We start from the raw sequence: 57,671 nt of genomic DNA, 5'->3' as shown, positions 1-57,671 counted from the left end.
ATGCCCATCGAGCTGGCGGCCGGGTCGGGGTCCTGGAACGGGCCGAGGGCAACGAGGCCTCCGCCGTCTGCGTGGAAGGCCTGGTAATAGGCCTTGTGGCGCGGGTAGATCTCCATGATCCTGGAGCGATCCACGCCCTCACGCACGGTGTACAGCACAACGCATTCCATGCGCCCGAACTTACCACTTGAAGTGTGCGTGGGGGCCTGAACGCCGAGGGCGCCGACCTCGGTGATTAGGTCGCCTCCTACTCGAGCTGCGTGACCTGAAGGCTGCTGATCGTCGCTGTACCACCCACGGCGAAGACCGCGAGGTCGGTGCTGTCCTCGGCCGGGAAGATCAGTTCAGTCATGGTGACCTGGCCGCCCTGGGCGAACACTTCTATGGAGCAGCGGTCAACGAAGATGCTGAGGTCGTAGGAACCGGACGTTGACCGGACGGGCGCGGTGTCGACGGAGGGGAAGGATTCGTGGAAGTCAGTCTGCCCGGACTGCCGCCGATCGACGAACAGTCTGCCTTCGTCCGGCCGGATGCCCACATGGGTGCCCTTGGCGCCGTCCCCCCGCAGGACAAGTCCGAATTCCTTAGCACTTCCGGGAGCGAAGCTGACATCAATGCGCTGAACCGTGCCTGCCGCGCCCGGCAGCACCTGCTCGCCGTCGTCAATAGTGGTTTCAGCAAGGGAGAAAGGCTCCTGCGTCACCAATGCAGTCCAGTCGCCTGCGGGTCGCTGGACCAGGCACAGGTTTCCGTCGATGGTCTGAAGGGAGACTTCGCGGGCCAGGCTCATGGGGCTGCGCCAGGGTGTGGTCGGGATGTGGTTGGCGTACTCCCAGTTGTTCATCCACCCGATCATGAGGCGACGGTTGTCCGGGGCGTCGTTGAAGGAGACGGCTGCGTAGTAGTCCCGGCCCCAGTCCAGCCAGTGGTAGGCGCCGTGGTCGTCAGGGCTGTGGAGGCCCGCGGTCTCCGCACTGGTGGAGGTGAATGAAGTTCCGTCGAAGTCGCCAATGAAGTATTGGCCGGCCGACCCGCGGTTGGGGCCGCCAGGGTTGAGGTTCACGGTCAGCACCCACTTGACGTTTTCCGGGTCGCCGTCCAGAGGCAGCGGGAAAAGGTCGGGGCATTCCCAAATGCCGCCGGTGGCGTTCGCGGGGCCGAAGCTACTGAGGAATTCCCAATTCTTCAGGTCTTCGGACTTGTAGAACACCACCTTGAAGTCTTGCGCCTCAACGGCGACCATCACCCAGCAACTGCCCTCGCCGCCGTCGTACCGGATGACTTTAGGGTCGCGGAAGTTGGCTGACCGGCGGTCCAGTACGGGGTTGTTGGCGTGTTTTGTCCAGGTGTAGCCACCGTCCAGGCTGTACGCCAGGGACTGGGCCTGGATTCCCTCGTGCTCGGAGCCCGGCTTGTAGGCGCTGGTGTAGATGGCCACGAGCGGGGCAACGGAACCGGTGCCGAAGCCGCTGGTGTTGGTCCTGTCATAGACGATGCTGCCGGAAAAGATGTCTTCGTTGTCGTCGCAGGGGATGGCGACGGGGTGTTCGGTCCAGGCCAGCAGGTCCGTGGATGTCGCGTGTCCCCAGGACATGTTGCCCCAGACGTTGCCCAGCGGGTTGTTCTGGTAATAGAGGTGGTAGACGCCGTCATGGAAAATCAGGCCGTTGGGGTCGTTGAGCCAGGTGTCCCGGGCTGCGTAATGCAGGGCAGGCCTGTAAATGTCGGTGGCTGCGGCATTGTTCGTCGTGAGGGTTTCCATGGGTTCCTTTGGAAGTCTGGGCTATTTGCTGGCGCCGGCCGTGAGGCCTTCCCGCAGGGTTCGTTGACCGAAGATGAAGACGACCAGTGCCGGCAGCATGGACAGGATTACGCCGGCGAGGACCACGGAGATGCTGCCGGTGCCGAGGTTGCCTTGGAGCGTGACCAGGCCGAGGGGAAGGGTGAAGTTCTGTTCGCTGATCGTCAGGATCAGTGGCCGGAAGAACTCGTTCCAGTGGAAGTTGAAGGCAAGGATCCCGACGATGGCCATGCCGGGGACCGCCAGGGGGACGTAGACCGACTGGAAGATCCGCCATGGTCCGGCACCGTCCAGGGCGGCTGCTTCGGCGAAGTCGTTTGGCAGGCCCAGGAAGTACTGGCGCATCAGGAAGGTGCCGAATGCTGTCGGAATAGCCGGCAGGATCAGGGCCAGCAGGGTATCGGACAGGCCCATGCCCCGGATCAGCATGAACACCGGGACGATAGTGACCTGCACCGGGACCATCATGGTGGCCAGCACCAGCGAGAAGATGGCGTTCTTGCCGCGGAAGTCCAGGCGGGCGAAGGCGTAGCCGGCCAGGGTGGCCGACGCCATCTGGCCAAGTGCGATCAGCCCGGTCACCAGGGCGCTGTTCAGGACCAGGAGGCCGACGTTGATCTGCTTGAACACCTCCTGGTAGGCGGTGAAGTCAGGGTTGATGGGCAGAAACGACGGCGGCAGGTTGAACGATTCCGACGGCGTCCGCAGCGAGGTGGACAGGGTCCACAGGACAGGGCCGAGGGTCAGCGCCGCTGCCACGGCCAGGGCGGCGTACCTTCCGATGGTGCCGGCTGCGGGCAGGCGGCGGGTGCGGTACGGCTTGGGGGTGGCGGGCGGTTCGGCGGTGGAACCGGAATGCTTGCCGGTCCTGGTCTGCAAAGTCTGGCTGGACATGGGGGGCCTCACTGGTAGAAGACGAAGCGGCGGCTAAGGCGGAATTGGAGAGCGGTGACGGCAAGGATCAGCACGGTGAGCACCAGGCCGATTGCAGAGGCTTTGCCGAACTCCAGCTGCTGGAACGCGGATTCAAAGATCACCATGACGGCGGTCCTTGTGGAGTCGCCGGGACCGCCGTTGGTCAGGACGTACGGCTGGTCGAAGACCTGCAGGGCACTGATGATGGCCATGACAGAGGCCACGAGCACAGTGGGGCTGATCAATGGAAGAGTCACATTGCTGAACTGTTTCCAGCCCGTGGCGCCATCCAGGTTCGCTGCTTCGTGCAGTTCTTTCGGGATGTTGGTGAGGGCGCCGAGGAAGAGCAGGAAGGAGAACCCGAAGTTCTGCCAGACGTAGACCAGGACAACGACGGCGGCAGACGCCGTGGGACTTGTCAGCCACGGCACAGCGGGAATCCCGACGAGCGACAGGAGCCAGTTCACCACGCCGAACTGTTCGTTGAACATGTACCGCATGAAGATGGACACCGATGCGGCGGACAGGACCAGCGGGAAGAAGAAGGTGGAACGGAGGAACACCCTCAGCCAGGACGGCATCCTGGCCTGCAGCATGGAGGCCAGGCCAAGCGCGATGCCCAGTTGAAGGATTACTGCAACAACTACGAACCCGATGGTGTTCAGGAAGGACACCCGCACGGTGGGGTCCTGTGCCAGTGCTGCGAAGTTGGCGAAACCGACGAACTGCGGTGCGGAGATGATGTCCCAGCGGAAGAAGGCCAGGACCAGCGAAGCGATGATCGGCAGGAACGTGAACAGGGCCATCCCGAGCACTGTGGGAGCAAGGAAGATCCTGGCCAGCCATCGCTCGACAAAGGAGCGGCGCACGGCCGGTGGTTTCACGGTTTGCCGCGGGGCGGCGGAAGTGGTGGTCATGAGTTCCTCCTCAGAGCCAGTTCAAGGTCACGCTGCAGGTTGCCCATGGCTGCCCGCACATCGGCGGAGCTGCCGCTGACTGCGGTGGAGACGTTCTTCATCAGGGCAGTCTCGACGGCCGCCTGCTGCGGCGGCGCGGGGATCGGACCGGAGGTGGGGAACCTGTCCAGGGTGTCGTAGAAGACCTTCCAGTGCCGCGGCCCGGTGGCTGCGTAGAAGGATTCGTTGACCATCGAACGGCGGGTGGGCGTGGTGTTGGGCTTGGGAATGGCCAACTGCATCGCTTCGCGGCTGGAGCAGAACTTCACCCATTCCCACGCCGCGTCCTTGTCTTTGGCCGTGCGCATGATCGCGTAGCCGGCAGCGCCGAACTGATGGCGCTGGGTCCGCCAGCGGGGGAAGAACTGAACGTCGAATTGATCGGCGGTCATCCCGGCCTCGTGCAGGCCCTGCGCCCAATAGCCACCGGCCGGCGTGGTGCCGATGCGGTTGTTGCCGAACAGGCCCACCAGGGCGTTTCCGCCGCCGGATTCGGGACGGACGCCGAGTCCTTCGGCCACCAGTTCGCGCAGGTAGTCGAAGGTTTCGACAACCCGCCCGTCCTCGGCGTTGGGGGCCAGCCACTGATACCCGCCGCCGCGGGTGCTCCGGGCAGGATCGTTTGCGTAGAAGCGGTCCCAAAGCCAGTCCCCGCCGGGAGCCTTCGTTTCGGACAGGAAGCTGGTGTCATTGGCGTAAAGCCACGGCACGACGCCGCCGAAAAGCCGGTTGGTCCAGTAGTACGGGGTGAAGTCAGCCGGGCGGGCCTTGCGTAGGGCCCGCAGGGTGGCGGTGAAGTCGTCCTTCGTCCAGTCGTCTTTTGGCCGCTCAAGCCCGGCCTGGGCGAAGGTGGTGGTGTTCAAATACATGTTCGCCGCGTTCCAGTCCAGTGGAAGCTGGTAGAGGCTTCCCTGGTACATGAAGGCTTCCAGCAGGCTCGGGTGGACGTCGGCAAAGTAATCGCTCATGGCGGCGGCATCCCGGCGGACATAACTGTCTAGAGGCTCGGCGAGCTTGTCGGCAAAGAGCTGGGCGCCTTCGGTGGCTACATAGACGACATCCGGCGGCGTTCCCGCGGCCACCATGGTCAGGATCTTGGAAAAGAAGTCCTTCCAGTCCGCACCCTGAATGGCCTGCAGTTGCACCGGGATGTCGGGGTGCGCGGCGGTGAAGGCCTGGATGAGGCCCTGGCGTCCCGCGGCATCCGCTGCCGTCCCCAGGATGGCGATGTTCAGGGCCTTGCTGCCGCGGCCCGGGATATCGGCGCCAGTCAGTCGGGGCCACGCCCCCACGGTGGCTCCCGCCAGGGCGAGTCCGCTCAGGCCAAGCATGGACCGGCGGGTGAGTTGTGAGAGTTTGCTGCTGGACGGCAGCGGATGCGAAGGGGCTGGTTGCCCCGGTGTCTTTTCAGACGTCATTGTCGGCTCCTCCTAACACGTGTTAAGTAGATTAGAAGCGGCACCTAACACGTGTCAAGGGATTTTTTTACTCAGCTGACCCCGTTGGTGCGGGAGCCGCCGTCGTCCTAGGAAGAAGGGGGAGCGCCGGTGGATGCCCGGGTGATCACCCGGCAAGGCACCAGGAGGATTTCGCCCTCATCCTTTTCTGCTTCGGGCGCTTTCCCCTCAACCTCATCCAAGAGCATGGACATGGCCGTTTCTCCGATTTCGGCGTGCGGAAGTGCCACGGTAGTGAGGGCGGGAACAAGGTTGGCGGCCACGTGCTGCTGATCGTCGTATCCCACAACGGACAGGTCCTGCGGTACACGCAGTCCTGCGGATGCCGCAAACAGCAAAACGCCGGTGGCCACCCTGTCGTTGGAGCAGATGATCGCCGTCGGCCGGTCTTCGCCGCCCAGGACGGCAGACGCAGCCCGGTAGCCGTCGTCAATGTCCCAGCCGGTCGGGTGGACACGTTGTTGCTCGCGGCCCAGTCCCGCCGCTTCCATCGCCTCGCGGTACCCCTGTTCGCGCTGCGGGGCAGCAGGCGAGCTGAGGGTCCCGGTCAGCAGGGTGATGCGGCGGTGGCCCAGGTCGATCAACAGCTGTGCGGCGGCGCGCCCGCCGTCCACCTCTGCCGGGATGACCGAGCGGAACGGGGAGGCGGCGTCAGTGCAATTGGCAAGGATGGCCGGCAGAGTGCGCATCGTAGTAGGGGTAGTTACTTCGCGCAGGCTGCCGGTGGCATACATGATGCCGTCCACCTGCCGGTGTACCAGCTGCTGTGCTGCAGTGCTTTCACGGGACACGTCGTGCTCCGAGTCAATGACAAAGAGCATGTATCCACGGGTCAGGGCCGTGCGTGAGGCGCCACTGATCAGCCGGCCGGCGAACGGGCTGGTGACGATGTCGTCCGTGATGACGCCGATGGTTGACGTCTGCTGGTTGCGCAGGCTCAAGGCGACTGAATTGGGTGTGTAATCCAGCTCAGCGGCAGCGCGGAGGACGCGCTCTTGTCGTTCCGCCGTGACATTGCCCTGAGCCCTGCCATTAAGCACCAGCGATACAGCGCTGCGGGACACGCCCGCGCGCTTCGCCACGTCCAGTGCGGTCGCCTTACGTTTCGCCATGCTCATCCCCTTGCCTCTCGGACCAGCTTAGCTAACTCGTGTGAGGCACTTTTACCGAGGCCCGGCGCCTTCGCTCGTTTCGTGCTTGGCGACTCGATACTCATCGACCGACGAATTCTCCGCAGGGTCATGAGACCGCATGCAAGAATGACCGCATGACGCACCCCAATGAGCCGTCCGCCTCGGCAGGAGCCGCACCCTTCGACCCCGCTTTCGAGGCCGCTTACCAGGCTGCGCAAAAGAGCCTCGACGAGGGCGGCATTCCGATTGGGGCCGCGCTTGCCCGTGACGGTGTGGTCATCGCGAGCGGCCACAACGAACGGGTCCAGAGCGGCGACCCCATAGCGCACGGGGAAATGTCCGCTCTCCGCGCCGCAGGCCGGCAGAAGAGTTACCGGGACACCACGCTTTACACGACGCTGGCTCCCTGTGCCATGTGCACGGGAACCATCATTCAGTTCAAGATCCCGCGCGTGGTGGTGGGTGAGGCGCGAACGTTCGACGGCGAGTTCGACCTTTTGCGGTCACGTGGCGTTGAGGTGGTGGTCCTGGACGATCCGCGGTGCGTGGAGATGATGCGGACGTTCCAGGAGGACAACCCGGATCTGTGGGCAGAGGACATTGCGGAGGAACCCGCCGGGTAGGGGCCGGTGCTCGCCGGCACCGTCCAGCCGACTCACAGCCAGGGCACAGCAGCGAACGGTCCGGGCCATAGCCTCGTGCGGTTTTGTTGGAGCCATGACCACATCACGCACACACCGCCAGCCCGACGTCGACCAGCCGCATCCCGACCACGACCGGGGGCTGGAGTTTGACTTGAACACCTTGGTGAGCCGCCGCTCGCTGGGGTTGTTCCTCGGTCTAGGCGGGGCCGCCGCCGCGCTCGCCGCCTGTGCCCCGGCCGGAAACACCGGATCCACTTCTTCTGCGACCTCCACGGCTACCAGCGCAGCCTCGTCCGCAGCAGGCTCCTCCGCGGCTGCCTCTGCCACGGACGCCGCCACTGCCACCCCGACCCTCACGCGGGCCATCGCTGAGTGCGGCGTGGAAATCCCACAGGAAACCGCGGGCCCGTATCCCGGCGACGGCTCCAACGGACCGAACGTCCTGGAAGCGTCCGGAGTGGTGCGCCGGGACATCACCGCGAGCTTCGGAAGCGCGTCCGCCAAGGCGGAGGGCGTTCCGCTGACGTTCACGCTGACCCTCCTGGACAACGCCAACGGCTGCGCCCCGATGGCTGGTGCCGCCGTGTACGCGTGGCACTGCGACAGGGACGGGAAGTATTCGATGTACGACTCGAGCCTGAAAAACGAAAACTATCTCCGCGGCGTGCAGGAGGCGGATGCCAATGGACAGGTCACCTTTACGTCGATCTTCCCGGCGGCCTACTCCGGGCGCTGGCCGCACATCCACTTCGAGGTGTTCGAGTCGATGAACAACGCAACGGCGGCCGGGCAGGTCCTGGCTGTTTCCCAGATCGCGCTGCCGCAAGCCGCCTGCGACGACGTGTACGCCGCTCCGGGGTACGAGCGCAGCATCACGAACATGAGCCGTACTTCGCTGAAGTCGGACAACGTGTTCGGCGACGACGGCGGCATCTACCAGCTGGCAACGATGACGGGTTCAGCTGCCGCCGGCTACACGGCGGGGCTTAACGTGACCATCTAGGACGACACGGCCCACGCGGGCTACGACCGCGGCGGGGTGGGCCCGCCGTCGAACTCATCCACTTAACTGGGCGTTAGAGTGTGCAGCAGGCAACCCGTTCCAACCGCGTTGTGCTTGCAGTTCCCATCCCGATGTCAGGAAAGGTAATAAAGAGATGTCCCACGATCCGTATGCCGCACTTCCCCAGCTTCCTGAATTCTCCTTGTCCAGCACCGATATCCAGGACGGGCAGGCGCTCCCCGCGGCCCAAGCGAGCGGGAAAATGGGAGTCGAGCGTGGAGAAGACCGGTCGCCGGCACTTGCCTGGGAGGGGTTCCCGCCGGAGACCAAAAGCTTTGCCGTGACGGTCCTGGACCCGGACGCTCCCACCGGCAGCGGGTTCTGGCACTGGGCAGCCTTCAACCTGCCGGCGTCCACTACCTCCCTTCCGTCGGGTGCTGCCGAGGCCGGCCTGCCCGGGCCTGCGGTGCAACTGATGAACGACGCCGGCTTCAGGGGCTTCGTCGGCGCGGCTCCTCCCGAAGGACACGGTCCCCACCACTACCACTTCGTGGTGCACGCAGTGGATGTGGAACAACTCGACATCCCTGCCGATGCAAGCCCCGCCTACCTCGGCTTCCAGCTCTTCAGCCACGCCATTGGACGGGCCAGGCTCACCGCCACTTTTGAAATCCAGTAAGGGAAGATCCGGCCACATTCTCTGGCACAGTCGGAGAAGGTGTTGCCAGGAAGACCCTCCCGCTGGAAGGGCCGACGACGGCGGCAAGGTGAGTGCCGCCGTCGTACCTTCCGTGTGGGCCACGGCGTACCGGTCAGAATCCGACGCTGTCCCTGCCCTTGAGGCCCAGCATCTGGCGGGCTTCATCGGGTGTGGCAATCTCGAAGTTGAGTGCTTCGAGAATGGTGCGGATGCGGGTGACCTGTTCGGCGTTTGAGCGTGCCAGCTGGCCTGGCCCGATCCATAGGGAGTCCTCCAGCCCCACCCGGACGTGGGAGCCCATGGCTGCGCCGATGGTGGCAAGCGGCATCTGGTTCTTGCCGGCGCCAAGGATGGACCACTGATAGTCGTCGCCCAGGAGCCGGTCCGCGGTGCGCCGCATGTGCATCAGGTCCTCGGGGTGTGCGCCGATGCCGCCGAGCAGGCCGAAGACGGACTGGACGAACAGCGGTCCCTTGGCCAGGCCGCGGGCGTGGAAGTGGGCCAGGTTGTTCAAATGGGAGATGTCGTAGCACTCGAACTCGAAGCGTGTCCCGTTGGCATTGCCGATCTCCAGGATGGTCTCGATGTCCTGGAACGTGTTCTTGAAAACCAGGTCGCGGCTTTTGACCAGCCCTTCGCGTTCCCACTCGTGGGTGAAGTCCTTGAACCGGTCCAGCATCGGGTAGAGCCCGAAGTTCATGGACCCCATGTTCAGCGAGGCGAGCTCGGGCTTGAACAGGGCCGCCGGCTGCATGCGTTCTTCGACGGTCATGTGCGGTGACCCGCCGGTGGTGATATTGATGACCGCGTCGGTGTTCCGCTTGAGCTTGTCCAGGATGGGCTCGAAGTGCTCGGGATTCTGCGATGGGCGCCCGTCCCGTGGATCGCGGGCGTGCATGTGCACGATCGCGGCTCCTGCCTCAGCGGCGCCGATGGCCGCATCAGCGATTTCCTGGGGTGTGACGGGCAGGTGTTCGGACATGGAGGGGGTGTGGATGGCGCCGGTAACGGCGCTGGTGATGATGACCTTGCGTGTTGCTGCCATGGGACGTTTCCTTTCGGGGTCTTAGTAGAGTTTTTCGGTGTTTCCGTCGACGGCCAGGGCCTGGCCGTTGACGTTGCGCGCCATGTCGCTGGCGGCGAAGAGGGCCATGTTGGCGATGTCTTCGGCTTCGATCAGCCGGCCCAGCGACGACTGGTTGTGGTACAGGGCGGAGACGGTCTCCACGGGCTCGCCCAGCATGTCCGCTTTGGCCGCGATGACAGCGGCGATCCTTGGCCCATTGACGGCACCCGGGCAGATGGCGTTGACCCGGATTCCCTCCGCCCCGAGCTCAATCGCCAGAGTCTTCGTCAATCCGACCACTGCCCACTTGGATGCCGAGTAGGCGCTCCGGCCGGCCATGCCCAGGCGGCCAGCCGCCGAGGAGAGGTTGATGATTGATGCCTCCGGGGTGGAGCGCAGGAGCGGCAGGGCGTGCTTGATGCAGTAGAACTGTCCGTGGATGTTGACGTCGAACGTCGCCTTCCAGTCCGCGCTGTTGAGGGATTGGATTGGACCGGTTGGTCCGGCGATGCCGGCGTTGTTCACCAGGACATCAAGGCCGCCGAAGTCGTCCTGGATCCGGGCCATGAGGTCCTGGACCTGCGATTCATCCGATACGTCGCTGACAGCGGCGTGGAAGCCCTCGGCACGCGCTTTTTCGACGGCGTCGGGGTCGATGTCCGTCACGAAGACGTTCGCCCCGTGGGCCTTGAATTTGGTGGCGATGGCCAGGCCGATGCCGTTTGCGCCGGCGGTAACCAGGACGCGTTTGGAACTGAAGTCCATAGGGTTTCCTTTGTTGGGTGGGTGGGAAGACGCTTTTTGGGCGTGCGGGATCACGGCGCCGGCAACAGATGCCGATGCCCTGGCTGGTGAAGCGGAGGGGCGGTTAGGCGGGCGGTGCGTTACACCCGCACGTTCTTCCGATGTGAATGCGGTGCGGACAAATCGAAGAACTGTAGGTGTTGGACGGGGATCCGATCCTGCGCAGCAGCATGGCAAATGCCTCCTGGGCCATCTCCTGCTGCGGCTGGACAATGCTCGTCAGGTTGATCAGTCCGGAACGGCTGTGGGCCAGCCCGTCGCACCCCGCAACCGCCACATCCTCCGGGATGCGCAGGCCCTGCGCAAGCGCGTATTCCATGACGCCGATGGCGAGTTCGTCGCTGCCGCACACCACGGCCCGGGGCGGGTTGGGCGAGGAAAACAGCCGTTCGGCTGCCAGCCGGCCACCTTCGTTGTTGACGCAGGTGCTGATCTTCCACTCGCCGCCGATGGTGACGCCGGCAATGGCTGCAGTGCGGACGAAGGCCTGTTCGCGGGTAAGGGAGGCGGTGGAGAAGCGCGGTCCCACCACGGTGGCGATGTCCCGGTAACCGTGGCCCAGCATGTGTTCCATCAGCAGGGTTGCCGCGGCGTCGTCATCAATGCCAACGAAGTCGCCCTGCAGGAAGTCCGCCCTTCGGGACAGGCAAACGTAGGGAATCCGGGCGGTTCGCAGAGTGCGTAAGGCGGTGGCGTCCTCCCGCAGGGCGGCCGCAAGGATGACGCCGTCCACGTTGCGGTTCGCCAGTGTCGCGGTGACCTGTGCCAGTGTGGCCGCATCGTCCTGCGTGGTGGCCACGAACACTTCGTAGCCGGATTCGGCGGCTGCGGAAATGATGCCCTGGGCCCACCGGGGATACATGGGATTGATGATGTTGGGCAGGATCAGCCCAACCACGCGGGTCCGCAGCGGGTCTGCGGATGAAGACGACTTACGGGGCCTGAAGCCCAGTTCGTTCGCGACGCCGATGATGCGGCGCCGGGTCTCGACCGACACACCACCCTTGCCGTTCAACGCGTAGGACACCGTGGCAGGGGAAACGCCGGCCGCACGGGCAACAGCAGCGGCAGAAACCGTTGTGGCGCGGGGCCCGGCGGCTCTGCTGACTTTATGGCCGCTCACCCACCGCCCCCTCTCCATTGACGTGCCCTCACAGTGTCCTTGTGACGTCAATTACAGTAGGAGCGCGCTTGAGCGTTAAGCAACGTTAAGTAATTTGAGGTGCTGCTGCTGGAAGGCACGACGACGGCGGCATGGTGAGTCCCGTCGTCGTACCTTCCGCGGGAGGTGCTTGGGGGACCGTCAGCTGCCGGCTACCCGCTGGATGAACTCGACCGTTTCGCGCTCCGTCTCGGCGCGGGTGCTGGGCTCGTTGTGCACCTCGTGCCGGACGCCGGGGAAGACTCGGGTGCGGACGTTCGCGTGGCCCGAATCGGTCAGGCGGTTGGCCACGTGGTAGGCGCCTTCGCCGTAGTTGGTGACGGGGTCCTGGTCGCCGGCGAGGATCAGGACGGGGAGTTCCGCGGGGAGCTGTTTGTACCACTCGTCGGAGGTGACCTGGTCGTAGAGGTCCACGAAACCCTGCAGGAAGCGGGCGCTGAGCGGCGCGCCGAAGTTGTTGAAGGGGTCCCGCCCGTGGTCGGTCACGACGTCGGCGTCCAGTGCCACCCAGGCGGTGGGTCCGGCGCCGTCGCCGAAGCGGCCCAGGAAGCCGTCGAACAACTGGGCCACCAGTTCCTGCGGCGCGGGCTCGGCGCCGCGCTCGCCGGTGGCAAGCCGGGCAAGTTCGGGACGGTCGATCATTTTCTCGATGCCGCGCATCTGGGCGGCGATACCGCAGAGGATCAGGCCGGAGAGCTGCGCCTTCGGGTCGGTGGCCAGGGCACGGGCAATCATGGAGCCCCAGCTGTGGCCGAACACCACGTACGGAAGGTGGGGGAGTGCTTCCCGGGCCTTGGCCTGCAAGGTGACCTCGTCGGCGACCACCACGCTGGCGGCGTCCTCGCCGGCGTCGCCCCAGGTGCCCTGCTGCATCGCCGTGCGCCCGTGCCCGGAGTGGTCGCCCGCCACCACGATGAACCCCGCGTCCACCAGGGTGGAGATGAGGTGGAGGTAGCGGCGGGAGTGTTCGCCGAGCCCGTGGATCAGCTGCACGATGGCCTTGGGCTGCCCGATGGGTTCGTAGACCCACGCCTGGATGGTGTCGCGGCCGTTGGCGGACGTGAACTCGATTTCCTGCAGTGACATATCTTCCTCCCGTGCCGGCGCCGTCGCTGGCTTGAGGCGAGCCTAACCGCAATGCCGTCATGTGCGTCAATGATTGCTGGTTCATTCAAGGGGCTTCCGCCTAGTCTGAAACCAACCCCGTCCGCCGCTTTGAAGGAAGCCGATGCCGCACCCCGACCGTCCCCTGCGCAAGCTGGGGTTCCTCACCATTGGCTTGTTTGATCCCGCCAATCCCGCTGCGGGCCACGAGTCCACCCTGCAGATCATTGAGCTGGGGGAGCGGCTGGGGTTCGACAGTGCCTGGCTGCGCCACCGGCACCTGCAGTTCGGGATCTCTTCTCCCGTGGCGGTGATGGCTGCCGCGAGTCAGCGGACCTCCCGCATTGAGCTGGGCACTGCAGTGACGCCGCTGGGCTGGGAGAACCCGCTGCGCCTGGCCGAGGACCTGGCCACCGTGGACCTGCTCGCCGGAGGGCGCATCAATCCTGGCGTGAGCGTGGGGGAGCCGATGCAGTACGACACCGTGAAGCATGAGCTGTATCCGGATACCGCTGACGTGGAGGACTTCAGCTATGCCCGGGTGGAGCGGTTTGCCCGGCTGGTTGCCGGGGAGCCGGTGCGTGAATTCTCGGGCAAGCAGGGTGTGGTGGAGGAGTTCTCCAACCGGGTGGAGCCGCATTCGCCGGGGCTGCGGGAGCGGCTTTGGTACGGGGCCGGCAGTACGAAGTCAGCGGTTTGGGCGGGTGCTCATGGCTTCAACCTGCTGTCCAGCAGCGTGATCTTCCCGGACAAGGACCAGGAGCCGGACTTTGCCTTGGTCCAGCAGTCGCAGATTCGGGCTTTTCGGGAGGCTGCTGTTGCAGCGGGGCATGCTCAGGCGCGGGTTTCGCAGGGGCTGGTGGTCATCCCGACCGACTCTGCGTCGCCGGCCCAGCGGGAGAAGTACCAACGCTACGTGGACGAACGCACCCCGCGAACTGCTGCTCCGCAGGGGCCGCGGGGCATGATGTTCGCGGCGGACCTGATCGGCAGCAGCGAGGAGATCGCCGAGCAGCTGTACGCGCACGCAGGCTTCCAGGAGGTGGACGAAGTGGCCTTCGCCCTGCCCTTCAGCTTCGACCACGAGGACTATGTGCAGATTCTCACTGATATCGCTGTAAAGCTGGGGGCGGCGTTGGGGTGGACACCTTGAGAATAGCGTCCTCGTAGTACTTCGCGTCGGGAAATTCGATTAGCGTTGTGAGGGGCGCATCTCGGAAGCGGCAAACGTGCTGCAGCCCGTGCTATCTCGGCAGAGCAAGTGCTCGAGTTGCTGCAGATTGACAGAGTCTGCCGACCCTTCCGCGTCTCCTGTGCCCCGTTTGGGCGCGGGCGGCTGCTGTTCGGAAAGATTAGATCGTATGCGCCGTACAGCTGTACCCAACGTAGTGAGAGGCCACCGCCGGAGTCCCCTAGTGAACCTCTGCAATAAGTTCAGTTGGCTCCTCATATATTTAACTCAACTGTGCTGCTGACCACGGAACCTATCATGGAATTTGCATCAACGGGAAGGTGAGCAGATTCGCAAGGAACCAGAGGTCGCGAATGATCGGTGACAGGAACTTACAAGATTTTAGAGTCCTCAAAAGCTAAGCAGTAACGTTGGCGTAATCGGACGATGGTGAATAAACTCTCGCATCCTGATTTCATGAATGAGGCGACATCTGCAAAAGAAATGTCTGGTGGAGGCTGACGAGTTAGACGACGCCATAAAGCAAGTGCTCTCTGGCTCGTCAGCCTCCATTGCAGAATACTAGGAGAGCTACTCCGAGGTGACCATGGCATCAAGTTCCGGCGCTGGCAGCTTATGGCTCAATCGGAAGTCCTTGAGTCGCTCTGACAACGACTTAGTAAGCCTATCGATCTGCAAATCTATGGGCTTACTGCGATCGATCGTGAAGCCCCCGTATTTCCGCGAGGCCTCAAAAACTCCAGCCGCGACGGGCTCGAACCACACAGGTATCACCGCATTGTCTCCGAAGCGATTCTCGAACTGCTTACTTTCGAAACGAGTCCACAGCCTGTCCGGATAATCCTTACCCATAATGGGTACGACGAACGACGCCTCGCTCTGGTAAATGGGGGCAAGGTAGCTTTCTACATCAATGCCGAGAATTTGAGCTTGTTCATCAAAGTCATAAAAGACGCTAAATTCTTCTTCTTGCAACGCTCGCGCTACCTTCTCAGCGACGTCGCGGTCAGCTCCGGCAAAGGAAAGGGCAAAGTCATGGGAAGTTGAAAACGTGACGTCAAAGTAACCTAGTCGTTCAGAAAACTTATTCCACTGTAGATGCCGTATAAAGAAGAAGAATTGCGGATCTTCGACGGCAAGTATGCGAGTTTCGGGGTCGTAATGGACGAGGTCGCCAAGTTGGTCGTGGTTTTTGATTAGGTGATCTTCTAAATGTCCACCCTTTATAACCTGCCCCACGCTACCGCGAAGCTCGGGATTCTTAGAAATCTCTCTATCAAGGTCAATCGTCCATTCGTCGCTCATGGACAACCAGCGTAGGATTTGCAAATACGGAGCGCGCCCAGCCCGGCTGCGTCGTTTGCCGGTTGCAAATATTTCTGCTTTCTTGTGGAAAGTTGTGGCGAGCTGATCGATAACCGTTTCGCGAATTGACGTGAAAGTCGTGGTAACACTTTTCGGATCGCTGACAGTGATAGTGACTTCATTACTTATGCAAGCCTCAAAGCATATCATTTGTGCGATATTGAAACTTCCAGCACTTGCATCAACTATAGATTCACGGGCGGTGAAGTCTATGTTGAGAGCATCACATCCCTGATCGATAAGTTTTCGGACTTTATCCGGAGGATTGACGCCTAGCTTCACAACTTCGATGCGACCAGCGAGGTCGGGCGCAATCGCAAGAAGCGACTCTCCGACCTTGTTGATGCCGACGATCACGATCTTTGCATCGGTGCGTTCCTCGTCAGCAAGAATTTTCATGAAGTCCGAAATGGACTCCCTCACCTTCGCGTCTAAGCGGTGAAAATCGTCAATGATTACAATCCCGAGATCCGTCTGTGAGGGGATGTCCGCGATGAAATCTCTGTGGCTCGGGTCTCGGGCCGTGAGCGTAGTGACGCTTCCGGGAAGCGTGCTATCAATTTCCGACAGAACTTTCATCACCGAACTCGTCTTGCCTATTTTGGACGGTCCTTCCACAACCACGCCCTTGCCCGGTGATCGCAGGGCGACGAGGAGTCGTGTGTACTCCTTCGGTTTTACATACGTAAGCGTTGGAACGCCTGATCGCTTGAAAACGTCTTCGACTTTATAGATCTCCACATGTGCCCCCAGATATTCCGACAATTCTTAGATTGTAAGGGGGCGGAGTCCCGCGAACTGGACGGGGTTCAGCGTTGGGGCGCACTCGCCGCCGTAGCATCCAGACATACAGCGCAACTCAGGCGCCCCCGCCCGTAACCTGTTTAAATGCCTCGTTTCGCACTGGACATCGAGTCCGTCCCCCGCCCCGCCCGTTCGCAGGAGCTCCTGGACGCCGTGAACCACCGGGTGGTCATCGCCGACGGCGCCATGGGCACCATGCTCCAGGGCCGCGACCTGCAGCTGGACACGGACTTCCAGAACCTCGAGGGCTGCAACGAGATCCTCAACGACACGCGCCCGGACGTCATCGCCGACATACACGACGCTTACTTCGCCACCGGCATCGACGCCGTGGAGACCAACACCTTCGGCGCCAACTGGTCCAACCTCTCCGACTACGGCATCGACGACCGCATCGAGGAGCTCGCACAGAAGGGCGCGAAGATCGCCCGCGAACGCGCCGAGGCCGCGGAGGGAACAGACGGCCGCATGCGCTGGGTCCTCGGCTCCATGGGCCCCGGCACCAAGCTCCCCAGCCTCGGCCACACCAGCTACGACTACCTCAAGCAGACCTTCGCCCTCCAGGCCGAGGGCCTGATCGACGGCGGCGCTGACGCCTTCCTCATCGAAACCAGCCAGGACCTCCTGCAGACCAAGGCCGCAGTCAACGGCTGCAAACAGGCCATCGTCTCCAAGGGCATCCGCCTCCCCATCTTCGTGGAGGTGACGGTGGAAACCACCGGAACCATGCTCATGGGCTCGGAAATCGGCGCCGCCCTCACTGCCTTGGAACCGCTCGGCGTCGACGCCATCGGCCTGAACTGCGCCACCGGCCCGGACGAGATGAGCGAGCACCTCCGCCACCTCGCCAAGCAATCCTCCGTCGCCATCGCCTGCATGCCCAACGCCGGCCTGCCCATCCTCGGCGCCAACGGCGCGCACTACCCGCTCACCCCCACCGAACTCGCCACCGCGCACGAACAGTTTGTGCGCGAGTTCGGCCTGGGCCTGGTGGGCGGCTGCTGCGGTACGACGCCGGAACACATGGCCGCCGTCGTCGAACGTCTGGCGCCCTTCCGCGCCAAAGCAGTGGACAACAAGGAAGCCAACGCACCGGCAAGAATCCCCGAGGAACGCGAAGCCGGCGTCGCCTCCCTCTACCAGCACGTGAACTTCGACCAGGAGTCCGCCTACCTGGCCATCGGTGAGCGCACCAACGCCAACGGCTCCAAGGCCTTCCGCCAGGCCATGCTCGAAGAGCGGTGGGACGACTGCGTGGACATCGCCCGCGAACAGATCCGCGTGGGCGCGCACCTGCTGGACGTCTGCGTGGACTACGTGGGCCGCGACGGCGTGGCGGACGTCAAGGAGATCGTCTCCCGTTTCGCGTCGGCCTCCACCCTTCCGCTGGTCATCGACTCCACCGAACCTCCCGTCCTGAAGGCCGGCCTGGAACTCATCGGCGGCCGCCCCGTGGTCAACTCCGTCAACTACGAGGACGGCGACGGCCCCAACAGCCGCTTCGCCCGCATCATGCCCCTGGTCAAGGAACACGGCACCGCCGTCATCGCCCTGACCATCAACGAAGAGGGCCAGGCCCGCACCACCGAGGGCAAGGTGGCCATCGCCTCCCGCCTGGTCGACTCCCTGGTGGGTGAATGGGGCATGCGCGTCGAGGACATCATCGTCGACTGCCTCACCTTCCCCGTCGCCACCGGCCAGGAGGAAACCCGCCGCGACGGCATCGAAACCATCGAGGCTATCCGCCAGATCACCACCAAGTACCCGGGCATCAACACCACCCTCGGCGTCTCCAACGTCTCCTTCGGCCTGAACCCCGCCGCACGCGTCGTCCTGAACTCCGTGTTCCTCCACGAGGCAGTGCAGGCGGGCCTGACCAGCGGCATCATCGACGCCGCCAAGATCGTGCCGCTCGCATCGCTGCCCGATGAGCAGCGCAAGGTGGCCCTGGACCTGGTGTGGGACCGCCGCGAATACGACGACGACGGCAACACCACCTACGACCCCCTCGCCAGCATGCTGGACATGTTCGCCGGCGTCGACACCGCAGCACTCAAGGACCAGCGCGCCGCCGAACTCGCCGCGCTGCCCACCGGCGCTCGGCTGGAACGGCGCATCATCGACGGCGAAGGCAAAGGCCTCGAAGCAGACCTGGACCTGGCCCGCAGCGAGGGCATGACCCCGCTGGGCATCATCAACGACCACCTGCTCGAAGGCATGAAGGTGGTGGGCGAACGCTTCGGCGCCGGTGAAATGCAGCTGCCGTTCGTGCTGCAGTCCGCCGAGGTGATGAAGAACGCCGTGGCCCTCCTGGAGCCGCACATGGAGAAGTCGGACTCGTCCGGCAAGGGCACCATGGTGATCGCCACGGTGCGCGGCGACGTGCACGACATCGGCAAGAATTTGGTGGACATCATCCTCACCAACAACGGCTACAAGGTCATCAACATCGGCATCAAGCAGGGCATCGCCGAGATCATCGCCGCCGCGGAGGAACACAACGCCGACGTCATCGGCATGTCCGGCCTGTTAGTGAAGTCGACCGTTGTGATGAAGGAAAACCTCGCGGAGCTGCAGTCCCGCGGGCTGGCCAAGAAGTGGCCGGTCATTCTGGGCGGCGCGGCCCTCACCCGCGCCTACGTGGAGCAGGACCTGGCGGAGCAGTTCGACGGCGTGGTCCGCTACGCCAAGGACGCCTTCGAGGGCCTGTCCCTCATGGAGCCGCTGGTGCGCGTTGCCCGCGGTGAATCGCCGGACGACGTCGGCCTGCCGCCGTTGAAGAAGCGTATCCACAAGGGCGGGGCGAAGTTCACGATCACGGAACCGGAAGCCATGCCCGGCCGGTCCGACGTCGCCACCGACAACCCCGTTCCCGTGCCGCCGTTCTGGGGTACCCGCATCGTCCGCGGCGTCTCGCTCCACGACTACTCCGCATTCCTGGACGAGCGCGCCACCTTCATGGGCCAGTGGGGCCTCAAGCCCGGCCGCGGCGAGGACGGCGCCTCCTACGAGGAACTCGTGGAACGCGAGGGCCGGCCGCGCCTGCGCTACTGGCTGGACCGCATCCTGGGCGAGGGCATGCTGGACGCCTCCGTCGCGTACGGCTACTTCCCCGTGGTCTCCGAAGGTGAGCAGGTGGTAGTCCTGCACCACGGCGAGGATCCCGACGGCGTCCTGGGCCAGGCGGGTCTCCTCGCCCCGGATGGTGGTTCAGGCGGCCCGATCGGCACTGATCGCCTGCGGTTCGACTTCCCGCGCCAGCGCCGTGACCGGCACCTGTGCCTTGCGGACTTTGTGAAGTCACGGGAGTCTGGCCAGATCGACGTGCTGCCGGTGCAGCTGGTCACCGCGGGGTCCAAGATCGAGGAGTTCACCTCCAAAATGTTCGCGGCCAACCAGTACCGCGACTACTACGAGCTCAACGGCCTGGTCATGCAGCTCACCGAGGCACTTGCCGAGTTCTGGCACGCCCGCATCCGCAAGGAGCTCGGCTTCGGGGCCGAGGAGCCCAATGACACGGCCGGGTACTTCAAGCTGGACTACCGCGGTGCCCGGTTCTCCCTGGGCTACCCCGCCTGCCCTGACATGGAGGACCGCCGCAAGGTCACCGAGCTGCTGAAGCCCGAACGCATGGGCGTCATCCTGAGCGACGAGCTGATGCTGCACCCCGAGCAGTCCACCGACGCGTTCGTGTTCCACCACCCGGAGGCGAAGTACTTCAAGGTGTGAGGTGGGCCGGGCCCGGATCGGCACGACTGTCACTCCCGGGTCCGCCTCCCTGTCATTCCGTGTCCGGCAGGGAGATGCCCGGCAGGGAGGCCAGCTGGGTCAATGAACCGTCGCGGTCCAGGCTGAGGATGAGGTCCAGGTCCAAGCGGCCCAGGAACGCGTCGTCGTGGCTGACCACAATCACGGCACCCCGGTACGCAGCGAGTGACTCCACCAACTGGTCCACACTGCTGATATCCAGGTTGTTGGTGGGCTCGTCCAGGATCAGCACCTGTGCCGGCGGGTCCGCGAACAGCAGCGTGGCCAAGGAAACCCGGAACCGTTCACCGCCGGAGAGCGTCCGCACCGGCCGGTTCACGCTGTCCCCGCGCAGGAGGAACCGTGCCAGCCGGTTCCGGATATCACCGGGAGGCACCTCCGGAGCGGCGTCCTGGACGTTTTCGAGCGTGGTGGCCTCTTCCCTGAGCCCATCGAGCCGTTGGCGCAGGTACCCGGCCCGGTCCGTCAGCAGGCTGCCGCCGGCTTCACCGTCGGCGCACGGAAGGCAACCCGCCAGCCTCTCAAGGAGCGTGGTCTTACCGGCTCCGTTCGGGCCAATGATCGCCACCCGTTCGGGGCCCTGCACCACGTAGGAACGGTTGGTGCCCCACAGTTCCGCGATCCGCCGGCCGCGCGGGACCTGCGGGTCGGGAAGATCCACCGATATCCGTTCCTCCTCCCGGACCCGCGAAGCGGCGGCGTCCAGGGCATCCTTGGCCGCCTGCACCTTGGAATCCATCCCGGAGCGCATTTTTCCTGCCGCCACCTGGGCATCGGAGGCCCGTTGGTTCATCAGGATCTTGGACCCCTTCTTGTTCTCGTAGCTCTTCCGGCCTGTCCTGGCCCGGCTGGCCAGCTTCGTCTCCGCCTCCTGCTTCTGGCGCTTTTCCTTCTGCACTTGCTGTTCGGCCGAGCGGGTGGCCTGCACCGCAGCGGCCTGCTGTTCATCCAAGTAATCCCGCCACTCGCTGTAGGGGCCGCCGAACACCGTGAGCCCTCCCTCATACAGCTCTGCCGTTTCGTCCATAAGCTCCAGCAGTGCAAGGTCATGGCTGACCACCAGCAGGCTTCCCGGCCAGTCACCCAGCATCCGGCCCAGTGTCGAACGGGCATCCCGGTCCAGGTTGTTGGTGGGTTCATCCAGCAGCGTGATGGGTGTCCGCCGGATCCGCAGTCCGCTGATGGCGGCCAGCATCGCCTCCCCGCCGGACAACTCACCCACGCTCCGGTCAAGCCCGGCCCCGGAGAGCCCGATATCCTGCAGCGCTTCAGCAGCGCGGGCTTCAATGTCCCAGTCGTCACCGAGGACGTCGAAGTGCTCCACTGCGGCATCTCCGGATTCGATGGCGCGCAGGGCGGTGACCTTGTCCTTGATTCCCAGCAGCTCCATCACCGTGGCATCGCGGCGCAGCGTCAGCGTTTGGGGCAGGTAGCCAACGTCGCCTCCCGTGGAGATAGTGCCGGCGGTGGGCGTGAACGTCCCTGCTGTCAGGCGCAGCAGGGTGGATTTTCCGGAACCGTTGGTTCCCACCAGCCCGGTTTTTCCCGGCCCGAAACTGCCGGAGATCCCGGACAGCGCCGGTGAGCCGTCCGGCCACTGGAAATGGACGTCCGTGAGGACGACGGATGGAGTATGTGATGTAGGCATGGTGCTCCCAATAGAAGATGCCGGGCGGCCGGGCCGCGGTTCGCCAAAAAGGTCAGGTGTGGAACGCGCGGGAAGTCCTACGGGGGACGGGCTGCCACGGAAGCCGGCCAGGGCGCGCGGGGATAAGCACCAGGCTGTGCAGGGTGGCGGGAAATCAGTGCAGGGCAAAGGAAGCCATGGATTGGCATTGGGCTCCGGGTGGTTTCAGCGGTAAAAGCGCTGAGATCCACCGGCCCTTAGGGCATCAAGGAAGTGTCAGCGCGCGGACTGCGTCGCGAAACCTGAAATGCCCGTCAAAACATTGCCTCACACTGGGGAACAGAGGACATCAGTGTCACAAATTCAGTACCGGAAGGCAACCCGTCAGCACCGGTGGGCGTCGGCCGATTCCCTGGGCACCGATTCGCCCTGCCCGGCGTGCCGGGACCGTCCGCTGGTAGTGGGCGTAGCTCCGGACACCGGCTTCACCCGCCGCAGCGAGGCGAGCACGGCCCGGCCCACCACCGCGACGCCGATGACGGTGGTGACGGCGCGCAGGGTATCCCAGCCCGCCGTCGACGTCAGCAGCGAGTACAGCAGGAAGCTGCTGAGGTTGGTGGCCAGCGGCGCGCCCGGAACGTAGGAAATCCCAGTGCCGCCGCCCACCGCAAAGGGCCAGAACCACAGGTTCAGCAGCAGCCCAAACACGTAGGACGCCACCACTCCGTACGCCGCGAGCATCCGCAGCTCGGCCCGGCCGCGAACCCGCTTGGGGAGCAGACCGGCCCCGGCGCCCACCCAGGCACAGGCGAAAATCTGAAACGGCGTCCACGGGCCGATGCCGCCCCATAGCGCGCTGGAAACGGCAATCGTGGCGGCACCGAGCAGCAGCCCGAACCGCGCACCGAACGCACGGCCGGCCAGGATCAACAGGATGAACACCGCCTCCACGCCGCCGACGCCGGTGCTCGCCACCCGAACGGCGGAACCGACCGCAGCCAGCACGCCGAGCAATGCAACCGTATGTGCCGAGCGGACGGACCCGTCCAGGGAAAGCACGACGGCGACCGCGGCCACGGGTGCCATGGCCAGGGCAATGTACGGGGTTGCGGCGGCAGCGTCCTGGGGGAGCGCCGCGGCAAGCAACGGCCAGCAGAACGCCGCCAGAGCAGCCAGGTTGGCAACGGCGAGGACAGCAAGCTCGGCGCCGCGCGGCATCCGTACCCGGTGGGGCTTCCAGGCACGCGGGTCGTCTGCCTGTTCAGCGGTGGACACCCCCGCCTGTGCTCCGGCAAGAGCGGGCCCGGATGTTTGGACGCGGGGCGCCGGGACATACGGTTCCGGGGCAGGCGCTGGTTCCAGGGACGGCGCAACGCCATCGCGCATCGGGAGGATCCGGGCGCCCAGGCTGTGGGCGAAGTCGAGGTCGTGCGTGGCGATCAGGACCGCTTCGCCGTCCTCTGCCGCGGTGCGCAGGGCCGCGGCCACCGCAGTCCGTGCGGCAGGATCGAGCCCGCGCGTGGGTTCGTCGATGAGCAGTACATCCGGGTCATCCATCGTCTGCAGGGTGATGGCCAGGATTCTGCGTTCGCCGGCGGAGAGGTCCCGCGGATGCCCGTTCCCGACGGGAATGCTGCTGCCTCCCCGCAGCCGGGACAGCCGTGACGCCGCGGTGCCGGCAGTAACCGCTGTGCCCTTGTTCCGCCGCGCCTGCCGCCGCTCCGCCGACCGCAGCTCGCCCGTTACCGTGTCCCTGGTGAAGAGGTCGTCCGACGCGTCCGGCACCAGGGCGACCCGGCCGCCGTCGGACGTTGCGCCGGTACCTTCACCCAGGGCCAGCGCCACCAGCAGGGACGACTTCCCGGCCCCGTTCGGTCCCACCAGCGCCACGATCTCGCCGTGGTGCAGGGCCAGGGAGGCGTCGCGGACCAGCGGTCCGCCCTTCCGACGCACCTCAAGGTGGGTTGCCGTCAGCACAGGGGCGCGACCGTGATCCGGAACAGCCGCTGGCCGGGCCTTGGCGGGAGTTGCGGGGGAGGGAGGGGCGCCCGGCACCAGCGCGCCGCCGTCGATAGTCCACCAGGAACCAGCCACGGGAACCAGCGCCGCGGCCCGGTGCTCGGCGACGAGGACGCACACGCCGTCCTCGCGGGCCAGGGTGTCCAGGACAGCGACGACGCGGCGGCGGTGTGCGGCATCAAGGTCGGCCAGGGGCTCGTCCACCAGGAGAAGCTTGGGATGGTCCACGACGGCGGCGGCAATGGCCACGAGCGTGGCCTCACCTGCCGAGAGGGTGCTGACGTCCCGGTCCAGCAACGCGGAGACCCCCACGCGATCAGCCACCTCCCGCACCCGGGCCTTCGCGTCGGCAGAGGGCACGGCGCGGAGTTCAAGGGCCAGGGCGATGTCGTCCCGCACCCGGGTGGTGGCGAACGCTGCCCGCGGGTTCTGCAGCACGACGCCCACCAGGCGCGCCGTATCGCGCGGGGGAGCGGCGGCGCGGTCAACCCCGGCAACCAGCACGGTGCCGGACAGTTCCCCGCCGTCCACGTGGGAAAGGAGTCCAGCCAGGCCGCGCAGGATGGTGGACTTGCCGGAGCCCGTGGGCCCGGTGATCACCGCGACGGACCCGGCCGGCGGTGCAAACGAATCAACCTGGATGCGCGTGTCAGCGATGCGGAACTGTGCGTCGCGCACCTGAAGCGGGCCGCCGTCGTCGTGGTGTCCTTGGCGGGATGCCCGGCTGCCGAAGCCGCGCAGCTCCAGGGCCGCGGCAATGCGGCCGGCGTGTTCCAGGGTGCGTTCGAGGATGGGAACCAGGGCGCGGGGGCCGAAGCGTTCGCCGCGGAGCCGGAAGGCCAGGCGCATGGAGGCCACGGCGTCGGCCAGCGCGGGGAGCGCCGCCCAGGCCACCACCAGCATTCGGGCCACCCCCTGCAGGGGACCGCCCCGGGCCAGGCGGACAAAGCCGCGGGACACATCCACCCAGGCATTGAGCAGGCCGAAGCCGAGGATCGTCGCGGCGATCGGGAGCGCTGACAGCACGGCCGCCCAGAGCCCCGGGGCGGTGATGGGGCCCAGGAACACCACATGGGCGTACGGGGCGGGAAGCCGCAGCGGCGGCAGGTCCAGCAGGACCGGGGCACCGGTGGCCGCCCCATTGAAGAGGACCCGGTAGGCGACCCGCGCCGCGATGAACACAGCAGCGAGAACCGCGGCTGCGCGCAACGGCGCGGGCCGGAAGGTCATGACGCGGGAGCTGCCGGTTCGTTGTCCACGGTGTAGAGCAGTTCAAGGCTCTCGCCGGGGTTGAGCTTCAGGCTGTCCAGGCCCTCCTGCGCGTAGGCCCACGTGCCGGCGGCGGGCTTCACCCAGAGGGCCCAATAAGAGACGGTGTTTTTGTCATCGCACGCTTCGCGGGTGGTGCCGCCCTTGTGCTTGATGTCGAAGTCCGCAGCGGGCACGCCGTTGACGCGGCACGCGAAGCTCGTGGGGTACTTGGCGGTGCCCTCGGTCTTCACGTTGGCTTTGCTCAGCACGTCCGATGCCACGGTGGGTCCGTCCACGGACACGCAGCTGGAGGTGTTGGCGGCGGGCTGCTTAAGCGCGCCCGAATCGACGATGACCTTCACGCCGGCGCAGGGGGCGGCGGAGGTTGAAGCGGCGCTGGCGCTCGACGAAGCCGCTGCGGAAGTGGCAGGGGACGAGGAGCTGGGCTGGGTGGAGGCCGGCGTGGAACAGGCGGCGAGGGTAAGCAGGAGGCCGGCGGCGGCCAGGGAGCCCGCGGACGCGGTGCGAAGTTTAGACAATGTCACCTGTCAAGGGTAGGGCGTGGGCGCCCCGGAGCGGATGGCCGTTCCGTTGTGTGACGCGGGGCCCTCACCACGGGCAGGCGCCGGGGACGCAAAAGGGGTCGACGACGGCACTCGAGTGAGTGCCGTCGTCGACCCCTTCTGCTGTGGTGTTGCTAGCTTTCGGTTGCCATGACCGCGTTGGCCGGCACCGCGTCCTCCGCGGCGTGGTACCGGGGGTCGTTGGACGCCGGGTGGGCGGCCACGGCCGCGGCGTGCTCGGCCAGCACGCCGGTCTGGTGCCGGATCTTCAGCCGGTAGAGCAGGGCACCGCCGATCACCACCGCGGCCACGAACATCACGCCGCCCCACTGCAGGTACCACTCGAACGGCGGCACCGAGTTGTAGATCTCAGGGCGGGGCCACACCAGGTTGATGGTCATGGCGGCGCCCCACAGGACGGCGACGATGTTCACCGGCAGCCCCCACTTGCCCATGCAGAACCCGGGTTCGGAACCGTCATCGAGGATGGGCCACTTCCTGGCGAGCCGCTTGCGCAGCAGGGGGACCGTGACCAGGAGGTAGGACAGGTAGATCAGCACGATGCTGATGCTGGACAGGATGGTGAAGATGGCCGGCTGCATCACGTTGACCAGCAGCGGGATAACGGCCAGGATGCCGATGACGATCGCGGCCACGGTGGGGGTCCGGCGGACCGGATCCACCTTGCTCAGCTGCCGGCTGAACGGCAGGTTGTTGTCCCGGGCCATGGCGAACATCATGCGGATAGCGGCAGCGTGGACGGCCAGGGTGCACACCACCACGGCCACCACGATGCAGGCCAGGAAGGCCTTGCCGAACGGTCCGCCCAGGACGGAGAGCACGATGTGCTGCAGGCCGCCGTCGGGGGAGCCGATCTGCGGGTCCGTGAGGTCCGGTGCGGCCAGAATGCCGAACAGCAGGATTCCCCCGCCCAGCAGGAACGAAGCAGTCACAGCCCGCAGGATGGCCTTGGGTGCGGTCTTCTTGGGATCCTTGGTTTCCTCGCCCAGGGAGCTGGCGGTGTCGAAGCCGTACATGACGTAACCGGAGGCCATGGCGCCGATCAGGAAGACGCCGAAGAAGCCCAAATCATTTCCTTCGCCGAAGCCGTTGGTCTGGAAAAAGACCTCCGGGCCGCGGACCACGTGCCAGGCCAGTGCCAGGATCAGCAGCACGGCCGCGATGAGCTCCACGAACACGCCGATGCTGTTGATCCGGGTCATCAGCTTCACGCCGAACGCGTTGATGAGGGTGGAGATGGTGATCATGATGGTGGCCAGCACCACGCCGTTCATGGCGAAGTCGTACGGCCCGGTGCCGTCACCGACGAACTGGAAGCCCTCCCAGAGCTGGGGGAGGGTGATCTGCAGGGCCAGGGCCACCGAACCAAGCGCCATGATGGAGGACAGCAGCAGCAGCCAGCCGGCAAGCCAGGATGAGGTTCCGGAGGACAGCCGCTTGGCCCAGTTGTAGACCGAGCCCGCAACGGGGTAGCGGCCAGCCAGTTCGGCGAAACACAGGGCCACCATCAGCTGGCCGACGAACACGATGGGCCAGGACCAGGCGTACGCCGGGCCGGCCATGGAAAAGCCAAAGTAGAACAGTTGGAAAACACCGGTGAGGATGGAGATGTAGCTGACACCCGCTGCGAAGCTGGCGAACTTGCCAATGCTTCGGTCGAGGGTTTGGGTGTAGCCGAATTCGTCCATGCCGCTTGAATCAATACTCTTGCTGGGTTCCAATATGGACTCCTAGTTCAGAAAAGCACGATGGGAACGGCCGCCCTGGGGTGCGGCGAGATAAACGTTCTGCGGGGGCCGGCGCTGTTGGGAACGCGGCTCCCGGATGACCCGCCGCTCAGGCGAGGGACGTGGTGAGCTCCTTCTCTTTCAGGGCGTCGGCGCCGGCGTAATCCGCCTTGATGAGGTCGGCGCAGCGCTCGCCGATCATCATGACGGTGATGTTGGGATTGACGGTGACGTGTTCGGGCATGACGGACGCATCGGCGACCCGGAGGCCGGTGACGCCCTTGACCCGCAGCTCGGGGTCCAGTGGCGACATGTCGTCGTCGGCCGCGCCCATGCGGACCGTGCCCACGGGGTGGTACACGGTGTTGTGGGTCTTGCGGATGTAGTCCTGGAGCTCCTCGTCGGTCTGTGCTTCGATGCCGGGGGACAGCTCGCGTCCGGTCCATTCCGCCATGGCGGGCTGGGCGGCGATTTCGCGGGCCTTGCGGATGCCGGCCACCATCACGCGCATGTCATGGCCTTCCGGGTCCGTGAAGTAGCGGGGATCCACCATGGGCTTGTCGCGGAAGTCGCGGCTGCGCAGCCGGACGGTGCCGCGGGAGCGGGCGTGCGTGACGTTGGGGGTGAGGCTGAAGCCGTTCTCCGTGGTGGGGTAGCCGTGCCGAAGCGTGTTCATGTCGAACGGGACAGAGCCGTAGTGCATCATCAGGTCCGGGCGGTCCAGGCCGTCCTCGGTGGGCGTGAAGATGCCGATCTCCCACCACTGGGTGGAGGTCTGCACCATGGGCTGCTTGGCCTCGAACTGCACCACGCCCTCCGGGTGGTCCTGCAGGTTCTCGCCCACGCCGGGGGAGTCCACCAGGACCTCGATGCCGTGCTGGGCCAGGTGCGCCGCCGGGCCGATGCCGGAGAGCATCAGCAGCTTGGGGGAGTCGATCGCGCCGGTTGACACGATGACTTCCCGGTGGGCGGTGAGCCGGTGGGTCCGGCCGAACGCGCCGTCAACCACGTCCACGCCGGTGCAGCGCTTGTCCGCGTCGAACACCAGCTGGCGGGCGCGGAGTCCGGTCAGCAGGGTGAAGTTGGGGCGGTCCACGATGGGATGGATGTAGGAGACGGAGCTGGACGAGCGGGTGCCGTCAGCGCGGCGGTTGATCTGGAAGAAGTTGGCGCCGTTGACCACCGTGGTGCCGCTGTTGAACTTGGCGCGCGGGATGCCCGACTGCTCGCACGCGTCCAAGAGCGCGACGCCGGCAGGATCCGCCGGGGGCACGTTCATCAGGTGCACGGGGCCGGAGTCGCCGTGGTGGGGTGCGTCCGGGCCGGCGTCCTCATTGGTTTCCAGCCGCTGGTACAGCGGCCAGGCGTTGGCGGCGTTCCAGCCCGTGGCGCCGTACTTGGCCTCCCATTCGTCCAGGTCCTCGCGCGGGGCCCAGAAAGCGATGCAGGAGTTGTGGCTGGAGCAGCCGCCCATCACCTTGGCGCGGGCGTGGCGCATAAACGAGTTGCCGTTCTCCTGAGGCTCGATCGGGTAGTCCCAGTCGTACCCGGATTCCAGCAGCTCCATCCAGCGGTCCAACTGCAGGATCTCGGGGATATTGCGGTCATCCGGTCCCGCCTCCACGAGGGCCACGGTCACGTCCGGGTCCTCGCTCAGCCGTGCGGCCACCGCCGCCCCCGCGGACCCGCCGCCGATGACGACGTAGTCGAATGCCCGTTGCGTGGCGTCGTCGATGTTGTCGTAGTGCATCTAGTTCTCCTTGCCGTGGTCAGCAAACCAGCCGGTGACCTGCGGGCTGGTGTTCTGGTAGATGTGCTTGGCTTCCTGGTACTCGGCCAGGCCCGTGGGGCCCAGCTCGCGGCCGACGCCGGACTGGCCGAAGCCGCCCCACTCGGCCTGGGGGAGGTAGGGGTGGTAGTCGTTGATCCAGATGGTGCCGTGCCGCAGCCTGCCCGCAACGCGCTGGGCCTTCCCGGCGTCCTGGGTCCAGACGGCGCCGGCCAGCCCGTAGATGGTGTCGTTCGCGGTGGCGACGGCCTCGTCCTCGGTGCGGAACGTCTCTACCGTGACCACCGGGCCGAACGCCTCGTCGGTGACCACGGACATGCCGCGCTGCACCTGGTCCAGGATGGTGGGCTGGTAGTAGAACCCGGCGTCGTACTTTTCGCCTTCCGGAGCCGCGCCGCCGGTGCGCAGCCGTGCGCCCTCCTTGATGCCGCGCTGGACGTAGGCGTCCACCTTGTCCCGGTGGGCGGCGGAGATCAGGGGGCCGGTCTCGGCGTCGTCGTCGAAGGGGCCGCCGATCCGGATCTCCTTCGCCCGGCGGACCAGTTCATCCACGAAGCGGTCGGCGATGGATTCCTCCACAACCAGCCGGGCGCCGGCGGAGCAGACCTGGCCGGAATGGACGAACGCGCCGTTCAGGGCGTTGTCCACGGCGGCGTCGAAGTCCGCGTCCGCGAACACCACGTTGGGGTTCTTGCCCCCGAGCTCCAGTGCCACCTTCTTGACGGTGGCGGCAGCGGCCGCGGCGATGCGCTTGCCGGTCTCCAGGCCGCCGGTGAAGGAGACAAGGTCGACGTCGGGATGTTCCGAGAGAGGGGCGCCCGCCTGGGCGCCGGCCCCGGTGACGAGGTTGGCCACGCCGTCCGGCAGGCCGAGGTCCTGCAGCAGCTGCATGGCCAGGATGCTGGTGGACGGCGTCAGCTCGGAGGGCTTGAGGACGAAGGTGCAGCCGGCGGCCAGAGCGGGGGCGATCTTCCACGCCGCCTGGAGCAGGGGATAGTTCCACGGCGTGATGAGGCCGCAGACGCCGACGGGTTCGTAGACGATCCTGCTGACGACGTCGGCGTTCCCGGCGTCGACAATCCTGCCCGCCTGCTGCCCGGCCAGCCTGCCGAAGTATTCGAAGCAGGCGGCGATGTCGTCCATGTCGATGCGGCTTTCCACCATCCGCTTGCCGGTGTCCAGGGACTCGGCGCGGGCGAACTTTTCGCGCCGTTCGCGCAGTCCGGCGGCGACCTTCAGGAGGAAGGCTCCACGCTCGGGTGCCGGGACATTCGACCAGACGCCGGAGTCGAAGGCGGTGCGGGCTGCGGCGATGGCGCGTTCGGCGTCCTCGCGGCCGGCCTCCGAGACGGTGGCGACCAGCTCGCCGTCGGCCGGGTTGCGGATTTCACGGACGGCGCCGGAGGCTGCCGGTTCCCACCTGCCGTTGATGAACAGCGAGGAGGCGGTGCTGGTTTCCGGGTTCTTGGTGACGTCCTGTACTGCTGTGGCGTAAGTCATACGGAGGACAGTAATGCACGTTGAACGAGTGTTCAATACTTTTCTTGAACACTTGTTCAATGCTACGCAGGAGGCTACCTTTGTTCTGGCGGGAGCCGCATTACTGCTGGTTCAGCCCCGTGTCCCGGCCCGCTTCGTCCGGAAGGGCGCCTTGGACGGGCGCGAAGGCTATCTCTTCGGTCCGCGTGATACTTCGTTGAATGGAGGCTTTGTCCACCCCGAGGAGCGCCGTCAGCCACATGCCGTTCTGGATAACGACGATGTCCGAAGCCCTCTCCCTGCATTCGTTCCATGACAGCTCCGGCTTGGCGCTGGATACCAGCGCCGCGAGCCCGTCGATGTACCGGTCGAAGGCGGCGGCGTTGATCTGCGCGTAATCCTCGTCTGCTTGGGCCAGGGCCCAAAGGTGCAGGCGCAGGGACAGATAGCGGGTGGTGAGGAGGTCGGCGGCTGCCACTCGATGGAGCGCCTTCCGAAGTTGCTCATCGGGGGACACCGACGGGTCCGGCGCGACGAGTAACAGGTCATGCTCGTCCACGCGGCTCAACGCAGCGCGGATCAGGGTGGTTTTGTCGTCGTAGTAGTAGTTGACCAGACCCAGCGCCACGCCGGCCTCCCGCGCCACCGCGCGCATGCTGACGCCCGAAATCCCGTGACGGGACAGCAGGTCCATCGCTGCGTCAAGGATGCGCGATTGCCTGTCAGTCTGTTCGCCGGAGTTCACGGCACTGGTCCCCATCTGGTCAGACTATTGCCTAACCGGTCAGGAGTGCACTTTGGGGGAACCGGGCGGCCGGGTACCTGCGATGTTTGAAGCCTTCTTGAACAGGGCACCTTGATCATGTACCCCGTTTATCTACCCCGCTCATGTACCGGGGATTTGTCTGTTCGGCTGGAGATTGATGGAAAGCGCAAGCCTTATTGCCTTCTTGTTCGCTGGTGCCGTGGGTAGCGTCAGGAGCGCAGAGCCCAATGCCCCTCAAATAATTGCGAAACCCGGGTGGGGAAGGATTGCTTGGCTGGCTTTCAGGAGCAAGACGGCCACCTTCCTGCATCGGCTCGCGTGGGCGGTTGAACCGGACCCGCGCTGACGCAGAAGAACCCGCCGGGAAGTGCAGCTGTCAGGATTGGGCGTGGTCCGCACGCTCCAGCAGGCGGGACACCCCGTAGCCAATCACCAGGCCCCAGAAGGCTGCGTGGATGTTGAAGAGGTTCATGCCCGAGATGGTCACCACGAAGGTGACCAGTGAACCCAGGGTGAAGCTGGCGGCGAAGGCGGTCACGAAGGCCTGCTGCAGGGCCCGCAGCATCGCGATGCCGCCCAGTGCCAGCACGAATTCCTTGGGCGCGGCGAGCATCAGCCGGGTCAGGGTGGGGGCGAACGCCGCGAACACCAGGGCCAGCAGGCCGTACGCCACGGCGGCCGTATATTGGCGCTCCCTCTTCCCGGACGAGGTCAACAGAGCGTTGGTGGGGCCGGTAACGCACGCCGAAACTGCGCCGAAACCGGCATTCAGCACCGAAAAGGCGCCGGAGGCAATAGCGAAGGCATTGACCGGCGGCTGATGGCCGGCAGCGCGGAGGACGGCGATGCCCTGGCCGTTTTGGACGAACAGGACGGTCAGGGTCAGGGGAACCACCAGTTCGAGCTGGGCGGCCCACGTGAAATCAGGGGCGGTGAAGACCGTGGTGGCCAGGAGCGGTCCGCCGGGTGGCAGGTTGAACTGGCCGCTGGCCGCCACGGCGATGCCGCCCGCCACCAGGGTGCCCAGGACCGGCGGCAGGTACCGGCCCAGCCTGGGAACCGCGGTGAGGACCAGGAACGCAGCCACCATCGGGGCAGCCACGGCCGGGTTGTCCTGGGCGGAGGCAACGATGTCCGTGCCGAACTTCAGGAACACCGCAGCCACCATGGCCATTACGAGCGGCATGGGCACCAGTGCCATGGCTTTGCGCACCACGCCGGTTGCGCCCAGGGCGAGGATCAGCACGCCGGAGGTGAAGAAGGCCCCGACGACTTCGGGGAAGGCCAGGTGCTGCAGGGACGGCCCCAGGAGTACCGTCCCTGGGATGGACCAGGCGAAGCCCAGCGGCTGCCGGTAAATCAGTGACATCAGCAGGGTGGCGGCCCCGCCGGAAAAGAGGATGCCAAAAACCCAGGACGACAGCTGGCCCTGGGTCAGGCCGCCCGCGGTCCCGACGGCCAGCGTGACGGCGATGGGCCCGGACGCCGCGAAAATGAGCCCAATGGCGCCGTTGGAGACATACGACAGGCCCAGGTCGCGGAGGATCCGGCGGGGACCCGCGGGCCGGACCCCCGGACGTTCCAGCAGGGGTTCCGGCGCCGGCCGGCCTGGCTCGACGGAGCTGGCGGTCGGATGGTGGCGGGGGTGGCTCATCGGGGCTCCTGGCTGGGGGGCGGAAAAACCGGAAGCGCTCCGAAGCATCAGCTCCGGAGCGCCTCCGTGCGGGGGTATCTCCCAGTTTGCGTGCTACTTCTTCTGGCCCTGCTTTGCCAGGACGTAGTCATAAACTACTTCCTCGCCCTTTCCGTCGGTACGGGGGCGGGGGTCCAGCATCAGTTCAGGCTTCACTGCCGAGGCGATGTCGTCGGCGTTGTGCGGATCGCCGGGGAAGTAGAGCTGCTGGGTGACCGGCTCGTAGCCCGGTGCGGACACCTTGATGTGGATGTGCGCCGGACGCCAGGCGTGCCAGCCCGCCGCACTGATCAGCTGCCCGCAGGCCCCGTCCGTGGGGATCTGGTAGGGCGCCGGACGCATCGTGTTGATCTCGAACCGGCCATCGTCGGAAGCCTTGACGGTGGCGCGGAAGAGCCACTCGGGCAGGCCCGGGGCGTACTGGGAGTAGAAACCGGCGGCGTCCGCGTGCCAGATCTCCACCTGGGCGCCCTGGATGGGGTCGCCGTCGGTGTCGGTGAACTGGCCGCTGAAGCGCAGCGGGGTGCCCTCCTCGCCGTCGCGCATTTCAACCGTGGCGGGCGTCTGGAGTTCCGGGGAATTGGGAACGTAGTACGGGCCCTCAATGGTGCCCACGGTGCCGGGACGGTCCTGGGAGTTGACGTCCTCAACGGTGTGCTCAAGCCAGACGTCGAGGAACAGCGGCCATTCACCGTCCGTCCCGACCTTGATCAGCCACGCTTTGAGCGCGTTGTATTCCTCGTAGGTGACCTGGTGTTCCTCGACGATGTCGTTGGCGGCCTTGATCAGCGCGCCGGCCAGCAGGCTCACCCGTTCCTTGGATACATCCACCTTGGAGAGCTTGCCCGACGCTGCGAACCGCTCGGTTGCCTTGGTGCCTGCTTCGACGGCGGTGCCTTCGTTTTCCGTGCGGCTGTCCGTTGGGGTTTGGGTCATGACAATGTCCACCTTCCTCATTGAATGGGGACAGGAAGGGCTCCTGCACCCGACGCGGGCTGCCGGGCCAGTCGTCATGCCCTGCGCCGCACCGCGTGATGTCGGTCTCAATCGTAGGCCCGCGGATAAGGACGCTACAAATATCAACTAGGCGTCTTTTGAGTCATTATCGATACATAAAGACACCCTTGGTGGAACCTAGGTATTTGCCTGATGTGAGGCCAATCACGAGCGGCAAGAATTGCTGGACAACGTCCGCCGCCGAAGCCCCTTCCCGAGTGGACCTCCGACCATCCGTCCAGCAATCTCCAATGAAGGAGCACGCCATGACCGAGAACCTGATCCATGCCCGCGAGGTCCTTGCCGACGCCGTGATCGACGACCGTGAGAACGGCGTCATCCGGGCCAAGCGCGAGATCTTCACCGACCAGGAGATCTTCGAACTCGAGATGAAGCACATCTTCGAAGGCAACTGGGTGTATCTCGCCCACGAGTCGCAGATCCCCAACGTGGGCGACTACTTCACCACGTACATCGGCCGTACCCCGGTGATGATCACCCGGGACAAGGATGAAAACCTGAACTGCCTGGTCAATGCCTGTTCGCACCGCGGCGCCATGCTGTGCCGCCGCAAGACGGACAACCGCACTACCTTCACCTGCCCGTTCCACGGCTGGACCTTCAAGAACTCCGGTGAGTTGCTGAAGGTCAAGGACTCCCGGAACGCTGGCTACCCCGAGACCTTCAACAAGGAAGGCTCACACGACCTCACCAAGGTGGCCCGCTTCGAGTCCTACCGCGGCTTCCTGTTCGGCTCGCTGAAGGCCGACGTGCTCCCGCTCGAGGAGCACCTGGGCGATGCCACCAAGGTCATCGACTCGATCGTGGACCAGTCGCCCGAGGGCCTGGAAGTGCTGCGTGGATCCTCCACCTACACCTACGACGGCAACTGGAAGGTCCAGGCCGAGAACGGCGCCGACGGCTACCACGTCACCGCCGTGCACTGGAACTACGCGGCCACCACGGCCCGCCGCAGCGCCGGGGATTCGGCCAACAAGACCAAGGCCATGGACGCCGGCAAGTGGGGCAAGGTCAAGGGCGGGTTCTACTCCTACGACCACGGGCACCTGCTGCTGTGGCAGGAGTGGACCAACCCCCAGGACCGTCCGCTCTGGGACCGCCGCGACGAGCTTGTGGCCAAGTACGGGGAGGAGATGGCGAACTTCATGATCAACATCTCCCGCAACCTGTGCCTGTACCCGAACGTCTACATCATGGACCAGTTCTCCTCGCAGATCCGGCACTTCCGGCCCATCTCCGCGGACCAGACCGAGGTGACCATCTACTGCATCGCCCCCAAGGGCGAGTCCCAGGAGAACCGTTCCAAGCGCATCCGCCAGTACGAGGACTTCTTCAACGCCACGGGCATGGCCACGCCGGACGACCTGGAGGAATTCCGCTCCTGCAACAAGACCTACTGGGCCACCAGCGCCCCGTGGAACGACATGACCCGCGGCTCCGCCCACGAGATCAGCGGCCCGGATGAGCAGGCACAGGCCCTGGGCATGACCCGGGTGATCGCCTCCGGCATGCGCACCGAAGACGAAGGGCTCTACCCCATCCAGCACGGGTACTGGAAGGAAGTCATGGACCGGGCCCTGGCGGAGGAAGAGGAGCGTTCCGCCCTGGAATCCGTTCCCGTCTCCGCCTGAGAGCCCGCCGAACCACAGAGAGCGCAGAACCCATGACCAACCTGACCCACACCGCCCCGGCCCTGAAGACCGCGGAGGAGATCGCAACCCTCGAAACCGTCCGCGCGTTCCTCTACCGGGAAGCCCGCCTGCTTGATGACCGCCAGTTCGATGAATGGCTGGAGTGCTACCACCCGGACTCCGAATTCTGGATGCCGGCCTGGGACGTGGACGACCAACTGACCCAGGACCCCCAGAACGAGATCTCCCTGATCTACTACGACAACCGGGGCGGCATCGAGGACCGGGTGTTCCGGATCAAGACCGACAGGTCCTCGGCCACTTCCCTCCCGGAGCCCCGCACGGGCCACAACATCACGGACGTCGAGGTGCTGGCGAACGACGGCGGCACGGTGGACGTGCGCTTCAACTGGTTCACCCTCTACTTCCGCTACAACACGACGGACACCTACTTCGGCACCAGCTACTACACCCTGGACCTTTCAGGTCCGCAGCCGGTGATCCTGAAGAAGAAGGTGGTCCTGAAGAACGACTACATCCACCACGTGGTGGACGTCTACATGATCTGACCTGCCAGCAGCCGGCGCCCGGGACCTGCGGGCGCCGCACGGCATTTTCCACCCTGTGCCCACCGGGCACGCCATAACTTTTTCCGGACCGCGATGGCGCGCCCGGACAGTCAGGAGGACCCCATGGGCCACAAAGTAGCCCTCAGCTTCGAGGACGGCGTCACCAAAGTCATCAAGGTCGGCGACTATGAGACCGTCATGGATGCCGCCTATAAGGCACGCATCAACATTCCATCGGACTGCCGGGACGGCGCCTGCGGCACCTGCAAGGCCTTCTGCGATTCCGGTTCCTTCGACCCGGGCGACTTCATCGACGACGCCATGACGGAGGAGGAACTCGAAAAGGGCTACCTGCTCACCTGCCAGGCCGTGCCGGAGTCGGACCTCGCCATCCAGATCCCGGCCACGTCCGAATCGGCGAAGACGGCAGCCGCGTCCTTCACCTCCACCATCAAGGAGCTCAACCGGCACACGGACACCACCGTCTCCTTCACCCTTGAGGTGGACAACCGCGACGCGCTGGCCTTCCTCCCCGGACAGTACGTCAACCTCAAAGTCCCCGGCACCGACGCCGAGCGTTCCTACTCCTTCAGCAGCGGCCCCGAGGTCCAGGACGCATCCTTCATGGTCCGGGTGACCCCCCAGGGCGCCATGTCCGAGTACCTCCGCGACCGCGCCGCCGTGGGTGACACCATCAACTTCACCGGCCCGTACGGATCGTTCTTCCTGCGCGAGCCCAAGCGGCCCCTGCTGCTCCTGGCCGGCGGCACCGGGCTGGCCCCGCTCCTGTCCATCCTCGAAAAGCTCGCCGAAAACCCGCCCTCCACCCCGGTCCACCTGATCTACGGGCTCACCCGCGAGGCCGACATCGTGGGCCTGGACTGGCTGCGCGCCTACGAGGCGAAACTGCCCGGCTTCACCTGGGACTACATCGCCTCCGAGCCCGGCACCTCCGCCCCGCACACCGGCTACGTCACCCAGATCATCGAGCCGAAGCACCTCAACGACGGCGACGTGGACATCTACCTCTGCGGCCCGCCGCCCATGGTCAATGCCGTCTCCAAGTGGCTGGACACCGAAGGCATCAAGCCCGCCAACTTCTACTTCGAACGGTTCGCGCCGAAGGAAACCACCGGCGGCGACGCCGAGACGGGCGCACCGGCTCCGGTTGAGAAAATCCAGGCCGATGGCGACACCATGACCCGCGGCGAGGCCGTGTCCTCGCTGGAGACCGGCCGGCTGGATTTCCGCAAGGAGGACAGCTTCGCCCAGTTGGATGCCCGCATGGGCCTGGAGCTTGCAGTCAGCGAACTGCTGCTGGGACGGCTCAGCCAGGAGCAGCTGCGCCAGTTCCGCCGCCTGGCCGAAGCCACCACCGGTTCGGTGCAGGGCGGAAACATCACCGATCCCGACGCGTTTGCACGCACCAACGAGGAATTCCACGAGTACCTCTTCACGATCTGCGACAACCCGATGCTCCTGGAGTCCTACCGCCGCCTGGACGTCCACGCCCAGATGGCCGCGGCGTTCGACGCCGGAACGCCGATCTTCGAACGCGTCACGCAGGACCACCTTGACGTCGTCGACGCCTTTGAACGCGGGGACAAAGCCAGGCTGCGCGAAGTCATCATGGCCCACGCCCAGGATGCCAAGGGCACCATGGTCGGTGCCATCGACGCCAAGGCCGCCCACTGATGGCCGCGCCGTACGCAGGGCAATACGTGACCCCGGGCAGGTTCGGCGGCAAGGTCGCCGTCGTCACCGGTGCCGCCCAGGGGATTGGCCAGAAGGTGGCCGAACGTATCGGCGCCGAAGGCGGCGCCGTGGTCCTGGTGGACCGCGCGGACCTGGTCCACGATGTTGCCCGCGGCATCGGGGAGGCCGCCAAAGCGTCGGGTTCGGGCGGCTCGGCCACGTCCGTCACCGCGGACCTGGAAACCTTCGCCGGCGCCACCCAGGCCATCAAGGCCGCCCTCGCCGCTCACGGCCGCGTGGACGTCCTGGTCAACAACGTGGGCGGGACCATCTGGGCACGGCCCTACCAGGAGTACGACGAGGACAAGATCGAGAAGGAAATCCGCCGCTCCCTCTTTCCCACGCTCTGGACCTGCCGGGCGGTCCTGCCGGCGATGATGGAGCAGGGCTCCGGCACGATCGTGAACGTCTCCTCCGTAGCCACCCGGGGAATGCACCGGGTGCCCTACGCCGCGGCAAAAGGCGGCGTGAACGCCCTGACCCAGTCGCTGGCCATGGAAGTGGCCGGGCACGGCATCCGCGTGGTGGCCACCGCCCCGGGCGGCACGGAAGCCCCGCCGCGCAAGGTCAAGCGCGGGCCGGACGCCGAATCCGCCACCGAGAAGGACTGGTACCAAACCATCGTTGACCAGACGGTGGAGTCCTCGTTCATGAAGCGCTACGGCACCCTGGATGAGCAGGCAGCGCCCATCGTGTTCCTTGCCTCGGACGAGGCCTCCTACCTCACCGGCAGCATCCTCCCTGTGGCCGGCGGCGACCTGGGCTAGTGCATCCGGTGGATGCGCGCAATGGGGGCGCCCGGGCCGCTCCGGTAGGATGGCGGCCATGACGGCGGGCTCCACCCAGGGCGAGATGGCGGAGGACTTCCCGCTGGCGGGCCGGGCCGCGGCGTTCGAGCAGCTGCTGGAAATCCTCCGCAGCGTCCGCAAGGGCAACGTGGGAACCGTGGTCCTCTCCGGGCCCTCCGGCTCCGGCAAAACCGCGCTGCTGGAACTCTTCCTTGACCACTGCCGGACCGCCGCCCGCGGCGTCCGCGTGCTGTCCGCCATGGGGGACGACTGGGAGGCGCAGTTCGCCCTGGCCGGCTACTCCCAGCTCATGCGGACCCTGCCGCTCCGGACGGCAAAGGATTACGACGGCGGCCCGGCCCTGGCGCCGGGGCCCGTCGCCTCCCTGACCCCCGACCAGGTGGTCAACTACGCCTCCACCCTCAGCACCCATCTCGAAGGCCTGCAGACACACGGCAGCGTGGTGGTCGCCGTCGACGACGTCCACAAGCTCGACGAGGCGAGCCTGCGCATCCTCACCTTCGTCATGCGCAGGCTGCACGAGAAGCGGGTCCTGTTCCTGCTGACCCTCAACCCTGTAGACGCGCCCCGGGTCCCCGCCGGCGTGCTCGACTTCCTCACCGGCCACCAGGTGGTCCGCATTCCGCTCGAACCCCTCTCGCCGCAGCAGGTCCAGGACGTGGCCCGGAGCCTGTTCGGCCTGGACCTCAGCGCGACGGCGGCCCACGGCCTGGTGACGCACACCGGCGGAATAGCCCGGTCCGTCGTGGAGCTGCTCCGTGAGCTGCCCCCGGAGACCTGGCAGTCGTGGTTCCCTTCCCTGCCGCCTACTTCCCGGGTGCGCGCCAGGGTCCGCAGCGTCCTGGCCGCCGCGTCCCCCGCCCTGGTGGCCGCCGCGGAGGCCGCAGCGGTGCTCGGCCCCGGCGCGGGCCTGGTGGAGGTGGCCCGGGTGGGTGGCCTGGAAGCCGTCATGCCGGCCCTCGATGAGGGGCACCGCGCCGGGCTGCTGGGACTGTCCGTGGACCAGTCCCGCTCCGCCGTCGCCTTCCTCGAACCCGGAACCGCGGAAGCCGTCTACGAACAGATCGTCCCCAGCCGGCGCATCGCCCTGCACCGGAGGGCCTCAGAGGTTGTCCAGTCCGAGGGTGAACAGCTGGGCCACCGCGTCGCGGCCACCCCGGCCGCAGACGAAACCCTGGCCGTGGAACTGGAAGAGTTCGCGCGGCGGCAGGCCACGGTGGGCGCATGGCAGGACGCCTCCACCGCGTTATTCTCCGCCTCGAGGCTCTCCCCTGACATCCGCGCCCGCAACCTCCGGCTCCTGAAAGCCGTCGACGCCCTGGTGGGCTCCGGCAACGTGGCCCAGGCGCAGGCCTGGGCCGGCGCGGTGGACGCCCTGCCGCCGTCGCCCCTGCGCTCCTCGGTGCTGGGGTACCTGTCCACGGTGTCCGGCCAGAATGACAGCGCCCAAAGCCAGCTGGAGATGGCCTGGCGGACCAGCAATCCGCAGCACGAACCCGCCGCGGCGGCGCAGGTGGCCCAGCGTTTCGTCCTCCACGGGGTGGCCTCCTGGAATGGTCCGATGATCACCGGCTGGGCCGAACGCGCCATGGCCCTGACGGAGCCTGGAACTCCGGCGCACATCGAGTCGGAGGCCATCTACGGCCTGGGCCTGTACGCCCAGGGCCGGATAGCGGACGCCGAGGCCTCCTACCAGCGGGCCTCTGCCCAGGCCGCCGAGAATGCCCAGAAGCAGCGGGTGCAGATGGGCGCCGGCTGGCTGGCCCTGCGCCTGGACAACGCCGAATCCGCGCTGGTGAATTTCGAGTCTGCCGCCCCCACCGAGTACCGCGGGGGATCGCTGCGGATCTCCCTGTGGGCCGAGGCCTGGCTGGCCCGCACGCACCTGGTGCTGGGCAACTGGGACGCGGCCGCCGCCACCATCTCCCGGGCAAGCGTCCGGCTGGAGACCTCGCGGATGCCGCTGATCCGGCCGCTGCTGTACTGGACGGCCGCCGAGCTGTGGTCCATGCGGGGCGATTGGGACCGGGCACGCTACTACGTGTCACAGGCCGCGGTGCAGCCGGGAACATACCGGGCCATGCAGGTCCCGGCCAGCCTGGCGCGTGCCCGCTTCCACGAGGCGCGGGCGGACTACGAAAGCGCCCTGGCGGCCCTGCAGCCGCTGCCGGAGCTGGACCCTTGGACCGATCAACGGGTGTCCTTCTGGCCGTGGCAGGACACCTATGTCAATGCGCTGGTCATGACCGACAAACTCGACGCCGCAGAGACGTTCCTTACCGCATTCGAAGGAGTGCACCGCGAGCGCGAAGTCCCCTCCGACCTGGCCCGGGTGGCGTGGGCCAGGGGCCGGCTGCTGGCCGCCCAGGGGGACCCGGACACGGCGAGGGAGTACTTCGAGGCGGCGCTGGGTCACCTTCGTGGGCTCAACCGCCCCTATCTGCGGGCGCGGATCAGTTTCGCGTTCGGGCAAAGCATGCGCCGGGCCGGAAAGCGGCGCCTGGCCTCATCGGTGCTGCGGGCGGCGCGGGACCTGTACGACACCCTTGGCGCGACCACCTATGTGGAACGGTGCGACCGCGAGCTGAAGGCCACCGGCCTGGACATCGGGAACCTGCCGGACCCGGCGGACCCGGCGGACCCGGTGCTTTCGTCGGTGGGTAGCTACCATCAACAGCTCACGGCCCAGGAACAGGCCGTGGCCGAGTTGGTGGCGACGGGCGCAACCAACAAGGAGGCGGCCCGGGCCTTGTTCCTGGCCGAAAAGACGGTGCAGTACCACCTCACGCGGCTGTACCGGAAGATGGGAATCCGGTCACGCAGCGAACTCGCGGCCGCGTTCCGGGCCAAGGACTGAGCCGGCTACTTCACGTCCGAGGGGTGCTTGGCCAGCGGCACCACGGTGATGTCCATGTACGGGAACAGGGGAAGGCCCTGCAGGATCCCGTGCAGCTCGTCGTTCGATTCGACGTCGAAGACGGAGTAGTTGGCGTATTCACCCACCACCCGCCAGATCTCGGGCCATTTGCCGGAGCGCTGCAGTTCCTGGGAGTAGGCCTTCTCCTTTGCCTTGATTCCGGCGGCTTCTTCGGCAGGCATGCCGGCGGGCAGGTTGACGTCCATATGGACCAGATACTTCATGGTGACCTCTCGGTGGAATTGGAATGGAAGGGTGTCAGTCGGTGCGGTAATGGGCGAGCTTGTCCTCGTCCACGTCGGTGCCGGCGCCGGGGCCTTCGGGAACGTGGATCCGCCCGCCGGTGATGGCCAGCGGCTGGGCCAGCAGGTCATCGGTCATGTCGAGGTAGTTGGAAAGTTCCGCCGCACGCTTGGCGGTGTGGGCGAAGGCTGCGCCGAACACCACGGAGGCCACGGTGCCTACCTGGGTGTCGATCTGGTTGCCGATGTAGACGTCGATGCCCATGCCCTCGGCCATGCCAACGATCTTGCCGGCTTCGGTGAAGCCGGACCGGGCGGTCTTGACGGACAGTAGGTTGGCCCCGCCGGTGAGGATTTCGCGGGCCGCCTCGCCCAGGTTGGCGGCGGACTCGTCCGCTGCAATGGGGATGGGGGAGTTGGTGACCAGGCGGCGGCGGCCCAGGACTTCGCGGGCGTCGTCCGGTTCCTCAAGGAACTGCAGGCCGAGGTCGGCGGTGCGGCGCAGCACCTCGGTGGCCTCGTTGGCGGTCCAGCCGCGGTTGGCGTCCATGTATAGCTCGGCGTCCTCGCCGAGGCCTTCCCGCAGCACCCTGGCGGCCTCGATGTCCAGGTTCAGCGGGCGGCGGCCGGTCTTCAGCTTGAAGGTGTTGATGCCGTAGGTTTCCCGGAATTCCAGGGCCAGGGCCAGGAGTTCCTTGGCGGGTTTGAAGCCGAGCATGTGGGAGACGCGCAGCGAGTCGGTGTAGCCGCCCAGCAGCTTGGTCACGGGCTGCCCCAGGGTCTTGCCGATGACGTCCCAGACGGCAATGTCCACGGCGCCCTTGGCTGTCTGGTTGTGGATGGTGCGTGCCATTACGGCCTGGATCTTTTCCCGGTCAAAGACGTCAAGGCCCACCAGTTGCGGGGCGAAGACGTCCTGCATGACCGCGACGATGGACTTTTGCGTCTCACCGTAGGTGTACGGGCGGGGCGGGGTGTCTGCGGTTCCCACCACGCCGTCGTCGGTGTGGACGCGGACCAGGACGTGGTCGGCCTCGTGCACGGAGCCTGAGGCGAAATGGAGCGGGTGGCGGTACGGGATCGAGTAGGGGATCGCCTCGATGGCTGCGATCTTCATGATGGCGGGAGCCTTTCATCAGCAGGAGCGGGGGTGGCGGCGTCAGCGGTTGCCGTGGCCACGATGTCCAGGAAGTTTTGCAGCAGTGCGGACGGGTGGCCGCGCAGCCAGGCGACGGCGAGTTCCACCGGGGGAACATTGTCGATTTCCCGGTAGGCGACGCCGTCGAGCTGGAAGGCGCGCACACTGGACGGCATGACGGCGACGCCGCCGCCCGCGGCCACGAACGCCAGCATGGTGGAGGTCTCACCCACCACTTGCGTGATCCGCGGCTGGAAGCCTGCCTGGCGGCAGAGGTCCGAGGTGATGCGGTTCAGCACGGACTCCGGTGAGTAGGCGATGAAGTCCTGGTCCTGCAGTTCGTGCATGGCCACGGGGCGGTCCACCGCCAGGGCACTGAAGGAGGGGAGCGCGACGACGAGTGGCTCCTGGGTGACCACGCGGTAGTCGATTTCCTCGGAGGCAACGGGAGGACGCAGCAGTGCCGCGTCCAGGGTGCCGTTCCGCAGCCCCGCTTCCATGGACGGCGTCAGCATCTCTCCGTTCAGCGCCAACGACAGGCCGGGAAGGACCTGCTTAGTGAGCCGCGCGATCCGGGGCATGACACCGTAGGTTGCCGAGCCGGAGAACCCCACCCGGAGGACGCCGGTGGCGCCCTTGCCCACCTGGTAGACATCTGCGCGGAGCGTCTCGACGTCGTTGACGATCTGGCGGCCGCGGTCCAGCAGGAGCTGGCCCGCCGCCGTCAGGTCCACCCGGCGGGTGGTGCGGTTGAGGAGCTGGACGCCCAGCTGGTCTTCGAGCTGGCGGATCTGCTGGGACAACGGCGGCTGCGCCATGTGCAGGCGCTTTGCCGCCCGGCCGAAATGCCGCTCCTCCGCGACCGCGATGAAGTAGTTCAGCTGGCGGATTTCCATCCTGTGCCACCTTTCCACGGGCCGGGAGGAGGCGCGGCGTGGCCTCATTGATTCATAGAGTAACCATAAAAGGCCTTACTTAGATAGTTTTTCGACGTAATCTTGTGGCTCTTCAACGACCGGCAGGGCTTCCTCCAGCCTGTGCTGGCGCGGCACCAGGATGGTGACGGCGCCGCCGAGCAGGGCCACCGCGCCGTAAATGTAGAAGGCTGTTGCCCCGCCGATCCCCGCGGCTTCCAGCCAGCCGCCGATGATCGGACCCAGGACCCCGCCGAGCCGGCCCACGCTGGCGCACCAGGCGACGCCGGCGGCACGGGCATTGGTGGTGAAGTAGTTGGACTGGAAACCGTAGACCAGCACCTGGGTGCCCAGGGTTCCCACCCCTGCGGTGGCGATGAACGTGAAGAGCAGCGGCAGCGGGAAGCTGAAGGTCATCAGCCCCAGGGAGAGGGTGGCCAGGGCAAACGTGGCAGCGATGACCCGCTGGGGTCCGTTCCGGTCTGCCATCCGGGAGGCCACCAGTCCGCCCACCACGGCACCGAGGTTCAGGGCCAGCGGGAAGAACAGGGCGTAGGTCCGGCCGTAGCCGTAGCCCTCCATGATCTTGGGCAGCCAGGTGTTGAGCCCGTAGGTCAGGAGGAGGCCGCAGAAGGACATCAGGCCCAGCAGGATGGATGCCACGGCGAACTGGCGGGAGAAGACGGCGGCGAACCCGGACTTCCGCGGAGCGGCGCCGGCCTCCCTGATCACCTGCTCTTCGCCGAGCGGCACCCCGGTGCGCCATGCTGCGGCGAGGGCTTCCTCTTCCCGACCCCGGGCCAGCAGCCAGCGCGGGGATTCCGGGAGCTTCCGCCAGGCAATGGGCAGGATGACCAGAAGGGGCAGGGATCCAATGATGAAGAGGCCGCGCCAGCCGATGCTGTCCAGGAAGGCGATGCCCAGGACGGATGCCAGCACGCCGCCCGCGGGGACCCCGGAGTACACGACCGCGTTGTAGAACTGCCGCCGTCCCGCGGGTGCGAACTCGGCCATGGTGGCGCCGGCGCTGGCGATGACGACGCCCAGGCCCAGCCCGGTGGCAAACCGGAGGGCGCCGAAGGCGGTGACGTCCGTGGCCAGGGCGGTGGCGAACATGCCCAGGGAGAACCAGGCGATGCCGGCGAGCATCAGCCGGCGGCGGCCGAAGAAGTCACCGATCGCCCCGCATGCCAGCGACCCCACCAGTACGCCGATGAGGGCCCAGGACCCCAGGAGCCCGGCGGTGGCAGCATCGAAGTGCCCGATTTGGCCTGCGTCTGCGAGCAGTCCCGGAAGGACGGTGCCGTAGACCACCAGGTCGTAGCCGTCGAACAGGAGGGCGGCGCAGATGACGAAAGCCACCCAGTTGGCTGTCCGTGTCTCCTTTCCCGGGTTTCCGGAGATCGTGGGTTGGGGGTGCGGCAGCGTCATGGCGCAGGTCCTTTCGGGGGAGCGGGTGGAGAGGCGTTTGCGGTATTCGGATGGATCCGCGCAGGGGGCCTCGGCACCCCAGCGTGACAGGCAATGTGACGCACGGCATATGAGGGGAATTCCCGGTTTCGCGCCGGGGGTGCATTGTGCCGTTCCTGCGTATCAAAGGGGCTGTTTTTGCGATGGATCCCGCAGGAACAGGCTCAATGCACCCGGCGGCAGGGGCGTCCGGCCGGTGCTGGCAGACCGCGTCTTATTCCATAGGCGGACGGTATGAACCAGGCGGCCCGTAACCGTGGCCGGGGGCATGGCGCCGCGGTTAGGCTGGCGGAATGATCAATCCAGCACGGCTGCACTCAGACCTGTCCCGCCTGGGCCGGGAGACGGACATGTTCCTTGCCACGGTCTCCTCCTTGTCCGATGAAGAGCTGGCTGCTCCTTCGCTGTGTGAAGGGTGGACCCGCGCCCACGTCATCGCGCACGTCGCCTCCAGCGGGCGCGCACTGGTTGGGCTGATCGACTGGGCTACGTCCGGGGAGGAACGCCAGCTGTACGCGTCCCCCGAAGCGCGCTCGCAGGCCATCGCTGCCCTGGCGGCCCTGCCGCGGGAGGAGCTCCTGGCTGAAGTGCGGGACTCGGTCGCCGCTTTTGCCGATGAAGCCCGGCGGTTGACCGGGGAGCTTGCGGCGCCGGAAGTTAAGGTGGGTGGCCGGGAGCTGCCGGCAACGTCCATTGTGGCGCTGCGGATTGCCGAGGTGGTGGTGCACCATCATGACCTGGACACCGCCTGGACCATTGAAGAGGCCGACCCCGATTCACTGCTGAACGCCATCGAGGCCGTGGTCCGTGCCATGCGCGCCAAGGGTGCACCCGGGATGACGCTGGTGACCGAGGAACGCGACGAGTGGATCATCGGTGACGGCGGCCTGCGCATTGAGTCGGACCGGGAAGGCCTCCTGAAATGGCTGGCACGCGGTGACGCCGAAGATATTGAAGCGGGGGGTCCGGTGCCCGCGCTGCCGGCCTGGTAAAGCCAAAGAATCCCCGCCGGGCGCCAGCGATTGCTGGGACCGGCGGGGATTCCTTCGTCGGCAGGCCGCTACTTCTTGGGCAGGCCCGCCGGGTTCAGTTCGGACTTCTGGATGGCCTCGGAGGAAAGGCCCCAGCGGTCCAGGATCTTGGCGTAGGTGCCGTCGTCGATCAGGTGGTTCAGCGCAGCTTGCGCGGCGACTGCCAGTCCGTTGCCCTTCTTGGTGGTGAAGGCGATCTGTGCCGTCAGCGGCCAGCCGCCATTCAGCGTGCCCACCTGCTTCGTCTTCCCGTCCTGCGCCGCCTTGTACGCGGCGGCGGCGTTGGGCCCGAACGTCAGGTCCGCACGGCCTGACTGGAGCGCCAGGCTCGAGGCGGAGTCGTCGTCGTAATACTGGAACTGGACCGGCGCCAGGCCGTTCTTCTTGTTCTCTTCGTCCCAGCGCACCAGGATGGCTTCCTGGTTGGTGCCGGAGCCCACGATGATCCGCTTGCCGGCCACGTCCTTGGCTTCCTTGATCTCGCCGATGCTGGAATCACTCTTGGCGTAGAAGCCCAGCAGGTCGTTTCGGTAGGTGGCGAAGTCGAACTTCTCCTTGCGCGCCTCCGTGACGGTGACGTTGGAGAGCACGGCCTCGTACTTGGATGACTCAATGCCCAGCGGCCAGTCCGCCCACGCTACGGGCAGGACCTCGACTTCCAGTCCCAGCGTCTCGCCCACCGCGTAGGCGATATCCACCTCGCTGCCGATCAGGGTCTTGTTGTCCGTGGCGAAGAGGCTGAGCGGAGCCGCCCCGCCGGTGGTCACCACGGTGAGCTTGCCGTCGGCCTTGATCGCCTCCGGGACCAAGGCGGCAGCGGCGGGGTCGGCGGAGACCTTGAAGCGGTCCTGCTGCGGGGAGAGGTTGAAGGTCTTGCCGGCTGAGTTGGCAGCGGACGACGACGGTGCTTCCGCCGCCGAGGCGCCGGGATCGGAGCAGGCAGCCAGTCCCAGCAGCGCTGAGACGGCAAGGGCCACGACGGCGGCCGGCTTGGTTGTGAAGGCCATGGTTCCTCCTGGGAAAGGGGCGAAAGATGCAACGGAATGTGCGCGTTGCAGCAACTATCCGGCACCCCCGGAGGGGGAACCAAAGGCCCTCGAAACCCTGGGATACAGGGAGTAACGGCGGTTAACCGGAGGACCGCGGCGGTCACATTTGGGCTTCCCTCCGATCCCTGTTCCTGCAGTCAAGTAGGGCTTGTCACACATTCAGCAGAAAGCGAGTACTTGGGGAAAAAAGACAAGTGGTGATTACGCGTGTTCTCCCCATACCCGGGAAATTACGGTGGGGCTGTGAGGCGGCCAGAGAGGTCCGCCGCAATGGTCTTATCAGGAGCTCGCATGCGCACTTCCCCGTCCAAATCCCCCCTACCCCGGCGCCTGGCTGCAGCTGTGGTCCTGCCCGGACTGCTCACAACAAGCCTGGTGCTGGTCCAGCCCGCGGTGGCAGCCCCCGGCACGGCCCCCGGAATCTGTAACGGCGTGGTCAACCAGCTGGCGCACCGCGGCGCCGTCCAGGAGAACCTCCTGAAGGCCGCCGCCAAGAAGAACGCCGACGCCATTGCTGCCCGGCAGGCGGAGAAGGCTGCCCTTCAGGCCCAGGCAGATGCACTGGCGGCACAGAAGGCGGACGCGGAGAAGGCGCTGGCTGACCTTGCAGCGCAGGAGACGCAGCTGGACAGCCAGGAAGCAGCAGCGCTGGCAGAGGTGGACAAGCTAACTGCCCAGCAGACGAGCCTGGCCTCCCAGGTGACGGCAGCGGAAGCCGCCCTCGCCGACCTACAGGACCAGCAGGCAAGCGTGGCGGGCCAGCTGGCGCCGCTGCAGGATGAACTCGCCGCGGCCCAGGCCGCCTCCGCCGGCTTGAAGGACCAGGCGGACAAGCTCGGCGCAGAACTGGTGGCCAACAGCACGGCGATTGCGGCTGCCCAAACCGAGCTTTCCCGGCTGCAGCAGGCCGCGGACCAGGCGGCTTCAGACGTCACTGCCAAGAATGCACAGATCCAGCTGGCCAAGGAACAACTGGCCACCCTGACCACTCAGGCGCAGCAGGCCGCAGATGCCGTGAACGCTGCACAGACGGAAGTCACTGACGCCGAAAATCAGCTGAAGGTACTTGAAGCTGCCGGAACCACCGCGGTCGCGGACCTTCAGGCGCAGCAGGACAAGGTGGATGCGGCCAAAGCCGCACTGGCCACACTGCAGGAAACCGCTGCCGCCGCGGACGCCGCTGTCAGCAGCAAGAAGGATCAGATCGCGACGGCCCAGACGGAGCTTACGGCCCTGCAGTCCGCAGCCTCCACTGCCAAGGCGGCACTCGATGCCAAGAACGCAGAGATCACCGCAGCCCAGTCGGACCTGCGGACCCTTCAAACCAACGCGGCGGCCGCTGCAAAGGCGGTCAGCGACAACAACGCGAAGATCTCTGCCGTGAACACTGACATCGCCAACCTCCAGAGCCAGATTGACAGCGTGAAGAGCCAGATCGCCACGAAGCAGGCCACCCTTACCCAAGCCCAGTCCGACCTCGCAACCCTGGTTACGCAGAAGAACACATTAACTGCGCAGATTGCCGATTTGGACAGTCAAATCGCCGCCATCAACGGTAACTCCAGTAAGAAACGGACGCTTCAGGCCCAGCGCGACGCCGCCGCGGCCCAGCTGGTAACTGTAAACAGTCAGATCGCTGACAAGAGCGCTACCATCTCCGGCCTTCAGGGCGACCTGGCTACCCTCCAGAGCCAGGTGGACAGCCTGAACTCCCAGCTTGTGGCCAAGCAGCAGGAAAGCAGCGCCCTGCAGCAGCAGGCAGCCCCGCTTCAGGCAGCGCTCGATGCAGCCAATTCAGCGGTCACGGCAAAACAGAACGACATCGCCACCCTCAAGGCGCAGGTGCCCGGGCTGCAGGATGCCGTGAACCAGGCAAACGCCGCTGTTGCCGGCAAGCAGTCCGAGCTCAGCACCCTGCAGGGGCAGCTCCCGGCGCTGGAACAGGCGGCGAAGGACGCTGCCGGCGCGGTGACCGCCCAGCAGCAGGTGGTGGCGGACCTCGAAGACGCATTGCCAACCCTCACCGAAAACGTTGAGCAGGCACAGCAGGCCATCACGGACCAAAAAACGGTCCTCGACGCGAAAAATGCAGCATTGACGGTCGCGCAGGGGGCGCTCACTGCAGCCAATACCGCCGTTCAGGACAAGCAGACAGAGCTTTCCACCCTGCAGGGCCAGATCAGCGGACTCCAGGCCACCCTTGATGCCGCGAACACGGCCGTCGCCACGAAGACCGGTGAAATCAACTCGCTCAATCAGCTGGGCGACGACTTGGTCGCCCGCATCAACGATCTCAATGGCCAGATCGCCACCGCCGAAGCCAACGTCCTTGACCTTCAGGGCCGGGTGACGCCGCTGCTGGATCAGCTCAATGGCCTCAATGGCGAGATCAGCGCCGCTGAAGCCAACCTCAAGGCGCTGCAGAGCCAGCTGAGCGCGGTGGACACCCAGCTGACCGCGGCGCAGGGCCAGCTCCGAACCCTGCAGACACAGAAAAAGCCAAGCAAGGACGCGGTGGAGGCGCAGAAGCTGGTCGTAGCCAGTCTGCAAACGCAGCTGGCGGACATCCAGAAGCAGATCGCCGCGATCGATCCCACCATCGCGAACGGGGGCTGCGCCGCCTGATCAACGAGGCATGAAGACCGGCGTCCAATGGCGTGCGCCGCAAGGAGGGGACCAGTTCTTTTGCGAACTGGTCCCCTCTGTTACTGCCTGAAAGACGTGCCGGCTAGCTCAGCGCGGTAAGCACTTCCTTGGCCACGTCCTCGCTGGACTGCGGGTTTTGCCCGGTGATGAGGTTGCCGTCCCGGACCACATTGGAGGACCAGGCCGCGCCGTTTTCGACGACGGCGCCCTTCTCCTTCAGCGCGTCCTCCACCAGCCACGGCGTGTTCTCACCGGTGCCGCCGCCAAGCTCTTCCTCGTTGGTGAAGACCGTGAGGCGCCGTCCCTTGAAGGCGAATGCGCCGTCGTCGTCCGTTGCGCTCAGCAGCCCGGCGGGGCCGTGGCAGAACGGCGCAATGATCTTGCCGTCCTTGTTGGCTGCCACCAGGATGCGGCCCAGGTCGGCGTCCTTGTACAGGTCGGCCATGGGACCGTGGCCGCCGGGCATCACCACGGCGTCGTAGGAGGCAACGTCGACGTCGGCCAGGACCAGCGGGTGCGCCAGCTCGCCGTCGATCTTCGCGATGTAGTCCTTAAACCCCTGCGCCCGCTCGTCCCCACCTGCCGACTCGGCAGCCAGGCTCACCTGGTCCACCGTGGGCTTCCGGCCTCCCGGGGTGGCGATGTGTACCGTGTTGCCGGCCTCGGTCAGGGTCTGGTGGGACACCACCAGTTCCTCTGCCCAGTAGCCGGTGGGGTGTTCGCTGCCGTCCTTCATGGTGAGGGAATCTGCGGCCGAGACGACCATCAAAATGTTTGCCATGGTGTTTCTCCTGTCCTTGCTGACGTGAGTGTCTTTGCTGACGTGAGTGGCTGGAAGCCGCTTGCTACTTGCCGGCTGCTTCAAGCTCAGCGTACGTGTCGTCGTCGAGCGTGATGCCGGCGGCGGCCATGTTCTCCTCGAGGTGCTGCACGGAGCCGGTGCCGGGGATGGGCATCATCACGGGTGAGCGGCGCAGCAGCCAGGCCAGGGCTACCTGGGAGGTGGTGGCGCCCAGGCGCTTCGCGGCCTCGTCGAGCGGGCCGCCCGGCTGGGCGAGCTCGCCCGCCGAGATCGGAGCCCACGGGATGAAGCCGATGCCGTTTTCCTCGGAGTAGCGCAGCACGTCCTCGGAGCTCCGGTCGGTCAGGTTGTAGCGGTTCTGGACGGTGGAGACCGTGAAATGCCTGCTCGCAGCCTCCAGGTCCTCAACGCTCACCTGCGACAGGCCCAGGGCGCGGACCTTGCCTTCGTCCTGGAGTTCGCGCAGGACGCCGAACTGTTCCTCGGCGTCCACCTTGGGATCAATCCGGTGCAGCTGAAGCAGGTCAAGGGTGTCCACCTTCAGCTTCCGCAGGCTCAGCTCGGTCTGCTGGCGCAGGTATTCGGGCCGGCCAACGGGAATCCACTTGTTGGGCCCGGTGCGGGTGAAGCCCACCTTGGTGGCGATCTTCAGCCCCTCCTTGTACGGGTGCAGGGCCTCGGCGATGATTTCCTCGCTGATGTTGGGGCCATAGGAGTCGGCGGTGTCGATGAAGTCCACGCCGAGTTCGACGGCGCGGCGCACCACGTCGATGGCGGCCTGGCGGTCCTTGGGCTCACCCCAGACACCGTCACCCACGATGCGCATGGCACCAAAACCGAGCCGGTGCACGGTTCCCAGGTCCTTGAGGTCGATCGTTGCGGACAGTTCCAGCTGGTTCCTTGAATCATGGCTCATAGGGGCGGCAACATCGTAAGCGTGCTGAGTATTCCGGCGGAGACGAAATAAGCCGGGCTCCGCCGTCGTTATGCCTCAAGTGCCCGCCGCAATCCGGCCGGCGATTCTTACGAAACGTTCCTGAAAGGCCGCAACTGACGTGACTCTTCCCCTTTCCATCCTTGACCTGGCAACCATCGGCAAAGGCCAGACGGCGGCGGAGAGCTTCGCGGGCAGCGTGGCCATGGCGCAGAGCGCCGAAAAGCTGGGCTACCGGCGCATCTGGTACGCCGAGCACCACAACATGTCCTCCATCGCCTCCTCCGCCACCAGCGTGCTGATCGCGCACGTGGCCGCGCACACCGAAAGCATCCGGCTGGGTGCCGGCGGCGTCATGCTGCCCAACCACTCGCCGCTGACCATCGCAGAACAGTTCGGCACCCTGGAAACCCTGCACCCGGGCCGGATCGACCTGGGCCTGGGCCGGGCGCCCGGCAGCGACCAGAACACCATGCGGGCGCTGCGCCGCGACCCGATGTCCGCGGACAGCTTCCCGCAGGACGTCCTTGAGCTGCAGGGCTACCTGACCGGCCCCACCCGCATCCAGGGCGTCGAGGCCACCCCGGGTAAGGGGACCAATGTCCCGCTGTACATCCTGGGCTCGTCCCTGTTCGGCGCCCGCCTGGCCGCGCAGCTGGGCCTGCCCTACGCATTCGCCTCGCACTTTGCCCCGGCCGCGCTGCAGGATGCGGTGGAAATCTACCGCCGCGAGTTCAAGCCGTCAGCCCAGCTTGACGCCCCGCACGTGATCGCCGGCGTCAACGTGATCGCCGCCGACTCCGCCTCGGAAGCGCAGGCGATGTTCCAGGCCACCAAGCGCGCCCGCGTCTCCCTGTTCTTCGGCGGCGGCCGCGAGTTCACAGACGACGAAGCTGACATGATCCTTGACTCGCCGCAGGGACGGCACATGGCGCAGATGATGACGTACTCCGCGGTGGGGACGCCCGACGTCGTCATCGATTACCTGGAGAGCTTCGGCAAGCACGCCGACGCCGACGAACTCATCGTGGCGCACCAGAGCCCAGGAACCCAGGACCGCCTGCGGTCCGTCGAGCTGCTGGCGCAGGCCGCCGGCCTGGTGGCGGTCTGACATGGCAAACGCGGCGAACGCCAAAGACGGCGTAGGGTTCCGGTCCGAGCGCGGGCCCATCCTCATTGCCCTAATGCTGTCCACGGGACTCGTGGCCATCGATTCCACCATCGTGGCCACGGCCGTCCCGTCGATTGTGCGGGACATCGGCGGCTTCTCCTCCTTCCCCTGGCTCTTCTCCGCGTATCTGCTGGCGCAGGCCGTGTCCGTGCCGATCTACGGCAAGCTGTCCGACATGGCGGGCCGCAAACCCATCATCCTCACCGGCATCGGCCTGTTCCTGCTGGGTTCGGTGCTGTGCGGCGTGGCCTGGAGCATGCCCTCGCTGATCGCCTTCCGGGCACTGCAGGGGCTCGGTGCCGGCGCTGTCCTGCCGGTGGCCGTCACCATCGCCGGCGACATTTACACCCTTCAGGAGCGCGCCAAGGTCCAGGGCTACCTGGCCAGCGTCTGGGCCATTTCCTCCGTAGTGGGCCCCAGCCTGGGCGGTGTTTTCTCCGCACTGGGCATCTGGCGCGGCATTTTCCTGGTCAACGTCCCGCTCTGCCTCCTGGCCGGGTGGATGCTGGTCCGCACCCTGCACGAGAACGTGGAACGGAAGAAGCACAAGGTGGACTACGCAGGCGCCGTGCTGCTGGCCGGCTCACTTGGCCTGCTCATCCTCGGCGCCCTCCAGGGCGGCCAGGCGTGGGCTTGGAATTCGCCCATCGGCATCGGCGTGTTCGTGGTGGGCGCAGTCCTGCTGGCGGCATTCCTCCTGGTGGAACGCCGGGCAGCGGAGCCCATCCTGCCGGCTTGGGTGGTGTCCCGCCGCCTGCTCGCCACCACCGCGCTGGTGTCCTTCGGCGTCGGCACGGTAATGATCGGCCTGACGTCCTACGTGCCCACCTTCCTTGAAGGCGCCCTGTCCTCCTCGCCGCTGGTGGCCGGCCTGGCGCTCGCCGCCCTGACCCTCGGCTGGCCGCTCAGCGCCTCGCAGGCCGGGAAGTTCTACCTGCGAATCGGGTTCAAGACCACGGCGCTGATCGGCATTGCCATCTCCGTGGTTGGCCTGCTGATCCTGTCGCTCACGGCCTCTTCGCCCAACGTGGCGCTGATCGCGGTGAGCTGCTTCGTCGTCGGGCTCGGCCTGGGCCTGCTGGCCACCCCGACGCTGATTTCCGCCCAGTCCAGCGTCCCCTGGCACGAACGCGGCGTGGTGACCAGCACCAACATGTTTGCCCGCTCCATCGGGAGCGCCCTGGGCGTGGCCGTTTTCGGTGCCGTGGCCAACGCCATCTACGGCGGCAGCACTGGTGGCGACGCCGATCCCGCCACTGTTATTTCCGCGTCCGGGGCCGTCTTCCTGGCCGCGCTGGTGGCCGGGCTGCTGACCGTTGTCGCCGTATTGACCATGCCTGCAGTCAAGGCTGACAGCGTGGAGCAGGCGGGCGACGGTGCAGGTGAAGCAGGCCAGGTTCCCAGCCGGGCGGAAGGCCGCAGCAGCTAGCGCGACGCCCGGAAGATCGACGGTGCCGGCCGGGTCCCCGTGGCCAGGTCCGCCAGGATCCGCCCCACCACCGGCGTGAACTTGAAGCCGTGCCCGGAGAAGCCCGCGCCGATCACCACCGGCCCGATCCGGTCCAGGATGAAGTCCTCGTCCGGGGTGGTGGTGTAGGTGCAGCTGATGGCCTCGAACGAGTCGGCATCCACGCCGGGCAGCCACTGCCGGGCATACTCCTGAAGGGCGGCGAGCTGCGTTGGCTCCGGCAGGAAGTCGCGGTGGTCCGGGTCCACTTCCGGGCCAACCCCGTGCCAGCCTGCCTTGATGCCCTCGCCTGGGGTCTGCATGCCGTAAACAGGGGAGTACCAGCCCTGGTAGTCCGGGGCGGGGTAGTGGTTGAAGCCGGGCCACACGGCGCCGGCGTCCGTCACCCGGAAGTGCGCCGGCTGCTCCTGGGTCACCCTGAGGCGGGGAATCCTGATGCCCTGCGGGCCGCTAACCTTGCCCAGCAGCTTCTCGGTCCAGCCGCCTGCCGTCACCACGGCCTGGGCTGCGGTGACCAGCTCAGTGCCTGCGGCCGAATCAAGCGTCAGCCGCACGCCGTCGTCGAACACCTCGAAGCCCACCACTCTGGTGTTATGCCTGACTTCGGCGCCCCGGGCGGACGCCAGCCGCTGGAAGGCGGGGAGCGCCGCTTCCGGGTTGAGTTGGCCGCCGTCGGGCATGTGCAGGACCTGCTGATCGAAGTGGATGCCGCGCCACTGTTCGCCGGCCTCGGCCGGGTGCAGGAACTCGGCGCGGATGCCGGCGGTGGTGAGGGCTGCCGCAATTCTTTGAGCGTCGAAGCCCGGGCCGTGGGTGACGACGCCGGTCCGCGTCAGCAGCCGCTCGCCGCTTTCCTGCTCCAGCTCCTCCCACAGCGCCAGCCCCTCGGCCAGCATGGCCACGTAGTCCGGCTGGTGGTAGCCCGGGTTCAGGTTCCGGGTGGCGCCGTGCGACGCGCCGATTTTGTGTCCGGGGCCGAACTGCTCCACCAGCGTCACCTGCCGGCCACGCCGCGACAAGGCCCACGCGGCCGCGGAACCCATGGCCCCGCCGCCGATCACCACGGTATCCAGCACAGTATTCATCAGCCCTCCAAGCTGCGGTTATGCCTGCTCAATGCCTATGCCAGGAGCAGCGCCACACCGATCATCGCCGGTACCGCCACCACGGTGGTGATCAGCACGGTGTCCTTGGCCACGGTAAGCCCTGTCTGGTAGCGGCTGGCCGCAACGAACACGTTCTGCGCAGTGGGCAGGGCCGAGGTGACCACCACGGCGAACAGGGCATGCCCGTCCATCCCCAGCGCGAAGCGGGCAAAAAGGTAGGCAAGGGCCGGCTGGACTCCCAGCTTGAAGCCGCTGGCCAGCAGGGTGTCGAGGCGCCGGTTGGCGGATGCCTGCAGCGGCCGGGTGCCGTTCAGGCTCATGCCGAATGCGATGAGCATGGCGGGAATCGCCGCGCCGCCGATCAGGTGGATGGGCTCCATGACCAGCTCCGGGACCTGGAAGCCGGTGCCGGCCACCAGCAGCCCCAAGCCGGACCCCACGATCATGGGGTTGCGCAGGATCATCAGGAAGAAGCCCAGCACGGTGGTGCGGTGCGTGCTGGTGCTCGAGTCAAGGATCATCAGGAACATCGGGGTGAAGAACGCCAGCTGGAAAATCAGCAGCGGTGCCACATAGCTGGCATCGCCCAGAACATATACCGCAATGGGAATACCCAGGTTTGCCGAGTTGGCCAGGGAGGCGGACATTGCCGACATCAGCGATTCCGGGAGTGCCCGTTTCAGCCAGAACCTGGTGATGGTGAAGAAAATGGCCGCCGTAACAATTGCTGCGACCGCCGTGACCAGCAGCGGTTCAGCGAAAACTTCCTGCAGCCGCGCCTTACTGAGGGTTTCGAAGAGCAGTGCCGGGCTGGCGACGAAGAAGGTCAGGCCGCTGAGGACGGGCCGGGCGTTGTCGCCGAGGATCCTTTGCCGGCCCACGAACCAGCCCACCAGGATGATGCACCACACCACGAAGAATCCGGCCAGCACCCCTAGCAAAGGATGCCTCGCGGGGCATGGAAGAAGGGTCTACCGGAGTTCACGCTCCGGGATCAGACGGTGGCGTTGTTCAGCGCGAACGGCGGGCGCACTACGCCAGGGGTAAGGCCCTCGGCGGGATCATTGCCCAGCTGGATCACGCGGTTGTTCTCGTCCACATGGACCACTCGGGGTTCGAAGGACTTGGCCTCTTCTGTGGTCATCTGGGCGTAGGTGATCAGGATGATGATGTCGTTCTCGTGCATCAGGTGCGCCGCTGCACCGTTGATGCCAATCACGCCGGAGCCGCGTTCGCCGGCGATGGTGTAAGTTTCAAGCCGCGCGCCGTTGGTGACGTCCACGATGGACACCAACTCGCCGGGAAGGATGTCGGCGGCCTCAAGCAGGTCGAGGTCAACGGTGACCGAGCCTACGTAGTGCAGGTCGGCGTGCGTGACGGTGGCCCGGTGGATTTTGGACTTGAACATTGTTCGATTCATAACGGGTCCAGTCTAGACCTGCGGTTCCTCACCTGCAGTGACGCACGAAACACAGGCCCACAGATGACGCCGCTGCGCACTGAGTCCGGCCGTCAGTGCGCAGGGGACGCACCTGCGCAACCACGAGCTCCCTGGGTGCGCAGTAAGGAGGCGTACGACGGCGGCCGGTCACCCGGCGTCGTCCGTTGCCACTGCGGCGGCGGCAGCAGCCAAGGTTTCCCGGGCGGCGAGGATGGCAGGGCGCTGGGCGCTGGAGCGGCGGACCGAGGTGAAGATGGTGCGGTGCGGCTTGCCGGGCAGCTCCAGCAGCTGGGCGGTGGTGCCGCGGCCGGTCCACACCAGGTCCGGCATCAGGGCCACGGCATTGCCGGACTCGATCAGCCGCGCCTGGGCCTGGAGGTCCGCTGTCTCGAAGCGCACGTCCGGCTCGAAGCCCGCGCTGCGGCACGCCTGCTCCGCCCAATGGCGCGATGCGGCACCCCGCGGTTCCATGACCCAGGCGAGCTCCGCGGTGTCCACCAGTGAACGGATGGCGGGTGCGCCGTGGGACGCCGGGGGAACGGCCAGCCGGATGGCATCGGTGGTCAGCTTCACCCGGTCCAGCTCCGGGTACCGCGGTGCCGCATGGCCGGGGTACTGCTCAGCGATCACCAGGTCGAAGTCGCGCGCCCATGTTTCATGCAGCGCCGTTTCCGGCTCCCGCTGGATCATTTCGATCCGGACTTCGGGGTACGTGCTGGCCATGCGCGTCAGGGTGTCCGGCATCAGGGCGA

The 57,671-nt window shown here is 66.1% G+C and carries 45 protein-coding genes (2 of these 45 cut by a window edge); 14 read left to right on the top strand and 31 right to left on the bottom strand.

Annotated features, from left to right (window positions below):
* The 6 genes from JCQ34_RS18215 to JCQ34_RS18190 all read right to left on the bottom strand — a co-directional run.
* Positions 1-170: the 5' portion of a YciI family protein gene (locus JCQ34_RS18215; protein ID WP_286400149.1), read on the bottom strand. It extends 109 nt beyond the left edge of the window; only the first 170 of its 279 coding nucleotides appear in the window; its start codon is at positions 168-170; its stop codon lies off the left edge, out of view.
* A gap of 77 nt (positions 171-247) precedes the next feature.
* Positions 248-1,762 (bottom strand): glycoside hydrolase family 32 protein, encoded by a 1,515-nt coding sequence (locus JCQ34_RS18210; protein ID WP_286400147.1) that lies wholly within the window; start codon positions 1,760-1,762, stop codon positions 248-250.
* 21 nt (positions 1,763-1,783) lie between these two features.
* The gene (locus tag JCQ34_RS18205) at positions 1,784-2,695 is read right to left on the bottom strand and encodes a carbohydrate ABC transporter permease (protein WP_286400145.1); all 912 of its coding nucleotides are present in this window, start codon (positions 2,693-2,695) and stop codon (positions 1,784-1,786) included.
* Positions 2,696-2,703: 8 nt separating this feature from the next.
* Positions 2,704-3,633: a carbohydrate ABC transporter permease gene (locus JCQ34_RS18200; RefSeq protein ID WP_286400142.1), complete on the bottom strand. Its 930-nt coding sequence runs from the start codon at positions 3,631-3,633 to the stop codon at positions 2,704-2,706.
* Positions 3,630-5,090 (bottom strand): extracellular solute-binding protein, encoded by a 1,461-nt coding sequence (locus JCQ34_RS18195; RefSeq protein WP_286400139.1) that lies wholly within the window; start codon positions 5,088-5,090, stop codon positions 3,630-3,632. Before JCQ34_RS18195 ends, JCQ34_RS18200 begins: the two co-directional genes overlap by 4 nt.
* A gap of 107 nt (positions 5,091-5,197) precedes the next feature.
* A complete protein-coding gene (locus JCQ34_RS18190) occupies positions 5,198-6,241 on the bottom strand; it encodes a LacI family DNA-binding transcriptional regulator (protein WP_286400136.1) in 1,044 nt (347 codons plus the stop codon).
* Between the two features lie 155 nt (positions 6,242-6,396).
* Here JCQ34_RS18190 and JCQ34_RS18185 point away from each other — a divergent pair, with 155 nt between their 5' ends.
* The 3 genes from JCQ34_RS18185 (at position 6,397) to JCQ34_RS18175 (ending at position 8,588) form a co-directional block, all read left to right on the top strand.
* Positions 6,397-6,885, top strand: coding sequence for a nucleoside deaminase (locus JCQ34_RS18185; protein WP_286400134.1), 489 nt, complete (start codon positions 6,397-6,399; stop codon positions 6,883-6,885).
* A 94-nt stretch (positions 6,886-6,979) separates the two neighbouring features.
* Positions 6,980-7,909: an intradiol ring-cleavage dioxygenase gene (locus JCQ34_RS18180; protein WP_286400132.1), complete on the top strand. Its 930-nt coding sequence runs from the start codon at positions 6,980-6,982 to the stop codon at positions 7,907-7,909.
* A gap of 154 nt (positions 7,910-8,063) precedes the next feature.
* Positions 8,064-8,588: a YbhB/YbcL family Raf kinase inhibitor-like protein gene (locus JCQ34_RS18175; RefSeq protein ID WP_286400129.1), complete on the top strand. Its 525-nt coding sequence runs from the start codon at positions 8,064-8,066 to the stop codon at positions 8,586-8,588.
* A 133-nt stretch (positions 8,589-8,721) separates the two neighbouring features.
* Here JCQ34_RS18175 and JCQ34_RS18170 read toward each other — a convergent pair whose 3' ends face one another.
* The 4 genes from JCQ34_RS18170 to JCQ34_RS18155 form a co-directional block, all read right to left on the bottom strand.
* Positions 8,722-9,654, bottom strand: coding sequence for a 3-keto-5-aminohexanoate cleavage protein (locus tag JCQ34_RS18170; protein WP_286400127.1), 933 nt, complete (start codon positions 9,652-9,654; stop codon positions 8,722-8,724).
* A 21-nt stretch (positions 9,655-9,675) separates the two neighbouring features.
* Complete coding sequence (locus tag JCQ34_RS18165; protein ID WP_286400125.1) at positions 9,676-10,440, bottom strand: SDR family oxidoreductase; 765 nt, start codon at positions 10,438-10,440, stop codon at positions 9,676-9,678.
* A 103-nt stretch (positions 10,441-10,543) separates the two neighbouring features.
* Positions 10,544-11,602 (bottom strand): LacI family DNA-binding transcriptional regulator, encoded by a 1,059-nt coding sequence (locus tag JCQ34_RS18160; RefSeq protein WP_286400122.1) that lies wholly within the window; start codon positions 11,600-11,602, stop codon positions 10,544-10,546.
* Positions 11,603-11,782: 180 nt separating this feature from the next.
* Positions 11,783-12,727, bottom strand: a complete 945-nt coding sequence (locus JCQ34_RS18155) for an alpha/beta fold hydrolase (protein WP_286400118.1) — start codon at positions 12,725-12,727, stop codon at positions 11,783-11,785.
* A 142-nt stretch (positions 12,728-12,869) separates the two neighbouring features.
* Between JCQ34_RS18155 and JCQ34_RS18150 the strand changes: the two genes are divergently transcribed.
* A complete protein-coding gene (locus JCQ34_RS18150; protein ID WP_286400115.1) occupies positions 12,870-13,898 on the top strand; it encodes an LLM class flavin-dependent oxidoreductase in 1,029 nt (342 codons plus the stop codon).
* A gap of 609 nt (positions 13,899-14,507) precedes the next feature.
* Here JCQ34_RS18150 and JCQ34_RS18145 read toward each other — a convergent pair.
* Entirely contained in the window at positions 14,508-16,043 is a 1,536-nt protein-coding gene (locus JCQ34_RS18145; RefSeq protein WP_286400075.1) for a TIR domain-containing protein, read from the bottom strand.
* A gap of 147 nt (positions 16,044-16,190) precedes the next feature.
* Between JCQ34_RS18145 and metH the strand changes: the two genes are divergently transcribed.
* Positions 16,191-19,835, top strand: coding sequence for a methionine synthase (gene metH / locus JCQ34_RS18140; RefSeq protein WP_286400072.1), 3,645 nt, complete (start codon positions 16,191-16,193; stop codon positions 19,833-19,835).
* Between the two features lie 52 nt (positions 19,836-19,887).
* Here the strand turns inward: metH and JCQ34_RS18135 are convergent, their stop codons facing one another.
* The 9 genes from JCQ34_RS18135 to catA form a co-directional block, all read right to left on the bottom strand.
* Positions 19,888-21,522 carry an ABC-F family ATP-binding cassette domain-containing protein gene (locus JCQ34_RS18135; protein WP_286400069.1) on the bottom strand — a complete coding sequence of 545 codons (1,635 nt, stop codon included), beginning with the start codon at positions 21,520-21,522 and terminating at the stop codon, positions 19,888-19,890.
* Positions 21,523-21,885: 363 nt separating this feature from the next.
* Positions 21,886-24,750 (bottom strand): ATP-binding cassette domain-containing protein, encoded by a 2,865-nt coding sequence (locus tag JCQ34_RS18130; RefSeq protein WP_286400066.1) that lies wholly within the window; start codon positions 24,748-24,750, stop codon positions 21,886-21,888.
* Positions 24,747-25,310: a hypothetical protein gene (locus JCQ34_RS18125; RefSeq protein WP_286404654.1), complete on the bottom strand. Its 564-nt coding sequence runs from the start codon at positions 25,308-25,310 to the stop codon at positions 24,747-24,749. The genes JCQ34_RS18130 and JCQ34_RS18125 overlap by 4 nt, the downstream gene beginning before the upstream one ends.
* Positions 25,311-25,468: 158 nt before the next feature.
* Positions 25,469-27,043 (bottom strand): APC family permease, encoded by a 1,575-nt coding sequence (locus JCQ34_RS18120; RefSeq protein WP_286404651.1) that lies wholly within the window; start codon positions 27,041-27,043, stop codon positions 25,469-25,471.
* A 148-nt stretch (positions 27,044-27,191) separates the two neighbouring features.
* Positions 27,192-28,832, bottom strand: a complete 1,641-nt coding sequence (locus JCQ34_RS18115) for a GMC family oxidoreductase (protein ID WP_286400063.1) — start codon at positions 28,830-28,832, stop codon at positions 27,192-27,194.
* Positions 28,833-30,371, bottom strand: coding sequence for an aldehyde dehydrogenase family protein (locus JCQ34_RS18110; protein ID WP_286400061.1), 1,539 nt, complete (start codon positions 30,369-30,371; stop codon positions 28,833-28,835).
* 100 nt (positions 30,372-30,471) lie between these two features.
* Complete coding sequence (locus JCQ34_RS18105; RefSeq protein ID WP_286400058.1) at positions 30,472-31,110, bottom strand: TetR/AcrR family transcriptional regulator; 639 nt, start codon at positions 31,108-31,110, stop codon at positions 30,472-30,474.
* A gap of 382 nt (positions 31,111-31,492) precedes the next feature.
* Positions 31,493-32,770, bottom strand: coding sequence for a benzoate/H(+) symporter BenE family transporter (locus JCQ34_RS18100; RefSeq protein WP_286400055.1), 1,278 nt, complete (start codon positions 32,768-32,770; stop codon positions 31,493-31,495).
* 93 nt (positions 32,771-32,863) lie between these two features.
* Positions 32,864-33,745 carry a catechol 1,2-dioxygenase gene (gene catA / locus JCQ34_RS18095; RefSeq protein WP_286400052.1) on the bottom strand — a complete coding sequence of 294 codons (882 nt, stop codon included), beginning with the start codon at positions 33,743-33,745 and terminating at the stop codon, positions 32,864-32,866.
* A gap of 326 nt (positions 33,746-34,071) precedes the next feature.
* On the opposite strand from catA, the gene benA reads away from it, so the two are divergent.
* From benA to JCQ34_RS18070, 5 genes are all read left to right on the top strand, one after another.
* Positions 34,072-35,457, top strand: a complete 1,386-nt coding sequence (benA, locus tag JCQ34_RS18090) for a benzoate 1,2-dioxygenase large subunit (protein ID WP_286400050.1) — start codon at positions 34,072-34,074, stop codon at positions 35,455-35,457.
* Positions 35,458-35,489: 32 nt separating this feature from the next.
* The gene (gene benB / locus JCQ34_RS18085) at positions 35,490-36,026 is read left to right on the top strand and encodes a benzoate 1,2-dioxygenase small subunit (RefSeq protein ID WP_286400047.1); all 537 of its coding nucleotides are present in this window, start codon (positions 35,490-35,492) and stop codon (positions 36,024-36,026) included.
* 123 nt (positions 36,027-36,149) lie between these two features.
* Positions 36,150-37,721, top strand: coding sequence for a benzoate 1,2-dioxygenase electron transfer component BenC (gene benC / locus JCQ34_RS18080; protein ID WP_286400044.1), 1,572 nt, complete (start codon positions 36,150-36,152; stop codon positions 37,719-37,721).
* Positions 37,721-38,548 carry a 1,6-dihydroxycyclohexa-2,4-diene-1-carboxylate dehydrogenase gene (locus JCQ34_RS18075; RefSeq protein WP_286400041.1) on the top strand — a complete coding sequence of 276 codons (828 nt, stop codon included), beginning with the start codon at positions 37,721-37,723 and terminating at the stop codon, positions 38,546-38,548. The genes benC and JCQ34_RS18075 overlap by 1 nt, the downstream gene beginning before the upstream one ends.
* A 58-nt stretch (positions 38,549-38,606) precedes the next feature.
* Positions 38,607-41,447: an AAA family ATPase gene (locus tag JCQ34_RS18070; protein WP_286400038.1), complete on the top strand. Its 2,841-nt coding sequence runs from the start codon at positions 38,607-38,609 to the stop codon at positions 41,445-41,447.
* Positions 41,448-41,452: 5 nt separating this feature from the next.
* Here JCQ34_RS18070 and catC read toward each other — a convergent pair whose 3' ends face one another.
* From catC to JCQ34_RS18050, 4 genes are all read right to left on the bottom strand, one after another.
* Positions 41,453-41,731, bottom strand: a complete 279-nt coding sequence (gene catC / locus JCQ34_RS18065) for a muconolactone Delta-isomerase (protein ID WP_286400035.1) — start codon at positions 41,729-41,731, stop codon at positions 41,453-41,455.
* A 34-nt stretch (positions 41,732-41,765) separates the two neighbouring features.
* Positions 41,766-42,866 (bottom strand): mandelate racemase/muconate lactonizing enzyme family protein, encoded by a 1,101-nt coding sequence (locus tag JCQ34_RS18060; RefSeq protein WP_286400032.1) that lies wholly within the window; start codon positions 42,864-42,866, stop codon positions 41,766-41,768.
* Complete coding sequence (locus JCQ34_RS18055; protein ID WP_286400030.1) at positions 42,863-43,783, bottom strand: LysR substrate-binding domain-containing protein; 921 nt, start codon at positions 43,781-43,783, stop codon at positions 42,863-42,865. The genes JCQ34_RS18060 and JCQ34_RS18055 overlap by 4 nt, the downstream gene beginning before the upstream one ends.
* A gap of 75 nt (positions 43,784-43,858) precedes the next feature.
* Positions 43,859-45,232 carry an MFS transporter gene (locus JCQ34_RS18050; protein ID WP_286400027.1) on the bottom strand — a complete coding sequence of 458 codons (1,374 nt, stop codon included), beginning with the start codon at positions 45,230-45,232 and terminating at the stop codon, positions 43,859-43,861.
* Positions 45,233-45,564: 332 nt separating this feature from the next.
* On the opposite strand from JCQ34_RS18050, the gene JCQ34_RS18045 reads away from it, so the two are divergent.
* Complete coding sequence (locus JCQ34_RS18045) at positions 45,565-46,263, top strand: maleylpyruvate isomerase family mycothiol-dependent enzyme (protein WP_286400024.1); 699 nt, start codon at positions 45,565-45,567, stop codon at positions 46,261-46,263.
* A 68-nt stretch (positions 46,264-46,331) separates the two neighbouring features.
* On the opposite strand, the gene JCQ34_RS18040 is transcribed toward JCQ34_RS18045, so the two are convergent.
* Complete coding sequence (locus tag JCQ34_RS18040; protein ID WP_286400020.1) at positions 46,332-47,309, bottom strand: ABC transporter substrate-binding protein; 978 nt, start codon at positions 47,307-47,309, stop codon at positions 46,332-46,334.
* 333 nt (positions 47,310-47,642) lie between these two features.
* On the opposite strand from JCQ34_RS18040, the gene JCQ34_RS18035 reads away from it, so the two are divergent.
* Positions 47,643-49,976: a chromosome segregation ATPase gene (locus JCQ34_RS18035; RefSeq protein WP_286400018.1), complete on the top strand. Its 2,334-nt coding sequence runs from the start codon at positions 47,643-47,645 to the stop codon at positions 49,974-49,976.
* A gap of 103 nt (positions 49,977-50,079) precedes the next feature.
* Here the strand turns inward: JCQ34_RS18035 and JCQ34_RS18030 are convergent, their stop codons facing one another.
* Positions 50,080-50,778, bottom strand: a complete 699-nt coding sequence (locus JCQ34_RS18030) for a type 1 glutamine amidotransferase domain-containing protein (RefSeq protein WP_286400015.1) — start codon at positions 50,776-50,778, stop codon at positions 50,080-50,082.
* 64 nt (positions 50,779-50,842) lie between these two features.
* A complete protein-coding gene (locus JCQ34_RS18025; protein ID WP_286400012.1) occupies positions 50,843-51,715 on the bottom strand; it encodes an aldo/keto reductase in 873 nt (290 codons plus the stop codon).
* Positions 51,716-51,854: 139 nt separating this feature from the next.
* Here JCQ34_RS18025 and JCQ34_RS18020 point away from each other — a divergent pair, with 139 nt between their 5' ends.
* Both JCQ34_RS18020 and JCQ34_RS18015 read left to right on the top strand, forming a co-directional pair.
* A complete protein-coding gene (locus JCQ34_RS18020; RefSeq protein ID WP_286400009.1) occupies positions 51,855-52,844 on the top strand; it encodes an LLM class flavin-dependent oxidoreductase in 990 nt (329 codons plus the stop codon).
* A gap of 1 nt (position 52,845) precedes the next feature.
* Positions 52,846-54,333: an MFS transporter gene (locus JCQ34_RS18015; RefSeq protein ID WP_286400006.1), complete on the top strand. Its 1,488-nt coding sequence runs from the start codon at positions 52,846-52,848 to the stop codon at positions 54,331-54,333.
* On the opposite strand, the gene JCQ34_RS18010 is transcribed toward JCQ34_RS18015, so the two are convergent.
* From JCQ34_RS18010 to JCQ34_RS17995, 4 genes are all read right to left on the bottom strand, one after another.
* Positions 54,330-55,457 carry an FAD-dependent oxidoreductase gene (locus JCQ34_RS18010; protein ID WP_286400003.1) on the bottom strand — a complete coding sequence of 376 codons (1,128 nt, stop codon included), beginning with the start codon at positions 55,455-55,457 and terminating at the stop codon, positions 54,330-54,332. The two genes, JCQ34_RS18015 and JCQ34_RS18010, sit on opposite strands and share 4 nt — an antisense overlap.
* 35 nt (positions 55,458-55,492) lie before the next feature.
* Positions 55,493-56,419, bottom strand: coding sequence for an AEC family transporter (locus JCQ34_RS18005; RefSeq protein WP_286400000.1), 927 nt, complete (start codon positions 56,417-56,419; stop codon positions 55,493-55,495).
* 53 nt (positions 56,420-56,472) lie between these two features.
* Complete coding sequence (gene panD / locus JCQ34_RS18000) at positions 56,473-56,898, bottom strand: aspartate 1-decarboxylase (RefSeq protein WP_200830651.1); 426 nt, start codon at positions 56,896-56,898, stop codon at positions 56,473-56,475.
* A gap of 168 nt (positions 56,899-57,066) precedes the next feature.
* A protein-coding gene (locus tag JCQ34_RS17995; RefSeq protein WP_286399995.1) for a LysR family transcriptional regulator crosses the window boundary here: on the bottom strand, positions 57,067-57,671 show its 3' portion. The gene runs 310 nt beyond the window's last position; the window shows 605 of its 915 coding nt (coding positions 311-915); its start codon lies beyond the right edge, outside the window; it ends in the stop codon at positions 57,067-57,069.

The sequence above is a fragment of the Pseudarthrobacter defluvii genome, from assembly GCF_030323865.1.
Classification (GTDB): domain Bacteria; phylum Actinomycetota; class Actinomycetes; order Actinomycetales; family Micrococcaceae; genus Arthrobacter; species Arthrobacter sedimenti.
The sequence above is the reverse complement of the archived record's forward strand: the minus strand, read 5'-3'. Positions and strand labels throughout refer to the sequence as shown.

Coding starts and splice junctions, on each gene's coding strand:
- JCQ34_RS18210 (WP_286400147.1), bottom strand. CDS start 1,762: ATGGAAACCCTCACGACGAACAATGCCGCAGCCACCGACATTTACAGG.
- JCQ34_RS18205 (WP_286400145.1), bottom strand. CDS start 2,695: ATGTCCAGCCAGACTTTGCAGACCAGGACCGGCAAGCATTCCGGTTCC.
- JCQ34_RS18200 (WP_286400142.1), bottom strand. CDS start 3,633: ATGACCACCACTTCCGCCGCCCCGCGGCAAACCGTGAAACCACCGGCC.
- JCQ34_RS18195 (WP_286400139.1), bottom strand. CDS start 5,090: ATGACGTCTGAAAAGACACCGGGGCAACCAGCCCCTTCGCATCCGCTG.
- JCQ34_RS18190 (WP_286400136.1), bottom strand. CDS start 6,241: ATGGCGAAACGTAAGGCGACCGCACTGGACGTGGCGAAGCGCGCGGGC.
- JCQ34_RS18185 (WP_286400134.1), top strand. CDS start 6,397: ATGACGCACCCCAATGAGCCGTCCGCCTCGGCAGGAGCCGCACCCTTC.
- JCQ34_RS18180 (WP_286400132.1), top strand. CDS start 6,980: ATGACCACATCACGCACACACCGCCAGCCCGACGTCGACCAGCCGCAT.
- JCQ34_RS18175 (WP_286400129.1), top strand. CDS start 8,064: ATGTCCCACGATCCGTATGCCGCACTTCCCCAGCTTCCTGAATTCTCC.
- JCQ34_RS18170 (WP_286400127.1), bottom strand. CDS start 9,654: ATGGCAGCAACACGCAAGGTCATCATCACCAGCGCCGTTACCGGCGCC.
- JCQ34_RS18165 (WP_286400125.1), bottom strand. CDS start 10,440: ATGGACTTCAGTTCCAAACGCGTCCTGGTTACCGCCGGCGCAAACGGC.
- JCQ34_RS18155 (WP_286400118.1), bottom strand. CDS start 12,727: ATGTCACTGCAGGAAATCGAGTTCACGTCCGCCAACGGCCGCGACACC.
- JCQ34_RS18150 (WP_286400115.1), top strand. CDS start 12,870: ATGCCGCACCCCGACCGTCCCCTGCGCAAGCTGGGGTTCCTCACCATT.
- metH (WP_286400072.1), top strand. CDS start 16,191: ATGCCTCGTTTCGCACTGGACATCGAGTCCGTCCCCCGCCCCGCCCGT.
- JCQ34_RS18135 (WP_286400069.1), bottom strand. CDS start 21,522: ATGCCTACATCACATACTCCATCCGTCGTCCTCACGGACGTCCATTTC.
- JCQ34_RS18130 (WP_286400066.1), bottom strand. CDS start 24,750: ATGACCTTCCGGCCCGCGCCGTTGCGCGCAGCCGCGGTTCTCGCTGCT.
- JCQ34_RS18120 (WP_286404651.1), bottom strand. CDS start 27,043: ATGGACGAATTCGGCTACACCCAAACCCTCGACCGAAGCATTGGCAAG.
- JCQ34_RS18115 (WP_286400063.1), bottom strand. CDS start 28,832: ATGCACTACGACAACATCGACGACGCCACGCAACGGGCATTCGACTAC.
- JCQ34_RS18110 (WP_286400061.1), bottom strand. CDS start 30,371: ATGACTTACGCCACAGCAGTACAGGACGTCACCAAGAACCCGGAAACC.
- JCQ34_RS18105 (WP_286400058.1), bottom strand. CDS start 31,110: ATGGGGACCAGTGCCGTGAACTCCGGCGAACAGACTGACAGGCAATCG.
- JCQ34_RS18100 (WP_286400055.1), bottom strand. CDS start 32,770: ATGAGCCACCCCCGCCACCATCCGACCGCCAGCTCCGTCGAGCCAGGC.
- catA (WP_286400052.1), bottom strand. CDS start 33,745: ATGACCCAAACCCCAACGGACAGCCGCACGGAAAACGAAGGCACCGCC.
- benA (WP_286400050.1), top strand. CDS start 34,072: ATGACCGAGAACCTGATCCATGCCCGCGAGGTCCTTGCCGACGCCGTG.
- benB (WP_286400047.1), top strand. CDS start 35,490: ATGACCAACCTGACCCACACCGCCCCGGCCCTGAAGACCGCGGAGGAG.
- benC (WP_286400044.1), top strand. CDS start 36,150: ATGGGCCACAAAGTAGCCCTCAGCTTCGAGGACGGCGTCACCAAAGTC.
- JCQ34_RS18075 (WP_286400041.1), top strand. CDS start 37,721: ATGGCCGCGCCGTACGCAGGGCAATACGTGACCCCGGGCAGGTTCGGC.
- JCQ34_RS18070 (WP_286400038.1), top strand. CDS start 38,607: ATGACGGCGGGCTCCACCCAGGGCGAGATGGCGGAGGACTTCCCGCTG.
- catC (WP_286400035.1), bottom strand. CDS start 41,731: ATGAAGTATCTGGTCCATATGGACGTCAACCTGCCCGCCGGCATGCCT.
- JCQ34_RS18060 (WP_286400032.1), bottom strand. CDS start 42,866: ATGAAGATCGCAGCCATCGAGGCGATCCCCTACTCGATCCCGTACCGC.
- JCQ34_RS18055 (WP_286400030.1), bottom strand. CDS start 43,783: ATGGAAATCCGCCAGCTGAACTACTTCATCGCGGTCGCGGAGGAGCGG.
- JCQ34_RS18050 (WP_286400027.1), bottom strand. CDS start 45,232: ATGACGCTGCCGCACCCCCAACCCACGATCTCCGGAAACCCGGGAAAG.
- JCQ34_RS18045 (WP_286400024.1), top strand. CDS start 45,565: ATGATCAATCCAGCACGGCTGCACTCAGACCTGTCCCGCCTGGGCCGG.
- JCQ34_RS18040 (WP_286400020.1), bottom strand. CDS start 47,309: ATGGCCTTCACAACCAAGCCGGCCGCCGTCGTGGCCCTTGCCGTCTCA.
- JCQ34_RS18035 (WP_286400018.1), top strand. CDS start 47,643: ATGCGCACTTCCCCGTCCAAATCCCCCCTACCCCGGCGCCTGGCTGCA.
- JCQ34_RS18030 (WP_286400015.1), bottom strand. CDS start 50,778: ATGGCAAACATTTTGATGGTCGTCTCGGCCGCAGATTCCCTCACCATG.
- JCQ34_RS18025 (WP_286400012.1), bottom strand. CDS start 51,715: ATGAGCCATGATTCAAGGAACCAGCTGGAACTGTCCGCAACGATCGAC.
- JCQ34_RS18015 (WP_286400006.1), top strand. CDS start 52,846: ATGGCAAACGCGGCGAACGCCAAAGACGGCGTAGGGTTCCGGTCCGAG.
- JCQ34_RS18010 (WP_286400003.1), bottom strand. CDS start 55,457: ATGAATACTGTGCTGGATACCGTGGTGATCGGCGGCGGGGCCATGGGT.
- panD (WP_200830651.1), bottom strand. CDS start 56,898: ATGAATCGAACAATGTTCAAGTCCAAAATCCACCGGGCCACCGTCACG.